A 57,671-nucleotide genomic window follows, 5' to 3' on the forward strand; every position below is an offset into this window, starting at 1 on the left:
TGTAGATGGTTTCTACTGGTCGCCCGATAGCAAGAAGTTAGCATACTATCGTTTTGATGAATCGGCCGTGCGCGAATATAATCTGCAGCGTTGGGGTAAAACTTTATACCCTACCGATTATCGTTTTAAATATCCTAAAGCTGGCGAAGCCAATTCTACGGTTGAGATATGGCTATACGACATCGCCTCCAAGCAACGTGTAAAAGCTGACATTGGCTCTGAAAAAGATATATATATACCACGCGTAAAGTGGACAGCAGATGCAAACACACTATCCGTTCGCAAGCTGAACAGACTACAGAATAATCTTGATCTGCTACACATCAACGGTACCACGGGCGCATCTAAAGTTGTGCTTACCGAAAAAAGCGATACGTATGTTGATCTTGAATTTACCGATGATCTTTTATACCTGGCCGATGGCAAACAATTTATCTATACCACCGAGCGCGATGGCTTTAAACATCTTTACCTTTATTCCATTGAAGGCACACTGCTTCGCCAGATTACCAGTGGATCATTTGAAGTAGCTCAATTTGTAGGGCTCGATGAAAAAACAAAAACGGTATACTATACTTCTACGGAAGTGTCTCCGCTCGAAAAACATTTCTATTCAATATCACTGGATGGCAAGAAGAAAGTAAAGCTGTCGCAGGCAGGCGGTGTTCACAATATTAACATGAGTAGCGACTTTCAGTTCTATATAGATTATTACACTACGGCTTCTCACCCCACAGCGGTGAGCCTCTATAAAACAAAAGGCAATGCATTGCTAAAAGTATTGGAGGGCAACGATGCTCTCGCAAAAATACTGGACGACTACGGTTTTGCTGCAAAAGAATTTTTCGCTTTCAAAACAGTAGATGGCACACAACTCGATGGCTATATGCTAAAGCCCAGGAACTTTGACGCATCCAAGCAATATCCCGTGTTGGTATATCAATATAGTGGCCCCGGTTCTCAAAATGTAAACAACACCTGGGGTGGCGGGCACTTCTTTTTCCACCAGATGCTGGTACAGAAAGGGTATATCGTAGCCGTTATTGATACACGTGGTACCGGTGCCCGCGGAGAGAAATTCAAAAAGATCACCTATAAACAACTTGGCAAGTACGAGCTGGAAGATCATATAGCCGGTGCTAAATTTTTAGCTACCCTGGAATATGTAGATGACAGTCGTATAGGTATATGGGGATGGAGCTACGGTGGGTATATGTCATCACTGGCTATGACAAAAGGTGCCGGTACATTTAAAATGGGTATTGCTGTAGCCCCGGTTACAAATTGGCGATTCTATGATACGATCTATACCGAACGCTATCTGCAAACACCTCAACTCAACGCCAGCGGGTATGACGATAATTCGCCTTCTACTTATGCCGATAAATTACAGGGCAATTTTCTGTTGATCCACGGCACAGGAGATGACAATGTTCACTTCCAAAATTCTGTTGTGTTACAGGACGCGTTGATCAATGCAGGCAAGCAATTCCACTCGTTCTATTATCCTGACAAGCATCACGGTATACAGGGCGCAAAAACCAAGTATCATCTATATACGATGATGCTGGAGTATATCCAGGAAAATTTATAATATATAGGTCCCGGCTATATTTAGTCGGGACCTGCTATACCAACTGACCCAACCACATGATTACGAAAACAGATATCGAACAGGCTCACGAGCGCATCAAGCCCTATATTTATCGCACACCGGTAATAACCTCAGAAAGTATAGATGCGTTAACAGGTGCACAAATTTTCTTCAAGTGCGAGAACCTGCAAAAAATCGGGGCATTTAAAGCACGTGGCGCCATGAATGCCGTGTTGTCGCTGGAGCCTGCTGTACGGGCTAAAGGTGTAGCTACGCACTCATCGGGTAATCATGCGCAGGCATTGGCGCGTGCGGCAAAAATTACGGGTATCCGTTCCTATATAGTTATGCCTCGCACAGCGCCAGAAATTAAGAAACGCGGTGTGATCAGTTTTGACGGAGAGATTTTTGAGTGTGAGCCTACACTCGAATCGCGCGAAACTACCTTACAGGAAGTTGTAGCAAAAACAGGAGCAACGGTTATACATCCTTTCAACAACAACGAAGTGATTACCGGGCAGGGCACAGCAGCCAAAGAGTTGTTTGAAGATATACCTTCACTGGATGTAATTATACCACCCGTAGGTGGTGGTGGTTTGCTAAGCGGCACAGTGTTAGCAACGCGTTACTTTTCTCCCGGCACGCAAGTAATTGCCGGAGAGCCCGAAGGTGCTGATGATACCTATCGCTCCATACAAAGCGGAAAGATAGAACCATCGCAGTCTGACTCTATAGCCGATGGATTGCTCACCACCTTAGGCGATAAAACATTTGCTATTATTAGAGAACATGTAAAAGAAGTGATCACAGTAAGCGATCAGGAGATTGCTGAAGCCATGCGATTGCTCTGGGAAAATCTGAAAGTAATTGTTGAACCTTCAGGAGCTGTTCCTTTTGCTGCTGTTATCAAGGCAAAAGAAGAACTGAAAGGCAAACGAATAGGCATCATTATCTCCGGAGGAAATGTAGACCTGGCGAGAGCGTTTAAGTTGTTTGGTGTAGGTGAATGATTAGATAAACGCTGTGTCGTTATTCGTTAATGGTATATACTTTAATTGGAAATACATTGAAGTATGTTCGCTTATTTCGTTACAAGTATATATCAGTTAAGTGCCACCTATAAATCGCTCTTAACTATTAACGGTTAACGTGTAACGATTAACTGGTACTAAGAGATATTATCTACTTCTGCAGCCGGTGTTTCAGAGGTTGCTGCTTCAGACTTTGATATCCAGAAGTTATTGAAGCCTTCGCCTACTTGTATTGTTAAGATTTGAAGCGCAAGCATCTCGAGTATTGCCAGAAAGTTGAAGATCAACCCGAGACGAGTAGGAAATTCTTCCAGCAATTCTGTGAATGATATACGCTGTTTTTTATTGAGCTCATCCACCATATATTTCTTCTGGCCTTCTACTGTATAAGGATACTGAATTACCTGGTGAACCGGTTTCTTTTTATCGGCTTCAAAACGCTTGATCACTTTTTCAAACACCTGCATCAATTTGAATACCGTTACATCTTGTAGCTCCGCTTCTACGTTGGTGCTCTCGGCAAGCGACTTCAATTCTTTCATCAGGTTACCGCGCTTCTCTTTCGTGAGCTCGGTCTCTTCCATTTTGTGAAAGGTGTCTACTACAGACTTATACTTTTTGTATTCGAGCAGGTGGCGTACCAGTTCTTCACGTGGGTCAATTTCATTACCCTGTTCATCAAGCTGAGGACGTGGCAACAACATCTTTGATTTGATACGCATGAGTGTTGCTGCTACCAGAATAAATTCGCTCGCCACTTCTATATTGAGTTGCTCCATCTGTTGGATGTACGCCAGAAAGTCGTTCGTAATCTTGGAGATCGGAATATCATAAATATCCAATTCATCGCGTTCAATGAAGAACAACAGAAGATCGAACGGGCCCTCGAACAGCGGCAGCTTTACCTCAAAGTTTTCCTGTGTCATAAGCGAAAGTGAGTGGCAAATTTATTTATAATCCGGCAAAAAGTCTGATTGAAAAGAAATACTAATTTTACGTTTTGATTTTTCTCCAAAACCCTCTTTTTCAGGTTATTTAATACGTTTAAAGGTGGGTTAGGAGCGGTGAGAGAAAACTCTTACCTTCAATTATTGTTAATAGGGAGCATCAACCTCAGAAACCCATGCTGATTACACCGGGAAAACTCTTGGCAGGAATTAACTCACCTGATGATCTCAAGAAGCTCGATCAGGCTCAACTGGTTCAGCTTTGTGATGAGCTCCGCCACTTTATTATCGACAATGTCTCAGTATACGGAGGCCACTTCGGTGCAAGTCTCGGAGTTGTAGAACTCACGGTAGCCCTACACTACGTTTTCAAAACTCCTTACGACCAACTTGTATGGGATGTAGGGCACCAGGCATACGGACACAAAATCCTGACAGGGCGAAGAGATAATTTTTATACAAACCGGGTATACAACGGTCTTTCAGGTTTTCCGAAAAGAAAAGAAAGTGAGTACGATGCTTTTGGTGTTGGCCACTCTTCTACTTCAGTGTCTGCAGCACTCGGCATGGCCGTTGCCTCTAAATACTTAGGGCAGGACGACAAGCAACACATTGCTGTTATTGGCGATGGCGCATTGACCGGTGGCATGGCATTCGAAGGACTTAATCACGCAGGTGTTTCTGATTCTAACGTTCTGATTATTCTCAACGACAATTGCATGTCGATCGATCCGAATGTTGGTGCATTGAAAGATTATCTTACTGACATTACAACTTCACGCACCTATAATAAATTAAAAGACGAAGTCTGGAATTTACTGGGCAAGCTCTCCAACTTCGGTAAGAGTGCACAAGAGATCGTATCCAAAGTTGAAAACGGTATCAAGTCAACATTACTGAGTCAGAGTAATTTATTTGAGTCGCTCAACCTTCGTTACTTCGGTCCGGTAGATGGTCATGATGTAAATCATCTTGTTACCATCTTCAATGATCTCAAGAATATAAAAGGTCCGAAGATACTTCATTGCGTAACCGTAAAAGGAAAAGGATACGGTCCGGCAGAAAAAGGAAATGCTACTACCTGGCATGCTCCTGGTACATTTGATAAAATTACCGGAGAGATTTTCAAAAAAGTATACGAGAAACCGCAGGCACCTAAATATCAGGATGTATTCGGCAATACACTGGTAGAACTTGCCAAGACTAACGATAAAATTATCGGTATAACTCCCGCCATGCCTTCGGGTTCTTCCATGAATATCATGATGAAGGAAATGCCCGATCGTGCATTCGATGTAGGTATAGCAGAGCAACACGCTGTTACTTTCTCGGCCGGCCTTGCCACCCAAGGATTGATTCCTTTCTGTAATATATATAGTTCGTTTATGCAACGGGCATTCGACCAGGTTGTGCACGATGTATGTATACAGAACCTTCCGGTAAACTTCTGTCTCGATCGTGCCGGTTTTGCAGGAGCCGATGGACCTACGCATCATGGTGCTTATGATATAGCATACTTCCGCTGCCTGCCGAATATCATTGTTTCATCACCAATGAACGAAGCTGAGCTGCGCAACCTGATGTATACTGCACAGCTCCCCAGAAAAGAGCTGGCTTTCTCTATTCGTTACCCGCGCGGACAAGGTGTGATGCCGGAGTGGAAAACACCTATGGAAGAGATCAAGATTGGTACGGGACGCAAGCTGCGCGAAGGCAATGAGCTCGCTATATTAACGCTTGGTCATATAGGCAATTATGCTGTAGAGGCTTGTGAACGCCTGGCCGGGCATTCTATTTTTATAGGACATTACGATATGCGCTTTGCAAAACCTCTCGATGAAAAATTATTGCATGAGGTATTAAGCCAGTATAAAAAGATCATTACCGTTGAAGACGGTTGTTTGCAGGGAGGATTTGGCAGCGCTATACTGGAGTTTATGGCCGACAATAATTATCACGCAGAGGTGAGGCGATTGGGTATTCCTGACAGGATCGTTGAGCATGGCGAGCAACATGAGCTCCACCATGAATGCGGTTTTGATGTTGAGGGGATTGAGCGCGCGGTGGTTGAAATGTTAGAGCTGGTAACGAAGTAATGTCAACAATCTCTTTTACAGTACGCGGCTCCGGCCGCCCCGTTATACTTTTACACGGTTTCCCGATGAGTAGTGCGGTGTGGGATACATTTGCTTCACAACTCTCCACCGACTTTCAGGCATTCACTCCCGATCTGCCCGGCTTTGGGAAGAGTGATATATTATCAACACCTTTTTCCCTGGATGCTGTAGCCACTCAGTTACTTGCCTGGATCGATGAACAAAAAATTGTACAGCCTGTAGTGATCGGTCATTCTCTCGGAGGATATGTTACGTTGGCGATGGCAGCTCAGGCTCAAAAAAAACTTGCCGGCATTGGACTTTTTCATTCAACGGCTTATGCCGATTCTGCAGAAAAAAAAGAATCACGAACCAAAACAATCGAGTTCGTAAAAAAGAATGGAGCACTTGCCTTCACCTCTAATTTCATTCAACAACTTTTTGCTGAGCCGAATCATCCTGCTATTGCTCGGGTTCGCGAGATCGCTATACAATCGGGTGAAGAAGTTGTAACGGGTTACACACAAGCCATGCGCGATCGCCCGGAACGTGTGGATATTTTGGAACAATTTGAGAACCCGATATTATTAATTGGCGGAACAAAAGATCAGGGCATACCTGCTGCCAGTATAGAAGAACAGGCACAGCTATGTAAGAAGCCCGATCTACATATACTTACTCAAGTAGCACATATGGGTATGTTCGAAAAACCGGATGAAACAGTTAGTCTCGTTAAGTTTTTTACAGCCCGTTGTCAGTAGCACATTGTGTTTGCCTGTTACCTCATTGACAAATTCGTGAAAACAGTGTTAATTAGAAATAATTTCAGTGAGCTGTGCACCTGCGGTGTTAGGTTTAATAAAATCAGGACTCTATATTTGCTAATAGGAATATTAATAACCAACCTGTAACCATGGAAGAGATAGTAGATCCACATCAGTATGACGCTTGGAATACGATGGCTAAGAACATCGCGTTTGGTGCCTGGGCAATTGCCATCCTGATTGCTTTGTATCATGTTGTGCGACTTGCCACGATGAGCGATGCCAAAACAAAGTATGACTACATTAACCGCAGCGAGATCAAGACCTTATGGATAGCCTCCGTAATTCTTGTGATAGGATGCTGCTTTTATGCAAACGCCAACATTGTTGAGCTCAATCCGCTCTGGATCTTCGTGCGTGTATTCACAACGTTCGCCATGGGATTGATCGTAGCGTTGATCATTCAAAATCTTTTGAAATTTTACTATCCTTTCTTTATAGAAAAACGTCTTAAAGTACTTCGCTATAAGCCACGCATCTCTCCAAAAACTGGTAAAGCAATGAAGCTCCTCAGCGAAGATGAAGAAGATGCTTACCTCGATGAAGGTATGCAAGCGGAAGAAAATGTTTTCTCTATTGACTACGATGTGTGGAAAGATGAAGAAACCGGCTATGTGAAGATCGAGCGTTACTCTGGTCACCTGCATGCATTGCAGTGTCCTGAGTGTAACTACCAAACTTTCAAAGTAGTGCGCGAAGAGATTCTGAAAGCTCCTTCCAATACAGAAGAAGGCGAACTGCTGAAGCATTTCCAGTGTGGCTATTGTGGATACAAAGCCAAGAAAACTGTAACGTTGAGAATGTCTCAGAAATTCGAAGAATCATCTGCAGCAACGGCATAAGACTTTACAAAATATTAACAAAGGCCTCGAAGATTCTTCGGGGCCTTTGTTTTTATAGCTATGCTATAGCTGCCTGATCAACTCAATATATAGATCGGTCAATTTATTTTCTGATTGACCTGCTATAGCGATGATGTCGGAAATATTTACGGGCTTCAGATTATCAGGGTCGCAGTCATCAGTCAATACAGAGATGGCACAACAAGGTAAGCCCATGTGATTGGCCACAATAACCTCCGGCACTGTACTCATACCAACGGCATCAGCACCCATCCTTCTTAGAAAACGATACTCAGCACGCGTCTCCAAGTTAGGCCCCATAACGCTTATATATACTCCTACATGTAGCTTTATGTCTTTCTCACGTGCTATATCTATCAAGAGTGTATTCAGATACTTAGCGTATGGTTGACTCATATCCGGAAAGCGCGGACCGAGCGTCTCATCATTTATACCTCGCAGAGGATTATCGGGCTGAAAGTGAATGTGATCATCAAGCAACATCAGGTCACCTTTCTTCCAATCGAGATTCATATTGCCTGCTGCATTTGATAGTAAGAGATGTTTTACTCCCAGCAACTTCATTACGCGAATAGGAAACGTGATCTGCTGCATCGAGTATCCTTCATAGTAATGGAAGCGGCCTTGCATAGCGAGCACCTTCTTACCCTGTATGACACCTGCTATCAACCTGCCTTTATGAAACTCAACGGTTGACACCGGGAAATGTGGAATATCGTGATACTCGATCACTACAGGATTCTCGATCTGCTTTACAAAAAGATTTCCAAGACCGGTACCCAACACTATACCTATCTCTGGCCTATCGACTCCGCGACCCCGGATAAATTCTACCGCTTCGATGATCTGTTCAATCATAATTATACTCATCGTTTACAACCTTCGTGAAATATACCTATAACGAATCTATCAATAGTTTTTGAAAAAAATAAACCCGCAGGGTTTGCCGCGGGTTTAAGGAATATACCTGTATAACTATATATGCTTATTTTAGTAATGTACCATTTAATCGAAACAACTCGGTCTCCGCTACCTTGGCCAGGTACCGCGCGTTGATCAGACGATTATACGCATCGGCTAAACTTTGTTGTGCTGTACGTAATTCTATGAATGTAGTTATACCTCGTTTGAAACCTTCCAAGGCAATGTATACATTTTCCTTTGCGAGCAGAATTGTCTCTTCTTCTACCTGCAGTACTTGCTTGGCATTATCATAATTAACGTAAGCATTACGAACACCTATGTCAACCATATACTTCTGCTGATCATAGACCGTCTGCTGCCTGCTTAATGTAATCTTTGCCTGCTGAACCAATCTCCTTCTGTTAAAACCACCGAGGATTGGAATAGCAGCCGAGAAACCGTAATTATATCCGTTGCTTTGGCTATATAAAGGAATACCGGGGTTTAGCGAAACTGCGTTGGTAGATTTGTTATAGGAGTATGCGGAGTTAAAACTTATCGTGGGGAATTGTTCTGCCTTGCGTTCATGCAATGCCAATCGTGCTATTTCAATGTCTCGCTTTGCAGACAACAATGCAAAATTCTTGTTGGCTATATTTAGCTCAACATCCTCGCGCTTCAATCCAAGATCTATGATAATTGTATCTGACACATCATATCGTTCCGGAAGCTGCATGCCTACCAGGCCTCTTAATTGTTCTTTTAATTGAACAATAGCAGCCTCTTGTTGTAACACTTGCGTTCGTTGAGTATTTAAATCTACTTTAGCCTGAAGAAGCTCAGGTTTACCGCCTGTACCTACCTGAAGTTTTTTCTCTGCTAACTTTACGCGCTCTTCACTTACAGACATCTGTTCCTGTGTGGCTTTAAGCTGCTGCTTTTGCTGAACGATGTTGAAGTAGTTTGTTATTACCTGAGCAACAGTGTTTGTAATCTGTCCTCTCACATTGATCTCACCTTGCCTTACCAATTCCTCCAGTCTTTCCCTGGTTGCAAACATCTTTGTTCCATCGAAAAGAGTCCAGGTTAATTGCACCGCTGCGGCTTGTGTATTTGATTTCAAGCCATTCTGTTCGCGGGTGCTGTTATCCGCCAGCAATTGCTTTTGATTACTGGTATTCCATACTCGTGACGCTGATCCGTTCAGCTGCGGAAGAAAAGCACCAAAGGCATAGCTGTTATCAAGCTCAACCGAGTTTAATGTATTCTCTGATAACTTAATGTCATAGTTTTTTTCAATCGCCAGTGCAACAGCTTGCTCTACAGTTACCATTTCCTGTGCCTGGCTGGCACTTAAAAAAATAAAGACTACAAAAATTGTTAACGTGTATCTAATGTTCATAAACCAATTCCTTTTGTGGCTGAGGTGTTGAAGCCTCGTCACCAAATTCAATGTGCTTTCTTTTACGCGACAGGTATGAATACATCGCTGGTATAACAAACAACGTAAGTATAAGTGAGAACATGATACCCCCTACAATTACAATACCCAGAGGCTTGCGACTTGTTGATGCTGCTCCTAACGAAAGAGCTAAAGGTAAAGATCCGAGCGCCATAGCAAGACTCGTCATAAGTATAGGACGCAGACGTAGGCGTGATGCTTCGAGCACAGCTTCAATTTTCGATAAGCCTTCTTCTCTCTTCTGGTTAGCGAACTCCACGATAAGTATACCATTCTTCGTTACCAGGCCTATCAACATGATCATACCAATCTGCGAGAATATATTTACTGTTTGACCAAACAGATATAGCGATATAAATGCGCCACACACTGCGAGTGGTACAGTAAACATGATGGTAAGCGGATCTACAAAGCTTTCGAACTGTGCAGCAAGGATAAGATATATCAACACCAACGCAAGTAAAAATGCGAACGATGTATTGCTGGAGCTCTCGGCATAATCGCGCGATGTGCCGCTTAGCGATGTAGTAAATGTATCGTCTAATAGTTTAGCAGAAATTTCATTCATCGCTTTTATACCATCCCCTATTGTTTTTCCGGGAGCAAGACCAGCCGATATAGTGGCTGATTTATAGCGGTTAAAGTGATAGAGTGCTGGTGGTGTTGTAGACTCCTGAACAGTTACAACGTTATCCAATGAAACCAGTTGGCCGGATATAGTACGTACATATAGGTTTTTAAGATCATCCGGATCATCGCGATCTATGCGGGTAACCTGTCCCATTACCTGGTATTGTTTACCATCCTTTGTAAAATATCCAAAGCGAAGATTACTATAGGCAAGTTGCAACGTCTGGGCTATATCCTGCACGCTGATACCAAGCTGTGCTGCTTTAAGACGATTGATCTCTACACGTAACTCCGGCTTGTTAAATTTCAGATCTATATCTACACCCTGTAACACCGGATTGCTGTTTGCTTCTTCCAGAAATTGTGGAATCACCTGACGAAGCTTTTCAAGGTTGTTATTCTGAATAACGAACTGCACCGGCAAGCCACCTCTTCTGTTCACCGATATAGTCTGCTCTTGTATAGGGAAGGCACGACCTTGCGGGAAGCGGCTAAGATTTCGGTTTACCATATCTACGATCTGCTGCTGCGAGCGATCACGGTCTTGCGGATCGGATAACGTTACTCGAACAAAACCACTGTTAACAGAACCTGCACCCGAGAAACCTGGCGCTGTTACGGACAACGCTGTCTGATATTCCGGAATAGAGTCTTGTACAAACTCTACCATGTTCTGCACATACTGATCCATATAGTCGTAGGATGTTCCTTCTACAGCTGACAACTGTAAACGAAACTGATTACGATCTTCCATGGGAGCCAACTCGGATTGCATGTTGGTTCCTATAAAATAGGCTGATGCAAGACAAAGGGCTATAATAATAAACGATACCCATCGCACGCGCATGAAGGCTTCGAGTATACGTCTGTATCCATTCTCCATATTGCTGAAGAACGGTTCCGTTACCCTATAAAACCATGAGTGTTCATGTTTGGTACGCGTAAGTTTTACACTGAGTACCGGTGTTAATGTGAGCGATACGAAGCAGGAAACCAACACGGCACTGGCCACCACAATACCAAATTCACGAAACAGGCGACCGACAAACCCCTGTAGGAAAAGTATAGGAAGGAATACAACGGCCAGTGTAATGGATGTAGAAATTACTGCGAAGAATATTTCAGTAGAACCTTCTTTCGCTGCCTGGTATTTATTCATACCCTGCTCCAGTTTCTTATATATATTTTCTGTTACTACTATACCATCATCTACTACAAGACCGGTGGCGAGTACTATACCAAGCATGGTGAGCACGTTAACCGAGAACCCGCAGAGATACATAATGAAAAATGTAGCCACGAGTGAAACGGGTATGTCAATCAATGGACGTATAGCAATGATGAAATCGCGGAAGAATAAATAGATGATCAACACCACCAGCAGGAAAGAGATGATGAGTGTTTCTTCTACTTCTGAAATAGAGCGTTTAATGAATACGGTTTGATCGAGCGCTATATTTAGCTTGATATCTTCCGGAACTTCTTTTTTGATTTGTTCCAGACGCTTATAAAATTCATCGGAAATCTCTACATAGTTTGCACCTGGCAATGGCACAATAGCAAGACCCACCATTGGCACATTGCTTTCACGAAGTATAGATTCTTCATTCTCCGGACCTAATATAGCCTGCCCTATATCTTTCAGCCGGATATCACCCTGTGCAGTAGATTTGATAATAACTTTTTCAAAATCTTCCTCGGTATATAACTTACCAAAAGTTCTCACCGTAAGCTCTGTTGCATCACCGGCAATTTTACCGGATGGTAACTCTACATTTTCCTTATTCAGTGCAGTCTGTACATCCAGTGGTGTTAAACTATAGGCACTGAGTTTTCCAGGATCGAGCCATATGCGCATGGCGTATCGTTTCTCTCCCCATATCTGTATACTGCTTACACCCGGTATAGTTTGCAGGCGCTCTACCAATACGTTGTTTGCATACTCCGTTAATTGCAAAGAGTTCTTGCTGTTACTCTGCACCGTCATGGAGATGATGGCATCGGAGTTGGCATCTGCTTTCGATACCACAGGCGGAGCAGTAAGATCTTGCGGCAGTGAGCGAACCGATTGAGAAACTTTATCGCGCACATCGTTTGTAGCTGCTTCGAGATCTACACCCAGTTCAAACTCAATGTTGATATTACTGTTGCCGACACTTGAAGATGAAGTTATATTCTTGATACCGGCTATACCGTTGATCGATTTTTCGAGAGGCTCTGTTATCTGCGACTCAATGATATCGGCATTCGCACCGGAGTATGTAGTGCGTACGTTTACTACCGGAGGATCGATGGCCGGATAATCGCGTATACCTAAAAAGTTAAATCCAATTATACCGAACAGCACCAGGATGATGTTCATCACAAATGCCATTACGGGTCTTCGCAAACTTATTTCTGAAATATTCATACTGTTCGCTTAAAGTGTGCTCACCTTCGTAACCTTCACTTTCGAGTTAGGTCGTATAGCCATCAATCCGGATGTGATAACGGTATCACCCGGCTTCAATCCGTTTATGATCTGCACATAGGCAGAATCGCGGATACCTGTTTCCACTGGCGTGAATACTACACTGTCTCTTCGCAGCAGTATAACTTGCTTCTCGCGTGCTGTAGGTATAATGGCCTGTGTTGGCACAAGCAACGCGTTGCTGTTCTGACCCAGCTGTAAATTTACTTTTGCAAATACACCGGGCACCAGTTCTGCATGACGTTCGTTTACCACCGCACGTATTTTCAAGGTACGGGTATTTTGATCAACACTGCTTTCCGTTGCCAGCACGGTTGCTTTATGCGATTGACCACCGCCTGCATCGATCTTAAAGCTTACGGTATATCCTTTTTGTAAATCTTTTGCATACTTCTCCGGAACAGAAAATTCAAGTTTCAGCTGATCCACTTGTCGTATAGTTGTCACTATATCTGTAGGCGCTATATATGATCCCAAACTTACATTGCGCAAGCCCACCTTACCGGTATAGGGAGCGCGTATCTCCGTTTTAGATATGGCGATCTGTGTAGACTCTATATCTGCTTTCAGGTTCTCCACATCCAATGCAGCGAGGTCGTAATCCTGCTGACTGATACCGTTGATCTTTACCAGCTCGCGGTTTCGCTCTTCTGTCTTTTCCTTGATCTTCAGTTGCACCTGTAATTTTTTAAGTTGCGCCTGTAAATCCTGGTCGAATAATTTTACCAGTAACGTGCCTTTTTGCACAATAGAACCTTCGTTGATATTGAGCGCGACAATGCGTCCGCCTACTTCTGCGCGGAGTTGTGTTTCTTCAAAAGGTAAAAGAGAACCGGGTACTTCTATCTTTTCGCTGATTGAACTTTTAGCAACGCGAAATCCATCGGCTACTATAGGACCTTGCACGCGCGGACGACCGGCTGTCTGATTTTCTTTCTTTGACTTGCAAGACATTCCCAACGCAGCGATGGAAATAAACAATACGAGACTATATCTTGACATTCTATACATGAAATTCAATGCTATACTTTCAACACCCGGTGTTTCGATCTGGTTCAGAAAAAGATTGTGGGCTTACAATCACATCTGCATCCGAAGGTGATTATGGAGCGAGAGCACTTGTGGAATAATAAGGGTAGAATCATCATTATAAATAATTGCATCTGCCCGTTGTAATTTTTCCTCTTCAGACATCTGCTTTTGTATGATCTCTCTCACCTGCTCTTCAGTTCGCCCATCGCGATGCATCACTCTCTTTACGCGCAAATCCTGTGGAGCATGAACTACAATAATTTTGTCCAAACCCCTATATGAACCTGTTTCAAATAACAAGGCAGCTTCTTTCAAAACGTATGCCTTGTCGTTGTTACGTTTTACCCAGCGGGCATAGTCTTCTGCTACACACGGATGTACCAGTTTATTTAACACATCCAACTTCTCCTGATTGCTGAAAACAACTTCACCCAGGTATTTACGGTTAAGTGTTCGATCGCTTAGGTACGACAAATCACCGAATTCTTTCTTTATCTGTGATACGAGATTTCCATCGGTGGTCATTAGTTCTTTCGCATGGCTATCAGCATCATATACAGGAACACCGAGGCAAGCAAAAATTTTACATACCAATGTTTTGCCGGATCCTATTCCCCCGGTGATACCAATTTGTAACGGTTTATTCACAGATTAAAATTTAACAAATACAGAATCTACTTTTAGTATTCTGGAGTAAGGCGGCAACCCCTGCAAAACAGGTTGTACCCGCTTAACACCACGTGAGAAACTCTTCAGATCTACCACCGCACGCAACGAGTCGCGATGATAGCTGCTGATATACCGTTGTGGTATGGCAAATGTGCATGGGAGTTTCCGTATAGCAAGAGAAGGGCGAGCCCCCTTGGGCATATTGTGCAGCACTAATTGTATAGAGTCTGTAATCTCACGTAATTGATCTACCTCAAAACTTACTTTTACTGTGGGCGGATTTCTTCTGATAAGTTCATCATTTAGAAACTTTACCTCTATATCATTCTGAAAGTTATCATCGATATTTCGTTGGTTGATCTTCAGATATACCGGCTCAGATATACTCTTTACAAGATTCCATGGCCCTTCGATATATATACTATCAGGTTCTACCGTAGTACCACTGGTCATTACATACCCTTTTCTAAAAAGTATAGAAGGTGTATCTACGGCAAGCGATATCCATCGTCTTCCCCTGGGCTCAATGGCAACATGAAGTGTATCGGTAAGTACAAAGTTTATTTCCAATCGTTCCAGCTGATTGGCAAATAAAGCGGGTAATGTACTGCCTACAATTTTCTTTATATCAAGCGGACGTTCCAGTGGAATAGTCAGTGGAGGTACTTTTACACCAAGGCTTCTTCGAAAGAGATCCCATCCCATTCCCGTAACATTGATACGCACAACTTGTGGGAGCGGACGCACCGCTATATAATTATCCTGATCGTAATCAAACTTAATGGGAAAAGATATGTTGGTGGTGTAATTCTTATTCAACGCGTTAAAAAACCAGAAGACCGTAGCGGCAAATAAGCACAGCACTACGGCCTTCCAGTTTCTTCTGTTAAAACGTAACAGGTTGAATATCGAATTGATCACACTCATTCACGTTGGCACGTTGGTATGTATATACGTTGATACGAAGTATAACGCAGAGGCACATCAACGTATATACAGCACCCCGTTATCATTTTTTGGTTGCCGTAGCAGCCTTAGTCGCTTCCATAGAAATAGCAGACTTGTTAAAGCGGATGCGGCCGCCTTTCTCTACTTCCAGAATAAAGGTATCGCCTTCCAATTCTGCTACGATACCATGCGCTCCACCAATGGTAACTACGGCATCGCCACGCTTGATTTCTTCTGTAAACTTCTTCTGTTCCTTTGCCTTTTTCTGCTGAGGACGGATCATGAAGAAATAGAAAACTACAATAATGGCTCCGAAAATAATAAACTGAAGAGGATTACCGCCAGGTTGCTGGGCTTGTAACAAGATTGAATACATAATTTATTTTTTTAAGGTCTCAAAGTTATCCTAATTACCACAAACATACCAACGTTGTTTGAAGGAATTGGGCTCTGAGAACTTAACGCAGACAGGCCGTTCAAATCTTAGTTTTCCTGCACTGAAACACTTACTTCGTGTATACAGGTAATGTTTACCGTTTTACCCAACATGCAGGCGCTGGGCATGTCGGTAACTTCATATTCCAGCAGCACTTTTTTACCCTCTGCAAATTGAAAATCAATTAACGGATATTGTTCTTTTGAAGGTAATGGAGGTGTTCCACAAAATAACAATGGTGCGGGTTCCAGAATAGTACCATCTGTCAATTCAAATACATAACCACAACCATCGAGCCCCTGCTTATTGCGTACCGTTGCCGGAATAGAACAATCACCGGGCTCAACAATTTCTTCTTCCTTATCGTGGCAAGCCAGCATTACCGCTGTTATAAAAAGAATTTTCAACGTGTTTTTCATAAGGGATCATTTTATAACTTAGACACAGCTAATCAACGATGTGTTGTAATTGCAAACTATAAAAATGAGTTGAAATGAATCTGCTGAAAATTATTGCTATAGTAATTAGTATAGGATGCTATATACCATCATCCGCACAAATGTCTGAAACACAAAAACTGGTGGATGATATAAATCGAAGCATTGATCATGCCGTGGTAAAAAAAGACGGTGCTACACTGCGCAAACTCTATGCAGATGACTTTGTATTTACCCATGGCACAGGTCATGTGGATGGAAAAGAAAGCTGGATAAAGGATGTAGAGAATCCGACTAAGAAATTTACTTCGCGTGAGCATGACTCAACCAAAGTAGAATTGCATCAGGATGTAGCGATCATTACCGGCAGCCTCTCTATCACTCGTAATGACGACAGTAAAGCTGTCAAGTATGGTATACGTTACGTAAGAGTATATGCACTACGAAACAAGAACTGGCAATTGATATCGCATCGCACAGTGAAAGAGTGGCACTATAACTAGGTGTTATTCTACATATAACACAAGACCTTTTAAGTATTCTCCTTCCGGATGGAAGATTGATACAGGGTGATCGGCCGGTTGTGAAAGATGATGCAATACTTTTATTTGTCGGCCGGCTTGTATCGCTGCAGACACTACAGTGTCGTAAAACAACTGTCGGTCTACTACCTGCGAGCAGGAAAAAGTAAATATAATTCCGCCCGGCTTTATCATTTTCATCGCCTCTGTATTGAGACGTTGGTATCCTTTCACGGCCTGATGGCGCGCATCACGATGTTTAGCAAAAGCCGGAGGATCAAGAATGATAACATCATACTCATGTTGCTTGTCTTTCAGGAAATCAAATGTGTCTTCCGCGAAGCACGCATGTTTATGGGGATCAAATCCGTTGAGTTCTATATTCTTCCGTGTTAGACTGATCGCTTTCTCCGAAGCATCTACTGAATGTACCAACTCAGCACCTGCAGCCAATGCATATGCCGAGAAGCCCCCGGTATAGCAGAATGTATTCAATACTTTCTTTCCCTTGGAGAAATCACCCAATAACTTTCTGTTCTCCCGCTGATCGAGGAAGAATCCTGTCTTCTGACCTTCTTCCCAATCGATCAGAAATTTATTACCATTTTCCAATACAACATGCGGCATTGTACCACTGCCCAACAGGTATTCATCTTGCAAAACATCGCGAAGTTTACCCGGCAATGTTCCCTGACTTTTATAGTATACTGTTTTGAGAGAGTCGCCCAGCACTGTTTGCAATGCCTGGGCTATTGCTTTCCTGTCCAGGTGCATGCCTGCATCATGTGCCTGCATAACGATAGCACCATCATAGTAATCAGCAATCAATCCTGGTAGTCCGTCACCTTCACCATGAATAAGACGAAAGGCATTAGTAGAGTTAGTAGGTAAACCCGAGTTATGCCTAACAGTCAATGCCTGCGATAATTTTTGCTTCCAGAAGTCATCACCAGGTGTAACGGGGCTGAAGGTTAACATGCGCACAGCAATGCTGCCATTTTGATAATGACCAAACCCCAGTGTTTTATTTTTAAAACTCAGAACCTCCACCCAACATCCATCAGTAAGATCGCCTTCTGTTTTTTGGATGGCTCCTGAAAATATCCATGGATGAAACCGCTCGATTGAATGTTCTTTTCCTTTTTTGAGTGTGATCTTTCCTGAAATAACCATAATGCTATTGTGCGACAAAAGTATAAACAAAATACGAGGGTAAAAATGCAGGTTTGATTTGATCAGGTTTCATGTATGATTCGCTCTGCTGCTACCAGAAATTTTTCACTCTTTCCGGAGAAGCCTATCAGAAACTTATCACCACCATCTTTCAACCCGGTTTTTTTCTTTAGCTCTTCTGGCGATAATGGATAATTTCTCGTGGTAACATTTGCTTTACCTTCCGGGAAGTGTCGAGTCATCTCCTTCTTGTCGCCCTTTACAAAGGACTGTATTTTAAAAACTCTCCCCGGAAAATCTGCAATCATCTCTGCACTGGTGTATAGATGTGTGCTGGGATGTATCTTGAAGATGTTATAACGATCTGCTATAATTTTAAAAGCACCGGCCTTTAGTAACGAAGCATTGGGCTCATAAAGATACTCCAATGGCGGATTGTAGTTTGCTGAAGCACTTTGTTCTTCGGCAATGGTAAAGGAAAATTCTTCGGTGCGGGTTGATAATAAATTTACAGCTATAATCTCAGGATCGTTAGTAACATTATGCGTACATAGAAACAATAGCTCCTTACATTCATTGGATACTGAGACTATAAATACTTTTTTAACCGTTTTCAACTCCTTTATACCCTGTTGTATATCGAGCAAGGGAGATGTTTTAACAAGCATGGTATCTGCTTTTGTTAATATCAAATCGTGCAGTGCAACAACATCTGGCAGGCAATCACTCAGGCGAAAAACTTTTTGCCCGTTCGATCTTCTGGATGGATCTATATATACCAGGTCTGCTCTCTTCAGTTGCTGTAAATATACTTCTGCTGTTGCGTGATGGTGGAGTATATTTTCCGCACGCAGCATCTTGTGATTGTGCTTTACTACAGCCAGCAAGTCTGCAGCAGGTTCTATATACTGTACCTGTTCAAAATATTTACTGAGAAAAAAAGAATCAACACCAAAGCCTCCGGTCAGATCAACCACTACACCTGAAGGGACAAGTTCGTTTTTAATGATCTTTACTTTATAGGCACCAGTTTGCTCGGAAGAACTCTGCTCCAGATTTATGCCAGGCGGGTAAAGTATATTAGGTGTTGAGTAGAAAGAGGGAAGTTTATCTTTCGCTTTTCTTCTCCCGGCTATTTGTTCAGCAACTCTGGCAGATGGAACGCCTTCTATTTCGCGATACTTCAATACAAGTTCACGTTCATCGTCATGGGCATGCTCATGAATGAATTGTTGCAACTGAGGCTGAAGAAGCTGCTCAATAGTCACTGATATATTCTGCTAAAAGTGTTCTCTAAGTTAACCGTTTTTCAGCGAATTGGTAAGAGCTGATTTTTGTTTACGGTAAATAAAGATGTTACGCAAATATACTACTATACCCATGCTTTGCGCTACTAATAAAACCGGATCGATTCTATACGTAGCATATATGAGTATAAGAACAGACGCAACTGAACTTATTACCCAAAAGCCTAACGGAAGTATAGATGTTTTATGCTTTTCAGAATAATACCACTGATAGATAAAACGAAGATTCAGCATAAGTTGCCCGATGGCTCCCATAATGATAAGGGGATTTGTGAAATCACTATTGGAAAATATGTGATCCATCTTCTGATCTGCCCCTATAACAATCCATCCGAAGGCTGCAATGGGTAGCAATAGAAGAACTATACGAATCAATAGGGGAATTCTTATCCAATCGTTTTTTAGTTGAAGATTACGGATATAGATAAAATACGAAAGTGTTTGTCCAAGAATGATAACGATGTCGTTGCGTATAACGCCATAGATCAGAAAGAGAAAAGATGCCAGCAGACTTAACTGCCAGAATATAGTTGGCGATACAACTTTTCCTTGCTTTTCAGAATGGAATAATTGCACGAGCAGGCGCGCCCCGAACAAAGACTGGGCAAAGAAACCCAATCCATAAATCCAATATTGTTGAATTATTTCCATGACGATGCAAAAGAACAGCAACAAAAAGAAGTGAGTGTTGTGTTAAGATTAAAAAAGCCTGACCAATAACTGATCAGGCTTTATGCAAAGTTTATACTTGATTAGAGTGTACGCTTAACTTCACGTTGTTCGTAGCTCTCAATTACATCTCCTACTTCCATGTTGTTGAAGCCATCGATGCCTATACCGCAGTCGAAGCCGGATCTTACTTCACTTGCATCATCTTTATGACGCTTGAGCGATCCAAGTTTACCTGCATATATCACTATACCATCGCGGATCAAACGAATAGGGTTTGCACGCTTGATCGACCCATCGGTAACCATACATCCGGCAATTGTTCCGACTTTCGAGATCTTGAACACTTCGCGAATTTCTGCGTTACCTACAATCACTTCTTCTGTTTCAGGCGCCAACATACCTTCCATAGCGGCCTTCACATCGTTGATCGCATCATAGATGATGGAGTACAGGCGAACCTCGATTTCTTCGTTCTCTGCCACACGCTTCGCTGAATTGGAAGGACGCACCTGGAAGCCCAGGATGATCGCATCCGATGCTGACGCAAGCAGTACGTCTGATTCGGAAATCTGACCTACACCACGGTGTATAATAGCCACTTGTATCTCTGGTGTCGAGAGTTTCAACAGTGAGTCGGAGAGAGCTTCTACTGATCCATCCACGTCACCTTTTACAATTACGTTCAGTTGCTTGAAGCTTCCTATAGCGAGACGTCTTCCGATCTCATCCAGTGTAATATGTTTCTTGGTGCGGATGCTTTGCTCACGCAACAATTGACTTCTCTTACCTGCGAGTTCACGAGCTTCGCGATCTGTTTCCATCACGCTGAATTTCTCACCCGCCTGTGGCGCACCATCCAATCCTAACAACACCACAGGTGTTGATGGTCCGGCTTCTGCCACTTTCTTACCAGTGTCATCGAACATCGCTTTTACACGACCATAATGTGCACCAGCCAATACTATATCTCCTACCTTCAGGGTACCTGTCTGTACCATTACAGTAGCTACATATCCACGACCCTTATCAAGCGAAGCTTCGATCACAGACCCTGTTGCATTCCGATCAGGGTTTGCTTTCAGGTTCAAGAGTTCAGCTTCCAGCAATACTTTTTCAAGCAGGTCATCTATACCTTTTCCGGATTTCGCAGAGATCTCCTGACTCTGATATTTACCACCCCACTCTTCTACAAGAATGTTGATCTTCGAAAGTGATTCGCGGATCTTATCAGGATTAGCGCTAGGCTTATCCACTTTGTTAATAGCGATAACGATCGGTACACCGGCAACCTGTGCGTGGTTGATCGCTTCTTTCGTCTGAGGCATTACATCATCATCGGCAGCCACTACTATAATCGCTATATCGGTAAGCTTGGCACCACGGGCACGCATCGCAGTAAAGGCTTCGTGACCAGGTGTATCAAGGAAGGCAATCTTGTTACCGCTCTTGGTAGTTACATCATACGCTCCGATGTGCTGTGTTATACCACCTGCTTCGGATGCGGTAACTTTTGTATTGCGGATATAGTCGAGCAATGAAGTTTTACCATGGTCAACGTGACCCATGATCGTTACGATCGGTGCACGATGCTGCAGATTTTCATCACTTTCTTCTTCTGTCTCAACTTCCAGTTCGTCTTCCGCTGATGTGAACTGCACAGCATAACCAAACTCATCAGTGATAACAGTTATCGCTTCGGCATCAAGACGCTGGTTGATCGATACAAACATACCGAGACTCAAACAAGTTGAGATCACATCGTTTACAGAAACATCCATCAACGATGCAAGATCGTTTGCCGAAATAAATTCGGTTACACGCAGTGTCTTAGATGCCTCCTGTTCCTGAAGCATTTGTTGTTCCTGTGCTTCAGAGTTTGCCTGGCGTTTCTCTCTTCTATATTTCGATCCGCTGGTTTTCTTACCACCTCCACTGAGCTTCGCCAGCGTAGCGCGGATTTGATCCTGGATCTCCTTCTCGGTTGGTTCTTCTTTCTGCACCCGTGGTGGATGCTGGTGCGGTCCTTTGCCACGCTGTTGTTGGTGCGGACGATTTTGATTCGGACGATGCTGGCCACCACCATGCTGACCTTGTCCCTGTCCCTGCTGTGTACCTTGCCCCTGACCTTGTTGTTGATCGTCAGCAGTAGGAATGCGCTTGCGCGGGCGTTTACCCTTACGATCATCTTTTGTATCAGACGATGCTACAGGAGAGTCTTTCTTCTTATCAACCGGAAGCTCAATCTTGTCTACAACTTTCAAACCTTTCAACCGATCAGCTCTTGCTTTGATAAGTTCGAGTTCAGGTTCTGCTGGTTTTTCAGCAACAGGTTGTTCAACAACTTTCGGAGTTACAGGCGGTGTCACCACCGGAGGTTGCTCAACAACTTTCGGTGTTTCCTTCTCAACTTCCTTAACCGGCTCCTTCGTTTCTTTAACTACTACTTCTTTTGTCTCTTTTACTTCTTTAACCTCTTTCTTCTCAGCAACAACAACTGGTTTCTCTTCTACCGGTTTCTCAACAACCGGAGCCTCTTCCTCAGTTTTAGTTACCGCAGGTTTTTTCTCCAGATCAATTTTACCAATAACCTTGATGCCTTCGAGCTTCGGCTTTTCACGCTCAACCTTATCTGGCTTGGCCTCCTCTTTTGCTTTAACCTCTTTAGAGCTGGAACCGAGGTTCTTGATCATAATGCGCTCTTCTTCTTCAACACGCTTCTTGGCCAGTTCCTTTTCACTTTCCAACACAAGATTGTCTGCATGCTTGGCTCCGATGTGAAGACCAGAAGCCTCCAGTTTATCGGTTGCAGAAGAGGCAAATTCTTTCGACAAAAGGTTGAATTGCTCAGGCGTGAGTTTAGCGTTGGGGTTGTTTTCAACCTCAAAACCTTTCTTCGCCAGAAAGTCCAAGATGGTATTGTGCCCCACATTGAGCTTCCTTGCAGCCTGACTCAACCTGATCAACTTTTCTTCTGCCATATTCAAATATGCCTGTTTTTTAAGGACTTTAAAATTCAAATGCGCTCAGCTGCGCAATTTAACTTATTGTTCACAGTTCATCGCTCACTATTAAGGATTCGTTATAAACCCAATTTTCACAAACGACTTATTCGAACTCCTTCTTCAGGATGTTCAATACACCTTCTACAGTTTCTTCCTCTAGGTCTGTTCTTCTTACCAATTCATCTTTGGAGAGCGCCAGAACACTTTTGGCTGTATCAAGACCGATACGATTCAATTCTTCTATCACCCAGCTCTCAATCTCATCTGAGAATTCATCCAGGTCAACATCTTCTTCCACCTGACCTTCGGCCAATTCGCGGAAGACATCTATTTCATAACCTACCAGGCGGCTGGCAAGTTTAATGTTCAAACCACCCTTACCAATAGCAAGCGATACCTGATCGGGTTTGAGATATACCGATGCACGACCGTTATCCTTATCTACTTTGATCGAAGATATTTTTGCCGGACTCAACGCACGCTGGATATATAGTTCCAGGTTTTCGGTATAGTTGATCACGTCTATATTTTCATTTTGCAATTCACGAACAATCGCGTGAATGCGTGATCCCTTCATACCTACGCAAGCTCCTACGGGATCAATGCGATCATCGTATGATTCAACTGCAACTTTAGCACGTTCGCCTGGTTCGCGAACGACTTTTTTGATGGTGATCAATCCATCGTACACTTCCGGTACTTCCTGCTCGAACAAACGCTCGAGAAACACAGGAGATGTACGAGAAAGAATAATTTTCGGATTACCATTTACCATCTCTACCTTGTGAACGATCGCTCTTACATTCTCGCCTTTGCGATAGCGATCTTTTTGAATTTGTTCACCACGTGGTATGGCAATCTCATTACCTTCTGCGTCAGTCAATAAAACTTCCTTGCTCAGCACCTGGTATACTTCACCGGCAATAATCTCACCCACCAGATCTTTGTACTTCTGAAAGAGTATATCTTTCTCGAGGTCTTTTACCTTTTGTATCAGCGTTTGTCGCGCAGTGGTTACTGCTCTGCGACCAAAGTCTTCAATATATATCTGCTCGGATACTTCTTCACCCACTTCAAAATCCGGTTCGATCTTGCGTGCTTCCGACAAACTGATCTTGTCGAAATCCCAGATGTCTTCCGAATCATCATCAACAATCTCACGGAAGCGATAGATCTCGAGATCGCCTTTATCAGCGTTGATAATGACATCGAAGTTTTCATCCGACTCATATCTTTTCCGGATCATATTCTTGAATACGTCTTCCAGAATCCGGATCATCGTAGGTCGGTCAATGTTCTTCTGTTTTGCAAATTCAGCAAACGACTGAATTAATTCATGTGCATCCATGGTTTCGTCTTATTTAAAACTTACTAACACAAAAGCTTTTTCTATGTCTGTAAAAGGAATTTCAATTGTCTTTATTTCTTTCTTTTTACCGGAACCAGCTTCCTGCTCCAGTATAATTTTTTCATCTGCCACAGCGGTAAGTTTCCCTTCCTCTGTTTTCTCTTTAATCTTTACTTTCAATCTGCGCCCGATGTTCTTATAATACTGACGTTGCAGCTTTAGTGGATGATCAAGTCCAGGTGTTGATACTTCCAGCATATAGCTCTCCTCCAACCAGGTAACTTCATCCAAATGTTTAGATAAAGCCCGACTGAGATCTGCACATTCATCAATGCTGATGCCCCCGTCACTATCCAGCAATACAAGAATTTTTTTAGGCCCATGCTTGGAAGAAACAATAACATCGACAATGAACTGGCTGGAATTAGCCAATACTGACTCTGCTATTCGTTTTACTTCTGCCGCTATATCCATTGAAAAAAATCTAATAAACAAAGAGGGGACGTTGGTCCCCTCTTAAAGAATACTCAGAAACTTTCGCAAAAGTATATCTTTTTTATATTAATGCCAAACTTTAGCGTTTTTGTCAGGATTTCGAGAAGACCTGAAGTTCCTGCAAAAGATTCTTTCTGGCATTTTCTTCAAAGCGCGAAAAGAATTGCTCCGTTTTAAATATCCGACTCATCGACAGAAAATGTTCCAGAACTTTCTTTCGTCCTGGTTTGTAAAGCAAATCCGGATAAAAGGAGTATTCCTTCCTGATGTTTTTCGTGTATTCATGATATACTTCCCAGTCTGCTCCCAGAATGGAGAGATCGGCATCAGTAAAGAAATTTGTATCCGAATCTTGGCTAACGGTGTGGCTTTTGGTTGCCAATATCTGTGCTGTGCATTGATCTATTCTCTGCACAGGAAAAGAAATTTCTTTCAGACGCTCCGCTGCAAAAGCTGCACTTTTCTCTTCATTGTCTTTACTCAACGTATTATAAACAATGTCGTGATAGGCAATTGAAAATATGATGCAATCCCAATTCTGAATGCAATCTCGAAGAGACCAAAGTTCCTGCAGAAGATTTTCAAGATGCGTTAAGGTGTGGTAGTAACGTTTACCAGATGTATAGTGCTTCTCAACTTCAGACCAAAGCTTGGTGGCAACACGATCATCTGCATGGTAGCGTGCGACCGTTGTTATAAACTGTTGAGAGAGCATGCGGCATCAAATATAGTCTGGCAGGTTTTTCAGATACGTACCATAACCACTTTTCTCAAGAGGCTTCGCGAGTGTTAGTAATTGATCTTTTGAAATGAACCCTTGACGAAACGCTACCTCTTCAATACATCCAATCTTCAAACCTTGTCGTTGTTCTATAGTCTGAACAAAGTTGGAAGCCTGCATTAGCGAATCAAATGTACCGGTATCAAGCCAGGCAGTTCCACGACTCATGGGAGCAACTGTGAGTTTGCCGCGCTTCAGATAAATATTATTTACATCGGTAATTTCCAGTTCACCACGAGAACTTGGTTTTAGTTCCTTCGAGATCTTTACTACCTCATTGTCATAAAAGTAAAGTCCGGGCACTGCATAATTCGACTTCGGCTTGGCGGGTTTCTCTTCGATAGAAATCGCTTTCTTGTTTGCATCAAACTCTACTACTCCGTAACGTTCCGGATCAGTAACGTGATAGGCAAATACCACTCCTCCATCCGGATCGACATTAGATTGCAATAGTCTCTGCATACCTGACCCATAGAAAATATTATCGCCCAGAATAAGCGCTACTTTATCATTACCAACAAACTTTTCTCCGATTATAAATGCCTGAGCAAGTCCTTCGGGGCGAGGTTGCACTTCATAACTAAAAGAGCATCCCAGATTTTTTCCATCGCCCAACAACTTCTGAAACATCGGCATATCATGAGGTGTAGCGATGATCAAAATTTCCTGAATACCCGCCATCATCAACACCGAAAGCGGATAATAAATCATAGGCTTATCGTACAATGGCATAAGCTGCTTGCTTACTGCAATGGTAAGCGGATATAAACGTGTACCAGAGCCACCGGCTAGAATTATACCTTTCATGTTTTACGTGTTTAGTTAGTACGGGAAGTGTTCATGTTGCCTGTATATCATAGCTACATAAACATTATGGTATACATTACCTTTCCTGATACATCGAAGTATAGTATTTCAAATACTCACCTGAAGTTACATTGTTAAGCCAAGTGGTGTTGGCCAAATACCAGTCAACAGTTTTCTCAAGTCCAATCTCAAATGTCACTTCCGGGCGCCAGCCTGTTTCACTGATAAGTTTTGATGCATCAATCGCATAACGAAGATCGTGGCCAGGACGGTCTTTCACATGGGTTATCAACTTAGCCGATGTTCCATCAGCACGACCCAGTTTCTTATCCATAATGTGACAAAGCAGATTAACCAGATCTATATTCTTCCACTCATTATTGCCACCTATATTATATACTTCGCCAGCTTTACCCTTATGAAAAATAGCATCAATAGCACGCGCATGGTCTTCCACAAATAACCAATCGCGGATGTTCTCTCCTTTACCGTATACTGGTAGCGGCTTGTTGTTAATGATATTGTTTATCATTAACGGAATGAGTTTCTCCGGAAAATGGAACGGACCATAATTATTAGAACAACGGCTGATCATAGTTGGCAACGAAAAACTATTATGATAAGCACTTACAAAGTGATCGCTGCTCGCCTTTGATGCGGAGTAAGGAGATCGCGGATCTATAGGAGTTTCTTCTGTGAAGAAACCTCCGTGCTCCGCTGAGCCATATACTTCATCGGTAGAGATATGATAGAATCGTTTGCCATCAAATGCGCCTTGCCATGCAGTTTGTGCTGCACGAAGTAAATTAAGTGTTCCTATGATATTTGTATTGGCAAACTCTGTTGGGTTATGAAGAGAACGATCTACGTGCGACTCAGCAGCAAGATGTATCACACCATCGATCTCATACTTGGCAAATACTGAATTAAGAAATTCTATATCCAGTATATCACCACGCTCAAAGTTGTAATTCGACTTCTTCTCAATGTCCTTGAGATTTTCGAGATTACCAGCATAAGTAAGTTTGTCGAGATTGACAATGGTATACGCTGGGTATTTATTTACGAAAAGCCGGACAACATGCGAACCGATAAAGCCAGCACCTCCGGTAATGAGTATCTTTTTTGTTGACATGACTGAGGGTTATCGGATGAACTTTTCGAAATTTTTATGGTCGCGTTGGTAGAGCACTTCCTGTGGAAGAGATTTGAAATATTCATAAGTAATTTTCAAACCTTCTGAGCGAGATACTTTCGCTTCCCATCCCAAAATTTCTTTTGCCTTTGTGGTGTTGGGTTGGCGCTGCTTCGGATCATCCTGCGGAAGAGGTTTATACACTACCTTCTGCTTGGTACCTGTAAGCTTCACAATCTCTTCTGCAAAATCACGTATAGTGATCTCATCCGGATTACCAATGTTCACTGGCAGATGATAGTCTGACATCAACAATCTATATATACCCTCCACCTGATCGTCTACATAACAGAAAGAACGCGTTTGTGAGCCATCGCCAAAAACTGTAAGGTCTTCTCCACGCAAGGCTTGTCCTATAAATGCCGGTAATACACGTCCATCATTCAGTCGCATACGTGGACCATATGTATTGAATATACGAATGATCCTTGTTTCAAGCCCATGATACGTGTGATACGCCATGGTGATAGCTTCCTGAAAGCGCTTGGCTTCATCATACACACCACGAGGGCCAATAGGATTTACGTTGCCGTAATACTCTTCTATCTGCGGGTGAATCAGCGGATCACCATATATCTCGGAAGTCGAAGCAACCAATATTCTGGCTTTCTTCACACGTGCCAATCCGAGGAGATTATGTGTCCCTAAAGAACCTACCTTCAATGTCTGAATAGGAATCTTCAGGTAATCTATGGGACTTGCCGGTGAAGCAAAATGAAGTATATATTTCAGCTCGCCTGGTACATGTACAAATGAAGAAACATCGTGATGATAAAATTCAAAATCGGGATGTTTAAAAAGATGTTCAATGTTTCGCAAATCACCTGTTATTAGGTTATCCATAGCGATTACACTATAGCCCTCCTTAATAAATCGATCACAAAGGTGAGAGCCGAGAAACCCGGCTCCTCCTGTGATTAGTACTCTTTCCTTAGCCATTGATCACCTCCCTTCCTATACTGAAATAGGTATATCCTAATTCTTTCATGGTAGTGAGGTCGTAAAGGTTTCTTCCGTCAAAAATTACTTTTCCTTTTACAACTGACGACAATCTTTCGAAATCAGGTGTACGGAACTCAGGCCATTCTGTAGCAATAAATATAGCATCTGCTCCCTCGGCTGCTTCATAGGGTGTTGAGAAGTAATTGATTTTGTCGCCTAAAATTCTCTTCACATTTTCTATCGCTTCAGGATCGTGTGCCTGAATCTTTACACCTTCATTAAGCAAAGCTTCAATATTGTAAAGTGATGGAGCTTCACGAATATCATCGGTGTGCGGTTTGAAAGAAAGGCCCCAAAATGCTATAGTCTTACCCTTCAAATTTCCTTTGAAGTATTCTTTAATTCTCTGGATGAGTATCGTCTTCTGATCAGCGTTTACATCCATCACAGCATTCAGAATTCTAAAGTCGTACTTAGCATCAGAAGCTGACTTCGCAAGAGCCTGAACATCTTTCGGGAAACAACTTCCTCCATATCCTATACCCGGAAATAAAAATCTTTTCCCGATACGGTTATCAGTACCAACACCTTTGCGAACAGCGTCTACATCTGCGCCAACTAATTCGCACAGATTGGCGATCTCATTCATAAAAGTAATTTTCGTTGCCAAGAAAGAGTTTGCTGCATACTTGGTAAGTTCTGCAGAACGCTCATCCATAAAGATGATTGGATTCCCTTGGCGAACATACGGAGCATACAGTGTTTCCATGATCTTGCGTGCACGTGAAGAAGTAGTGCCAATCACGACACGATCAGGCTTCATAAAATCTTCAACCGCCACACCTTCTCTAAGAAACTCAGGATTCGACACAACATCAAAATCAACTTTTGCATTGGCCGCTATTTTTTCACGCACCTTGTCGGCCGTACCTACAGGCACTGTACTCTTGTCAATGATAACTGTATAGTCTGATAGCAACGGACCAAGATCACTGGCCACTTTCAAAATATACTTCAAATCGGCAGAGCCATCTTCTCCCGGAGGAGTAGGCAAAGCAAGGAAGATAACTTTTGCGTCTTTAATGCCCTCAGCTAAATCCGTAGTAAAAAATAATCTCTCCTGTTTAATGTTCCGCTCGAAGAGTTGTTCCAGGCCTGGTTCATAAATGGTGATTTTTCCATTTTGAAGTTTTTTTACTTTTTCCTGGTCAATGTCTACGCAAGTAACAGTGTTTCCGGTTTCTGCAAAACAAGTTCCGGTTACGAGGCCAACGTAACCTGTGCCAACTACAGCTATTTTCATGTAAAATGGGTTTTTGAACCTGCGAAATTAAGATTTTTAAGCAGATTCAGGGCACTTTCACATAATCAGGGTATAATTTCTCTCCATGGTTTTAAGCGAACGACCTAACATTCGTTTGTATGTTGCCATATTATACTCTAACTTTAACGTTTCCAATTACAAAATACTTTATTCTCCATGGAAGTGATAACAGACAGATTAGCAACAATCAGTTTTGATGAAAGTGAAAATCAAAGGATGATTTCTCAAATGGTTAGGGATTTCGGAAACAAAGAAATCAGACCCAACATTATGACTTGGGATGAAAGTCAGGAGTTCCCAATTCAGCTTTTTAAAAAAATGGGTGCGCTGGGACTGATGGGAGTGCTTGTTCCAGAAGAATTCGGTGGCGCGGGATTTGGTTACCTGGAGTACATAACAGCCATTGCTGAGATTGCCCGTATTGATGGGTCTATAGGTTTATCTATGGCAGCACATAACTCACTTTGCACCAATCATATTTTGCTTTTTGCCTCCTCAGAACAGAAGAAAAAATATTTACCTAAGTTAGCTTCATGCGAATTTATAGGTGCTTGGGGCCTCACAGAACCTAACACTGGTTCGGACGCTGGTAATATGCGAACTGTTGCCGTGAGAGATGGTGACTACTATATTATTAATGGATCCAAGAATTTTATAACCCATGGCAAGTCAGGAGATGTAGCGGTGGTTATTGTTCGAACCGGTGAGGTAGGCGATTCACATGGCATGACCGCTTTCATTCTAGAAAAAGGAACCCCAGGTTTCTTCGCAGGCAAAAAAGAAAACAAGTTGGGTATGCGTGCATCAGAAACAGCTGAATTAATTTTTTCAGATTGCCGTGTCCATAAATCTCAAGTTATTGGTAAAGAAGGTGATGGATTTGTTCAGGCTCTTAAAGTGCTGGATGGTGGTAGAATTTCGATTGCTGCACTAAGCCTCGGCATCGCCATGGGAGCCTTCGATGCCGCTCTTCAATATTCACAGGAACGACATCAATTCAACAAACCCATTTCAAGCTTCCAGGGAATTTCCTTCAAACTGGCCGATATGGCAACCAAAATAGAAGCCGCTAAATTGTTGACTCTCAGAGCGGGTGATTTAAAGAATCGCGGCGAAAGTGTAACCAGAGAATCTGCTATGGCCAAGCTCTATGCATCAGAGATAGCAGTGGAAGTAGCCAATGATGCCGTTCAAGTATTTGGAGGCTATGGATATACAAAGGATTTTCCGGTTGAGAAATTTTACCGTGACGCCAAGCTTTGTACTATTGGTGAGGGCACTTCAGAGATCCAGAAACTGGTTATATCCCGGACCATTTTAAAGTAGTGTTGGATAATTCGCTGACATTCTGCTATATTTGCAGCCCTAATTAAGAGATATGCTTATCGTCAACGTAAAAGAGAACGAGTCTATTGACAAAGCGCTGAAGCGTTTCAAGAAGAAGTTTGAAAAAACAGGTGTTTTGAAAGAATTGCGTGCGCGCACTTCATTTGAGAAACCATCTGTTAGACGCAGAAACGAAATCATCCGCGCAGCGTACCGCGAGCAGCAAAGACTGCAGGACAACAACGCTTAACAGCTAGCTGTTTTCTTCAAGTAAGATTATATTCTTGTGGGCAATTCTTTTTGTCCACATTATATCATCATTTTATCCACATATCCTCTGGAGGTATTTCCTTTAGGGGATTATTTTTTTACATTGCTAGTATATACTTCAAGTCTCTATCTAATGAGCTTGGAATGAGGTGTGGATAGCATGGTGGATTCCTTTCTGAAATATCTCCAATACGAGAAACGAGTAAGTGCCAATACTTTATTGGCTTATCGAAATGATCTTGATCAATTTGTGTCATTCCTTACGGGTGTTTTTCCAGATACATCACCTCAGTCCGCTGATCATGGTATCATACGCTCCTGGATCATTCAACTAGTTGAAGATGGAATAGAGTCACCTTCTGTTAACAGGAAGATAGCCTGTCTCCGAACATTCTATAAATTCTTATTGAGGCAGGAGGTTATCAATAAAGATCCCATGCCCAAGATCAAAGCACTGAAGACCAAGAAGCGATTGCCCAATTTTGTGAAGGAAGGTGATATGGTAAAAGTGCTTGACAATCATGTCTTCACAGACGACTTTAATGGATGGCGCAAGAAGCTTATCCTAGAATTATTCTATGGTACTGGCATGCGCTTATCCGAACTGCTCAATTTGAGAGACCTTGATATTAACCTACAAGGACGAACGCTCAAAGTACTTGGTAAAAGAAACAAAGAAAGAGTAATCCCATTTACCGAAAATCTCGTTTCAATTATAGAAGGCTATAGAAGTATAAGGGATAAAGAAGTGGTAAAACAAAATCATAACTTATTGCTTGTAACAGACTCCGGTGAGCCTTGCTATCCTATGATGGTATATAGACTTGTGAAGGATCATTTACAAATCTCCACGGCGGAGAGGAAGAGCCCTCACGTATTACGCCACACCTATGCCACTCACTTATTAAACAAAGGCGCTGAAATAAATGCAGTAAAAGATTTGCTGGGTCACAGCAGCCTTGCCGCTACTCAGGTATATACCCACAATTCAATGGAAAAATTAAAAAAGGTTTTTGACCTCGCTCACCCCAAGGCATAATAGCAATAAAAAAAACAGAACGCTTATGAGTATATAATTACATTTTTATGATGATGGCTGGCACCACATAAAGCCAGTGACACTGTTTTATTTGTTCAACTTTTAAATTTTAACATTATGAAGGTTCAAGTTCATTCCATCCACTTCGATGCTGACAGCAAGCTTATCAATTTCATTCAGAAGAAGCTTGACAAGCTGGATACTTTTTATAATCGCCTAGTGGATAGCGAAGTCTTTCTTAGACTTAACAATGAAGGGATTGAAAACAAAACAGTTGAGATCAAATTACGCGTTCCAGGTAATATGCTTTTTGCAACAGAGAAGGCTCGCTCGTTTGAAGCCGCTGCCGATTTGGCAACAGATGCACTTCGCATGCAACTAGAAAAATTTAAAACAAAAATTAGAAACAGAGAATAATTTCCAATTAACCCAATTCAAAAAATGGCCGTCCGAAAAGATGGCCATTTTTTTATGTACAAAACTTCACTGCTAAGGTATATGATCCGTCAATATCAAAATAAAAACCACCTGGTGAGGTGGTTTTTATTTGCAATCATATAGTTGTTATGCTATTTCTTTGGTGCTGGTGTTGTAGTAGTTGTGGTTCCAGCGGGCTTAGGTGTTACGCCCATCTTCTTCAACACGAGGTCAGATATATCCATCTTTTCATCACCATATAGGATAACATCAAGACCACCGATTTGTTGGTTGAGTATAAATGTAAATCCGTTCTCTTTAGCAGTATCCTCGATAGCTTTACCTACTTTCTTATATACCGGATCCATCAATTGAGTTTGCTTATTCTGAAGATTGGTCTGTGCATCTTGCTGAAGCTTCTCTATGTTCTGTTGTAATTGCTGCAGCTCTCTTTCTGTATTAGCACGAACTGCATCGGGCATAGAGTTAGCCTGGATCGCTGCATTATAGTCAGCAAGTTTCTTCTGAAACTCTTGCACTTTTGCATCAATCTGATTCTTGAGTTGTGTTTGTAACGATTTAAGGTCAGCGTCAATTTGTTTAGCTTCTGGCATCTGACTGAAGATATAGTCAACGTCAGCATAGCCTATCTTTGACGCGGTTTGTGCATAGGATGCAATTGCTCCTAATCCCAGCACCACAAGTAAAACGAGTTTTCTCATTACGATATTCAATTTAGTTTTTGATCTTATCATTAGGATCGCCTAGCCCTAGTTCGTCAAGCACAAAGTCAGTATAGTCATAGCGCGGATCGGTATAAATCATTACAAGCTCTCCGGCTTTATCGAACACTATAGCAAGGTTATTCTGTTTAGCCGCCTTGTCAACCGCATCCCACACTTTATCCTGAATCGGCTTTATCAATTCCTGTTTTTTAAGAAAGAATAACCCGCCAAATCCGAATACTTTCTTCTGATATTCTTTCATCTCGGCTTCTTTCTTTTGTATGGAAGCCGTTCGCTCTTTCCGCATTTCATCTGTGAGCAGTACCTGTTCCGCCTGAAGACTGCTATACATGGCTTCAATCTTCTTGGCCATATCCTGAATTTCCTTTTCCCAAGCTTCGGATAGTTGGCCAATCTCTTCCTGCGCCTTTTTGTATTCAGGCATCTTGTTCAGGATATAATCGGTGTCAATGTACCCGAATCTCTGTGCTTTGACAAAAGTCGGGCCGAAAATGAGAAAAATAATTGTAATTAAATAAACCCGCATAATTATCTGATTTGCTGGCCGATAGTAAAGTGGAATTGTGAGCCGCTAACAGCACCTCTTCCATTCAACGGCACAGGATCAAATCCATATCCCCAGTTCAAACCAATCAATCCAAATGCCGGCATGAATATACGAGCGCCAAAGCCTGCTGACTTATACAATTTAAACGGATTAAAGTCATCGTAATTGTTCCAGTTGTTTCCACCCTCGGCAAATACAAAACCATAGATGGTTGCAGCATTTCCTGTTGTAACAGGGTAACGCAATTCGAGACCCAGCTTGTCGTATGCAATGCCCCCAGCTGTCACCCCAGCTCCACTGTTCAGACTTGTATTATAGTACGGAGGAGTCAACACATTGTTCTGATATCCACGAAGACCAATTACTTCCTGACCAAGCAAGAATGAGTTAAATCCACCGGCCAATCCATCACCACCCAGATAGAATCGTTCGAATGGTCCTATACCAGCTTTGTCAGTATACTTACCAATAAATCCGAAGTGAGCTTTCGCTTCGAGTACCAATTTTTTCTTGTTGTCGAGTGGCAAATAATATTTAGCATCAAACATCCACTTGTGATATTCAATCCACTTGTATCGTTGCGCTGCATCCGCAGTTGAGTAGTTGATATTACGCCACAATGAGAACGGAGGTGTAAGAGTAAGGCTCAATGAAATTGTAGAACCCTGCGAAGGGTACATCGGGTTATCGATGCTATTACGCGCAAGTGTTGTATTAAAGGTAAAGCTGTTTGATATACCATCGGTATAGCCGAGACCTGAGTTCCAGTTATGGAGTATATATCGTAAATACGATACAGAGTTTGTTAACGTAAAGTAATTATCAGGCCATTCGAGCAAGCGCCCTAAACCAACAGATACACTATGTACCTGCAGACGGGAAGAATTGTCGCTTGAGGACGAACTTGATCCATACGGATAACGCTGGAACGAACTATTAAAGCTTACCGACAGTGAATGTGGTTTACGTCCGCCCAACCATGGTTCTGTAAAGGAGAAGCTATAACTCTGGAAAGATCTTCCGTTCGCTTGTGCACGCAATGAAAGTCGTTGACCATCTCCTACTGGCAGAGGACGCCAGTTATCGAAGTGAGGTATATTTCGTAACGAGAAGTTGTTGAACGTTAAACCCAGTGTTCCCACAAAGCCATAGTATCCTCCCCAGCCTCCTGAAAGTTCTACTTGATCGTTAGACTGTTCCTCCACAGTCCATTCGATATCTACCGTTCCGGTCGCCTGGTTAGGCACTAGATTCTGCCCAATCTTATCTGGAGCAAAATATCCCAGTTGACCAAGTTTTTGTTGCGTACGAATGATATCCGAACGTCTGAACTTCTGGCCAGGAACTGTACTTAGCTCTCTTCGTATAACGTGATCGCTTGTGCGATCATTACCCGATATAGTAACTTCGTTGATCGTAGCCTGCTCTCCTTCTGATATACGCATCTCCACATCGATAGAATCGCCCGCAACAGCAACTTCAACAGGTGAAATATGGAAGAACAGATAACCATCATCCATATACAAACCACTAATGTCTAATCCCTTCGGGTTGAATTGTAATTTCTTATCAATAAGTTCCTTGTTATATACATCACCTTTACTGATGGCGAGAACGGCACTCAACTGCTTGTCGGTATATATATAGTTACCTGTCCAGATGATATTGCGGAAATAGTATTTAGGACCTTCATAGATCTTAAAGTCTATATTGATAGTACGGTTATCATGAGCATATACTGTATCCACCACTATTTCAGCATCCCTGTATCCTTTTGAGTTATAGTATTCTATTATCTTCTTTTTATCCTCTTCGTAATCTGCCTGAATAAATTTAGAGCTTGTGAAAAGGTTTAGCTTTACATTATCATTTAGAAACTCTTTAAATTCTTTTTTGCTAACGGTATAACTCGAGTCGAAAAACTCTTTTGGGTTCAACGAGAATAATTCTTGCAATAATGTTCTATGTAAAGCAAATCTCGGACGTTCGTGCGTCTTCTTCATTTTCTTTTTAAGCTTGGCATCATCTAGCTCCTTATTGCCAACAAATGAGATTCTGTTGATCTTTACTTTTGATTTCGGATTAACGGCAATCTTCAGACGTATACCATCGCGGTTGAGTGTATCTTTCTCCTGCAGAATTTTTACTTCTGTATTCAGGAAGCCTTTCTTAACAAAATATTTTCTTACGGCTAACTCCGTATTACGGATCATAGCATCGTTCACAATTTTACCGCGAATAAGTGTGAGGTCTTCTTTAAGACCACTTTCCTGTGATTTGTTTATGCCCGTAAAATAAAAACCTGTGAGTCTTGGTCGCTCTGCCAATACAATGTTGAGGAAAACGTTAGTGCCTTCTACCTTATCAACCTGGATCGTTACATCGCCAACAAGTCCGTGTTTCCAGAGACTGCGAATGGCATTTGTAATGGCATCTCCTGGTATTTTTATTTTATCACCCACCTTCAATCCGGTAAGCGATACCATCGCATTCTTATCAAGAACATTAAGCCCTGTTACTTCTATACCAGCGATCGTGTACTCTACCGGGTTGGCATAGTTGAGCGTATTTTCCGTACCAGCACTATTACGATTTTTTCTGAATTGAGCCCAGGCATTTGCCGTAATACCAATCAGGATAATCAGAAATAAAACTTTCTTCATCAACTTACGGGGTTCAATTGTTCGCTTGTTTTTCCAAATCTTCGTTCGCGCTGCTGATACGACCAGATTGCTTCATACAGGGTTTCCTTTCGGAAGTCCGGCCAGAGTGTGGGAGTGATAAACAATTCAGTGTATGCAATCTGCCACAGTAAAAAATTGCTCACGCGCAGTTCGCCACTGGTCCTGATCAGCAACTCTGGATCTGGGATGCCTGAAGTCTCCAAATAGTTTTCAAAGACCCGTTCATTTATTTCGCCCGGAGTTAATTTTCCTTCCTTCACATCGGCAGCTATTTTATTCACTGCCTTAAGTATCTCCCACCTGCCACTATAGCTTAGCGCCAAGTTAAGTATCATTCCGCTGTTGTTCTTTGTCTGATCAATAGCCCACTGAAGGTTTTTCTGACAATCTTGTGGCAGATGAGATGTTTCTCCAATAGTGGAAAGCTTTACCTGATTTTCCATTAACGTTCCGATCTCCTGTTTCAGTGTGCTCACCAGGAGTTCCATTAAGCCATCGATCTCAGCTTTCGGCCTGTTCCAGTTTTCTGTAGAGAAAGCGTATAAAGTCAGATACTTAATCCCTAATTCTCCGCAGCCTTCGGTTACATCGCGCACTGCCTGCACAGCATTACGGTGACCAAAAATGCGCATAGCACCTTTCTTTTTAGCCCATCGACCATTACCATCCATGATAACAGCAATGTGCTTGGGCAAATTATTGAGATCGATATGTTCTTTCAGGGAAGCCACAGGGGGCCAAAAGTAGTAAAAAGCGATTTGGGTTAAAAGCCTGTGGAGTGATGTACTCTTACTATTTATACGGATTTTTGGGGCATGGAATGTCGTAGAAGGTACGGGTTATGCTAATGCCGAGATAATAATAGGCATCGTTGTCGTTAGGATTTCCGTACTTGAAATTTTTATAGCGCTGATCACCTGCAGAGACGTTGTCGAGGTAATCAAAAAATGTTTTACGCACACCAAACTCCAATGAAAAATACCATTTAGGTGTATATACATATTTGATGCCGGCACCAAACGGAACAGCCATCTGTACATTGCTATACTCAGCCGTTTTCTCGGCATTGCCGGATATTCCAAATAAGCCAAGACCACCAAAGAGATAAGGTGAAAGTCTGACGAATTTTTTTGGATCACGCCAGTTCAAAAAATGATACTCCATAACCAATGAAGCCTCCATGAGAAACAGATCGAATGATGCATCGCGTTGAACAGCGAAAGCATCGATCGGTTTTTCTGAGGCTCCAATCTTTCCCCCCGTAATGGCAGTGCGCAAGCTCACTACATTGCTCAGATTAGAGCGGTAGAAAACTGTAGCCGCCGGCTTTGAATATTTAAAATTATAGAAACGTACGAGGTCGCCCGTATAGTTAAACGTACCAATTCCAAAACCTACTTCCGATCGTTGTGCGAATGCTGACATTACACTCGCCAAGATTAATCCAACAACTATAGACGCTTTGCTGGAGATATTTATCATCTGAATTTTGCCCTGTGAAATGATTTGCCAAGTATATAGGTAAGCTTGATAGAAGTTACCATAATGATATCTCTGTTGCCTTTGCTTCCGCGGAGGTTGGTATTACCCTTGGCATCTGTGTATTCTTCTCCGTATCCTGACAACACGTTATAGGTTTGTCCGTCACGTCCTGTATAGGAATGATCAGGAGGAAGTATCTCGTTTGTTCGATAAGACATTGCCTTTGCAAGTTCATTATTTCCAAAAACTCCGAGGTCAACATAACTCTTGCTCACATCATCAATATAGTCTGTGAACAGATAGCGGAAGCCAATCTCTCCGGAGAGATCGAACACCTCGTTAAGTCTAAAACGTGCACCGATACCAATTGGTATAGATACCTGAATTCTTTTATACGGTTTTATACCATAGTTAGCGTCACCTTCCTGTAACTGTGAGTGTTGACCTTCTGTGCCAAGAGGTTGCAGACTTACCCACTTACCAGCTTCCGGTAATGGATTACCTTGCAAATCTGTTGCCGGGGCTTTTGCCTGAGGATTGTGGTGAAATACAGCTACACCAGCAAATATATAGGGAGTCCAAGCCACACGACTGATATACGTTGCCTGGTTTTCGAACAGATCTATACTTGCTACAATTGAAAGTTCCTGTATGCGGTTTCTGAAAGATAGATTTCGCCTGTAGCGATATACACCATTGTCCAAGTCTGCGGCATCTGCTGACTTCTGATCAGAGCCTCGCAGTGTTCCATACATGAACTGCGCTGTTAAAGTATAGCGCGGGCCAAAGCGATGACCGAACGATAAACCGATAGCTGGTCGAGTGAAAGATATATCGGTACTGAATTTACTGGTGGTTGGTGCTAAGTCACCATAATAATTCAATGCATTGACCGAAAGACCAATCATACTATAGACTTTCTCCTTACCAAAGACAGATTTCCTTCCCCGGTAAGTCATCATCCTCTTATTGTTTTTCTGAATTTGCCTTCTGTTCATTTGAGCCAGGACGTCTTGCGCTCCTGTTAACAACAGAGTAGTAAATAAGGCCAAGATTAGCTTTCTCATGGACGCATCTATAGATCAGTGAATTACAAAAGTAAATATTTAATTTCGAATGTCCAGCCCCCAGTTTAGCTTTTGCCTCAACGTCTTGAAGTAATGTTGCCCCTCTAATTGTATCAAATTTACCTTGAAATCGGCCTTCGATACCTTCAATTTAATGGTGGCATCAACGGAGGCTACACGCGAATCGAGGGATATTAAAAATTTTTTACTTCTTCCTTCAACACCAAAAGTTATTTCAGAACCATCGGCTACTACGATTGGTCTAACCGTAAGATTATGGGGACTCACGGGTGTGATTACAAAATTTTCGGATCGAGGAAAGATTAAAGGACCTCCACAACTAAGTGAATAACCGGTAGAACCTGTGGGTGTCGCTACAATTATTCCATCAGCCCAATAAGAATTAAGAAACTCTCCATCGATATAGGTGTGAATGGTAATCATAGACGAGCTGTCTTTCTTCACGATTGTTACATCGTTCAGTGCGAAGTTCAAATCGCCAAACACGTCCTTATTGGTCTCCAGGCGCAAAACTGAACGCATGTCAAGTGTATAAGCGCCTTCACAGACCTTCATTACTGCCTGTTCGGCCTCTTCTTTACTGTTTGTAGCGAGAAAGCCCAGTCGGCCGGTGTTGATACCCAATACGGGTATTTCCTGTTTTCCGATATGTGTAACAGAGTCGAGCAAAGTGCCATCGCCACCAATGCTTATTAGGGCGTCAACTTTTTTTAAAGAGTCGCCAATGTCAAAAGTTTTGAGCTTTAGTTTTTTGAAAGCAGGAGCTGTAAGGAATCTGCTGAACTTCTCCGATACCAGTATCTCTGCTTTATAGCTCGAGAGAGCTTCAAAAACACGAATGATGAAAGGCGCTGATTGACGGTTAAATTCTTTTCCATGTACAGCGATACGCATGCGATGTCTGGTTTAAATCTTACTGAGGCCGTCTTTACATGTTAAAGATAGAAACGACTGATCGATAGAACAACGACTGAAGAAGGATTATGATAACGCAATCGTTGGATACAATAAGATATTAGTATGTCTTTCTCAGCAAGAGAGACGCCCAGGTTTCACGTTCATCTCTTTGTACCTCTTGCAAACTAAATTTTGCACCTTCATTCAACAGGTCTGCAATATCATGAGTATAAAATCCACTGAGCAGGAGTAATCCACCGGGTACGAGGTATTGCTGATATAGCTTGATCTCATCCAGCAACACATTCTTGTTGATGTTAGCAAGTATAATGTCAAACGTTCCGGTAATGTCCAACTGTTGAAGTTTACCCTGCTGCAAGGAAATGTTTGTACACTGATTCACTTCAATATTCTCATTGCCATTTATAACGCTCCATTCGTCTATATCAAAAGCCACCACTTCCTTCGCGCCTCGTTTAGAGGCCATGATTGAAAGTATAGCCGTGCCACAACCTGCATCCATCACACGCTTATGTTGATGATCTATCGTGAGCTGCCCCTTCACCATCAGGTAGGTTGTTTGATGATGCCCTGTGCCGAACGACATCTTGGGCGTAATGGTAATTACGTATGGATATTCTTTCTCGATCTTATGAAACTCAGCACGAATAACACACTGGTCTTCTACAAAAATGGGTTGATAACTCTTCTCCCACTCTTCATTCCAATTTTGTTTTTCAATACGATCCTGATAAAAGACTAATGGAAATTGCCTACCATAACGTTCCTTTACTTCGAGCAGTCTTTCCTTATCGTAATTCTCAAGCTCAACATAGGCTTCAAATCCTTTTTCTGTTTCCATAAATGTATCGAAACCCGCCTCTGCAATTTCGGCCATCAGGATTTCAGAAAAATCAGGATCACAGATTACTTGGAGGCGGGTATAATACATATTCAAAATGACAGCGTATAGATTAAGCTCCTTTGATAACTTCTGTAAATTCTCTCGACTTCAAAGAAGCTCCACCCACTAAACCACCATCTACATCCGGACATGCAAAAAGTTCTTTTGCGTTAGCAGCATTTACACTTCCTCCATAAAGTATAGAAATAGAATCTGCAACGGACTGGCCATACTTCGCAGCAAGATGCTTGCGAATTACTGCGTGCATATCCTGTGCTTGTTGTGCAGTAGCGGTCTTACCCGTTCCTATAGCCCATACCGGTTCGTAGGCAATTACAATTTTCTTGATTGTATCAGCATCGAGGTGAAAGAGACTTTCTTCAACCTGTTTTTTTACCAAGGCTTCGTGCCCATTGCTCTCACGCACTTCAAGCGGCTCTCCGCAGCAGTAGATCGGAGTTAATCCGTGCTTCAATGCTATATCTACTTTCTTGGCCAGTAATTTTCCATCTTCACCAAAATATTGTCTGCGCTCGCTGTGGCCAAGAATTACATACGGCACGCCTATAGATTTAAGCATTGCAGCAGATACCTCACCGGTATAGGCGCCAGACTCATGCTCGCTGCAGTTCTGTGCACCAATCGATATCCGGGCACTTGCACCCAGTTGGTTTTTGATGGGCAACAGATAAGGAAAAGGAACACAGAAAATAATTTTAGCATCGCTCTTTACTTCATCGGCTACCATACCTGCTATTTCAGAGGCAAGTATGTTTCCCTCTTCAAGAGTCTTGTTCATCTTCCAGTTTCCGGCTACAATTTTCTGGCGCATAGTCAATATTGTTTGGTTATGATTTTTTTGAGCGTCAAAGATAGAGTGATAAAGCTAAAAGCTGAAAGTAAACCAGCCTGAATTTATACTCTATCCAAAATGATTAACCCCTATCTTTTATTGGGTTTGTAATGCGATTCGCGAAAAAGCTGCTGCGCATTACTGATCTCCATCAGTTGAGGAAGTGTGGTTTCCGGATGCGACTCCATATACTTATTCACAATACGCCAGCCAACCCACTGCCCTATACGGCCCGGGCATTTCTCACCTACCTGCACAGTTACCGGGCGCTCGCCTAAATAATCTTTCTTTACTACATGACTTGTTTCAAACAGCACATTGCTTTCAATGAAGCGTGCCCATATCAGATCTTCATTGGCACGTGAGCCTCTTATCTCTTCAGGAGTATACCAGATCAGCACACTATCGGGTATACATGGCAGCATATGTTTGGCAAAGTAAAACGACTTTCCGTAGGCAACCATATCAGCCAAAACAGTTTTATCCTTCATATCTGTTTTGTTGAAATAATTGTCAATGCCATAGATGAGCAAACACGATGGCACAATGTCATCCGGATCATATTTACGCAACAGGTAATCATAAACCTTCGGGCGATACTTGGCTCCTTTACCAAGATAAAAATCCAGACTCACAATAATGAGCGAATCGCTCACTAACATATCCGTATCCAATCCGGAAATTATAGTTTGTATTTTGGGAGGAGTAAAATCAGGATAATAATATTGGAGATTGGTAAAGGCTTCTTCAAATGTAGCCTTCAAAGACGACAGATCACCGAACACTCTTTTTACTTCGGATTGTATCGTATCAAGATGCGGATTATTGAATCGCGCATATAGTTCATTTATAAAAACAGAATCTCCCGGATATTCTGCTCTGCGAAATATATAGTCGCGAATCAATGGTTGGTGCGTTAGTACATTTACCAGATCCGTTTTACTCTTCACATTTACCAGCGAATCCTGAAACTGCTCTAGTACAACAGTAACTTTTTTGCCTGCAGTATCGGGAACAAAAGCACATTTGTCTTCTTCCTCTTTTGTACAACCGGCCAGCACAAGTATAAAGAAGGAAACTGCAAGCAGTAAATTCTTCATATAATTAGAAATTTAAGCTGCGAAGATCGACTTTTTTATGACACAGAAACAACGCGCAGCAAGAGGTATTATTTCGCATCGAAGGTGAGCGAATTTACCTGCTGATCTTTGGTAAGGCGCAAACTTTTTACTTTACCACGAACGGTAACGTGTACGAGATTCGATTGATCGTCATGTATTTCCATGATGATGTTGTTCATCACCTGCACGGTTTTTAATTTTTTTATATTCTCAACTTCCACATAAAATATAAATGCTTCACCTTCCTGTTCATGCCCCAGGTAATGTAGTTTTTGTGCTTTGTTATCTACTGTAATCTTGAGATGATCGTTAATATAGGGCATCATCATAGCATCAATTGTAGTGCCTTTGGGTGCAGTTATATCCAGCTCTGGCTGATTCATTTTTTGACGCATCGTCAATTCCAGATCATCTACAAAAACACGCATCATAATCTCCAGCGCTTTGTCCTTTTCATCAAACTCGATCTCGGTTACCGATACATGAAGCGGGTGCAGCATAATGGAAAAGATCATGCTATGAACGAATGACAGAAATGAAAATGAAGTCATGAAATACTGTGCTTGAAAACTTTAACGGTTTCAAAAATAATACCGAATGCAGAAATTAACGAACCTTCTTTCACACCACTTGATCCGTCTATAACCTTTTTGTAAAAGCCCGAACAGAATACGTTCGCTGTTTTTCAAAATTATCTCCTATACTTGTGCCCTTTTTAAATTCTTCATTTGGTTAACTATGAGCGAGTTTCAACTGTATTTCGGCTTGGGCAAAGACCACATTCTGGATTATACCAACGGCTATGACCACATTCTATTTGTGGTTGCGCTCTGTGCGTTATACCTCATGCGCGACTGGCGCCAGGTGCTTATTCTGGTTACTGCGTTCACCATCGGTCACTCCGTCACACTGGCACTTGCTACACTTTCAATTATATCGGTTAAGGCAGAGCTTATCGAGTTTCTTATACCACTCACCATCTTTATAACCGCGGCTTCTAACCTGTTTAAAAATGAAGACAATCTTTCAGGGCGACCTATCCAGCTAAACTATTTTTTTGCTGCATTCTTCGGGCTTATCCACGGCCTGGGATTTTCTTATTATCTCAAAAGTATTCTCGGTAAAGATGAGCGGATCATATCCCAGCTATTAGCCTTTAATCTTGGCCTGGAGGTTGGCCAGATAATTATTGTTGCCATCTTTCTGACAGCCAGTTTTCTTTTGGTCGATTTATTCAGCGTAAACCGGAGAGACTGGAAAATGGTGATCTCATCCGCTGTAGCGGGAATCGCTTTGATGTTAATGAAAGAAAAAGCATTTTGGATCGGATAATACTTATTAACCTATATATGAAACGTATCTTAAAAATTTCCCTCCTGGTCGTGACGATGCAGGCAGCCTGGGCACAGGAAACGCCCAAGTGGCAAGGCAAGTTTGAGCAACTTGATCAAATCTTGCCAACCCCGAACGAATACCGGTCGGGCTCTGGTGCACCAGGACCCAAATACTGGCAACAAAAAGCTGACTATGTTATTAATGTTGAATTGAATGATGAAAACCAAAGCGTGACCGGTTCTGAAACCATCACCTATCATAATAATTCTCCTGATGTATTACGTTACCTCTGGTTGCAGCTCGACCAGAATAAACTGGCAGAAGGTAACATGACACAAAAGACAAGAGCCACTACACTACGCGATTCTGTTGATGCAAAAACAGCAGGCTCTACCTATAACTTGTACGACTTTGATGGAGGCTTCAAGATCAAGTCAGTGAAAGATGCTGGTGGTAAAGAATTACCTCACCTGGTAAACTATACTATGATGCGCATTGATCTGCCCCAACCACTTAACCCCGGACAGAAATATACCTTCTCTATTGATTGGTCATACAATATCAATGATGGAGTGCGGGTTCGTGAACGTACGCAGTTTGAATACTTCCCAGAAGATGGTAACTATTCGTATGTAATTGCTCAGTGGTTTCCTCGCATGTGTGTATATGACGACTATGAAGGATGGCAGAATAAACAATTCCTCGGACAAGGCGAATTTGCTTTACCATTCGGTGATTACAAAGTGAAGATCACTGTTCCTGCCGATCACATCGTAGGGGCTACCGGTCAATTGAAAAATGCTGAAGCTGTATTGAGCAAAGAACAGGTTGATCGCCTCAACAAAGCAAAAACTTCATTTGATAAACCTGTTATTATCGCTACACAACAGGAGGCTGTTCAACGCGAAAAAACAAAATTGAAAGAGAAGAAGACTTGGGAGTTCCAGGCTGAGAACGTGCGCGACTTTGCATTCGCCACATCACGTAAATTTATATGGGACGCACAAGCTGTAAAGATCGGAAGTAAAACTCCGCTGGCGATGTCTTTCTATCCAAAAGAAGGAAATCCGCTGTGGGAAAAAGAATCTACCAAAGCCGTTAAGAATGCTATCGAAGTATACTCTCGCATGACGATCGATTATCCTTACCCGGTAGCAATCTCTGTTCATGCTGCACACCAGGGCATGGAGTATCCTATGATCTGTTTCAACTATGGTCGTCCAGCAAAAGACGGAACTTATACTCCTGCAGTTCGCAAAGGAATGATTGGAGTAATCGTACACGAAGTGGGTCATAACTTCTTCCCGATGATCATCAACAACGATGAGCGCCAAACCACCTGGATGGATGAAGGTGTAAATACATTTGTTCAATTGGTAACAGAGATTGAACGTTACCCAGATGTGGACTTCGACAGAGGTAAACCTGCTGCGTTGGTTCCGTATATGAAAGGGGACCGCACAACGATGCGCCCGCTGATGATAAACTCCGAGCAGGTAATTCAATTTGGTAACGAACAATATGCAAAGGCAGGAACGGGTTTGTTCATGCTGCGTGAGACTATTATGGGTCGTGAGTTGTTCGATAAAGCTTTCAAAGAATATGCAAACCGCTGGGCCTTTAAACATCCTAAGCCTGCAGACTTCTTCCGTACAATGGAAGATGCATCGGCTGTAGATCTTGATTGGTTCTGGAAAGGATGGTTCTATACTACCGATGTTTGTGATCAATCGATCGACCAGGTGAAGTGGTTCAAGATGCGCAAAGAAGAAACAGATCCTGAAAAGAAAAATCTGAAAGTAAAGCAAGGCGACTTGAATGCTGATGGCAGCGAAAAGAAATTCGATAACTTCAACAACGGTCCTGAGCCATTCAGTCTTACGAATACAGACCCTCGCATGTATGGTGAATTCAGAAGCACCATCGATGACAAGGCGATCATGCAGAAGCTGGATAATAAAAATATATACGAAGTAACGTTGAGTAATAAAGGCGGACTGGTGATGCCGGTAATTATTCAGTGGACGTATAAAGATGGTTCAAAAGAAATTGAACGTATACCGGCAGAGATCTGGCGCATCAATGAAACGAAAGTGACCAAGGTATTTGTGAAGGATAAAGAAGTGACCAACATTGTGATCGATCCTTATCAGGAAGTTACCGATATCAATGCGCAGGACAACACCTTCCCGAAAACGGCTTCTTCTAAATTTGACGATTTCAAAAAGAAAAACTAATACCGTTATCTGTTACACGTTAATAGCACTCGCGGGTATTAACGTGTAACAATCAACTGATAACGGAACATGAATTCAACAACATCATGAGAGTACTATTAGCAATTATATTCACGTGTGTGCTGATCCGTGTATCAGCACAGACACAACCACAGCAACAGTGGAAAGGTAAATTTGAACAACTCGATCAGATACTGCCAACGCCCAATGCTTATCGCACAGGCTCTGGTGCTCCGGGCCAAAATTACTGGCAACAACGTGCTGACTATGTTATAAATGTTGAGGTAGACGACAATACACAATTGCTCACCGGATCAGAGACTATAACTTATCACAACAATTCTCCTGAGCCTTTAACATTCCTCTGGCTTCAGCTCGATCAAAATATACTAGCAGATGATAACATGACCTCACAAACCAAGACTGGTGCTGTGCGCGACTCTGTACCTGCAGGTTTCTTTAACATGATGACGGGCGTAAAGACATCTGACTATAAAGGCGGATATACTATCAAATCGGTAAAAGATGCTGCTGGCAAAGCACTGCCTCATACGATCAACCACACGATGATGCGTGTTGATCTGCCTGCGCCACTCAAAACTGGTGAGAAATATACTTTCTCTATTGACTGGAGCTATACTGAATACAATCGCCAGATATTTAATCAACGGGGTGGCTATGAGTTTTTTCCGGATGATGGCAACTATGTATATACTTTCGCGCAGTGGTTCCCACGCATGTGCGTGTTCGATGATTATGAAGGATGGCAGAACAAACAGTTCCTCGGGCAAAGTGAGTTTGCACTTACCTTCGGAAATTACCGCGTGCGTATTACCGTTCCTGCCGATCACATCGTAGGAGCAACAGGTACTATTCAGAATCCGAAAGAGGTGTTAACAAAAGAACAGCAAGAACGCCTGGAGAAAGCAAAGAAATCATTTGACCAACCGGTGTTTATCGTTACACAGGACGAAGCTGTTCAGAAGGAAAAAACAAAAGCCACCAAGAAAGCAACGTGGGAGTTTTATGCAGAGAACGTTCGCGATTTTGCTTTTGCTTCTTCACGTAAATTTATCTGGGATGCACAATCGGTAAAGGCTGGCGACAAAACACCACTAGCCATGTCGTTGTATCCGAAAGAAGGAAATCCGTTGTGGGAAAAGGAATCAACCAAGGCTATCAAAAATGCATTGGAAATATACTCTCAGCGCACGTTCAATTATCCTTACCCGGTAGCATACTCTATTCACACAGCGAATCAGGGTATGGAATATCCGATGATTTGCTTCAACGGTTCACGCCCCAACAAAGACGGTACCTATTCACAGCAAAAGTTGATCGGTCTTGTACAGGTAGTTGTACACGAAGTGGGGCACAACTTCTTCCCGATGATCGTTAACTCAGACGAGCGTCAGTGGACCTGGATGGACGAAGGCTTGAACACTTTCCTTGAAAAAGAAACCGTACGCGTCCGCTATCCTGAACTATATGGCACACATGGTACACCAAAAGGTATCATTCCTTTTATGAAGGGTGACAAGAGCCAGATGCGTCCGATCATGAGCAACGGTGACGATATGCGCTATAACGAGTTTGGTGCTAACGGCTATACCAAACCTTCTGCAGCACTTACACTGCTTCGCGAAACGGTGATGGGTCCTGAGTTGTTTGATAAAGCATTCAAAGAATACTCTGAGCGCTGGGCCTTCAAACATCCGAAGCCTGCAGATTTCTTCCGTACGATGGAAGACGCATCGGGTGTTGACCTTGATTGGTTCTGGAGAGGCTGGTTCTATTCTACAGACAATGTTGATGTTTCTGTTGAAGATGTAAAGTGGTTCCAGTTAAAGAACGAACAGGTTGATCCTGAAAAGAAAAACGTAAAGACTAAAAAGGGAGACCTTAATGCCGAGAAAACCAACGGTAACGCTACTGATTTCAGCAATGGTCCTGAACAATTTACACTTGTTAATACGCCTGACCAGATGTATGGCGAGTTCAGAAGCCGCATTAACGATAACGATGTGCGTAAAAAACTGGAAGGCAGAAATATATACCAGGTCAAATTCAAAAACGTTGGTGGCCTGGTAACTCCGCTGGTAATTGAGTGGACATATAAAGATGGTTCAAAAGAAATTGAACGTATACCGGCCGAGATCTGGCGCATTAATGAAAACGAAGTGGTGAAAGTTTTTGTGAAGGATAAAGAAGTGGTAAACATTGCCCTCGATCCTAACTTTGAGCTGGCTGATATAGATATGGCAAACAACGTTTTCCCGAAGAAAGCTGTTGATTCCAAATTCGATCAGTTTAAAAAGAACAACTAATTGATTTTTGTTTTAAAAAACATAGAGCCATCCTTTAAAAGGGATGGCTTTTTTATTTATTTAACCTTATGATTCCGAAAACTCATTAACCCATGAAATTCTATATTCTCATTATCCCGGCTCTTCTGCTAAGTATATTTGCCAGCGCACAGGACCAAAAAAAATGGCAAGGTAAATTTGAACAGCTCGATCAGCTTTTGCCAACGCCCAACCAGTATCGTACTGGTTCCGGTGAACCTGGCGCTAAATACTGGCAGCAACGTGCCGACTATACAATCGATGCAGAGATCGATGAACCTACCAATACACTGAAAGGCAAAGAGACCATCACTTACTATAACAATTCACCGGAGACGTTGAAATATCTCTGGCTTCAACTGGATCAGAATATCAATAAAAAGGGCAACGAAGATTTTGGCAATTACTTCGGCCCTGTTCGCGATTCTCTTCCAACACTATATATGCAGTACATCACACGTGCTGTTGAGTTTGAAGGTGGCTACAGCATTCAGTCGGTAACGGATAAAGCCAGCAAGAATCTTCCGATCACTATCAACAACACCATGATGCGTATAGACCTGCCGGTAGCTGTCAAGCCCGGTGAGAGCTATACATTTAACGTAGCATGGACGTATCCTATAACTGATAGAAGTTTATTCCTCCTCTCACGCGAAGGTTATGAACACTTCCCTGAAGACAACAACAATGTATACCTGATTGCACACTGGTTCCCACGCATGTGCCAGTTCGATGATTATGAAGGATGGCAGAATAAACAGTTCCAACGTCTCGGAGAATTTGCATTGGAGTTTGGAACGTATAAAGTAAATATTACCGTGCCGGCCGATCACCTTGTTGCATCTACCGGTGCATTGCTCAATGCCAAAGATGTTCTCTCTGCCAAAGAGCTGGAACGTTTTGAAAAAGCAAAATCATCGTTCGATAAACCAACGATAATTGTAACAGAAGAAGAAGCGCGCGCTAAAGAGAAAACAAAATCAACCGCGAAGAAGACCTGGAAATTTCAGGCCGACAATGTGCGCGATGTAGCGTTTGCTTCATCCCGTAAATTCATTTGGGATGTGCAGGCCGTAAAACTTCCTACCAACACGGTATTGGCCATGTCATTCTATCCGAAAGAAGGGTTACCAGTATGGTCTGAAGAATCTACCAAAGCTGTAAAGAACGCTGTTGAGATATACTCGAAATATACTTTCGATTATCCGTACCCGGTAGCTATATCTGTGAACACATCCAATATAGGTATGGAGTTTCCGATGATCAGTTTCAACGGAGGTCGTCCGCGTAACGGACAAATGAGCGATAATGCCAAGGCTGGCATGATCGGAACAATTGTGCATGAAGTTGGGCATAATTACTTCCCGATGATTGTAAGCTCCGATGAGCGCCAGTGGATGTGGATGGATGAAGGACTGAATACATTCTTGCAAACACGCACCGAGATGGAACGTTACCCTGCATTTCATCATACTACACCTAAAGATATAGTGCCCTATATGAAAGGCGATAAGAGCGTGATGCGCCCGGTGATGAATACATCGGATAATGAACGCTTAAATGCTTTTGGCTCCAACTACTATGCAAAACCTACTGTGGCATTGACAATCCTTCGCGAGACGATTATCGGGAAAGATTTGTTTGATAAAGCTTTCAAGGAATATGCTAACCGTTGGATGTACAAGCATCCGCGTCCGGCAGATTTCTTCCGGATGATGGAAGAAGCTACAGCCGTTGACCTTGATTGGTTCTGGCGAGGATGGTTCTTTACTACCGACAACGTGGATATATCGGTGGAAGATGTGAAGTGGTATAAACTCAATACAGCACAGGCAAATGTTGAGAACAAAAACAAAACAGCAAAAGCTGGCGACCTCAGCGCCAAAGCAACAGATAAGCCCAACTCTGACTTTAGTCAGGGACCACAGCCATTTACTGTGCTGAATACAGAAGATAAAGCTTACGGAGAATTTCGCAGTCGCATTGACGATAACGCCGTACGCCAAAAACTGGATGGCAAAAATATATACCAGGTGAAATTCAAGAACAACGGTGGACTGGTTATGCCGCTTCTGATTGAGTGGACCTATAAAGATGGCTCGAAAGAAGTCGAAAATATACCAGCCGAGATCTGGCGCACAAATGAAAATGAAGTGAACAAGGTTTTTGTCAAAGAAAAAGAGGTTGTAAATATTGCGCTCGATCCTAACTCCGACTTAGCGGATGTAGATGTTAGCAATAATGTGTTCCCCAAGAAACCGGCAGAGTCAAAATTCGATCAATTCAAAAAGACCAACTAAAAAATTACCTCGCGCCTTGATAACCTCAAGGCGCGATTGTTTTTAATATAGTTACCAACAGTATAAATCGAACCTATTCCCTATGAAGTTGAAATATATACTTCCGTTTATGATTATAGCGCTGCAGGCGCAAGCACAAGTGGAGAAAAAAGAAACCGGCAACCTGTTGTTGGAAGGTGTACCGGAAATTCCCGCCACTGTGATGGAGCGAATGAATCAATATCAAAACACACGTTCCGCCGGATTCAACGGCTGGCACCCGGATGGCAAGAGTATATTGATCAGCACACGCTTTGCTGAAACGTCACAAGTACATAGTGTACATCATCCCGGTGGCGATCGCAAGCAACTTACATTTTTCAAAGAACCGGTAGCCGGAGTAAGTTTCTGTCCGGACCCTTCTTATAAAGGATTTATGTTCTCGAAAGATATAGGTGGCAATGAATTTTCTCAGCTCTTCTGGTTTGAACCGGCTACCGGTAAATATGAAATGATATCAGACGGAAGTCGTTCGCAAAATTCACTGAGTGCATGGTCTAACAAGGGCGACCGTTTTATTATGGTAAGCACGCGCAGAAATAGTAAAGATTATGATCTATATCTCTGCGACATGAAAAATCCGAAGGAAGCAAAACTGATCCTGCAAAAGGGAGGTTCGTGGTCTGCTATAGATTGGTCGCCAGACGATCGTAAACTGATTGTTGAGAACTATATATCTGCCAATCGGTCCTACCTGCATATTCTCGATATAGAGACAGGTGCACTTAGTCCGATCAATCCTTCAACGGAAGAGATCTCCTATAGTGGTGCACTCTGGTCAGCCGATGGTAAAGGTATATATATCATCAACGACCAGGGCAGTGAATTCAGCATGCTGAAGTATTACGATGTTGCATCCAAAAAATTCACCACTATAACATCTTCCATTCCCTGGGATGTATCGGGTATAACGATTAACAAAAATCGCAGCACCCTGGTGTTTGATACCAACGAAAATGGCGTGGCCAAACTATATCAACTGAATACAGCAACACAGAAATTTATACCAGTGCCCGGATTACCCACGGGCATTGTAAGCAGTATAGAATTTCATCCGGACGGAAATCAGATTGGTCTTGTGATTAACACCCCACAAACGCCAAGTGATGTGTTCTCGATTGATCTTACTACCAACAAACTTACCCAGTGGACATTTAGCGAAGTGGGAGGATTGGATAACAGTACATTTACTGTTCCATCGCTTATTGAATACGAAACGTTCGATAAGGTAGGCAACAACGCACGCACCATTCCGGCATTCTACTACAAACCTAAAAGTGCGCAGGGAAAACTTCCCGTTATCATCAACATCCACGGTGGGCCTGAGGGCCAGTCGTTACCTGCATTCAGTCCATTTATATCGTATCTCACCAACGAGCTGGGTATAGCCGTGTTGTCACCCAATGTTCGAGGCTCATCGGGCTATGGCAAAACATACCTGAAGCTCGACAATGGCTTTAAGCGTGAAGAGTCAGTAAAAGATATAGGAGCTTTGCTGGACTGGGTGGCTAAACAACCAGAACTGGATGCTTCGCGTGTAGCCGTCTGGGGAGGTTCGTATGGCGGGTATATGGTGCTTGCCTCCATGACTAACTTTAACGATCGCATCAAGTGTGGTATAGATATAGTAGGTATCAGCAACTTTGTTACGTTTCTGCAAAACACAGAAGACTATCGCAAAGATCTTCGCAGAGTCGAGTATGGCGATGAGCGTGACCCGAAGATGAAAGAATACCTGCTGAAGATTTCTCCTGCCAACAATGCTGATAAGATTACCAAGCCGCTGTTCATCATCCAGGGGTTGAATGATCCGCGTGTGCCGGCATCGGAATCAGAACAAATGAAACAAAGCATGCGCAGTAAAGGTCGCAACGTTTGGTATATGCTCGGCAAAGATGAAGGCCATGGTTTCCGTAAGAAGACCAACATCGATTATATGCAGTGGGCAGTTGTTCTATTCTTGCAGCAACATCTAATCCTATAAAATCTATCTAGTTTTCGGAACGGATGTCGAAGTAAGAATTGTTTTATTTATCGACATTCCTTCTTCAAATGTGCCCTGAAGAGTTCGTTTTTTCTCGTTTAAAGTACATAGCCTCAGCATTTCAACCCTGATTATCCTTGATTCATGGGTTTTATTTTTAAATCTGACGTCTTATATTTACAGCTTAGCGCGGTTCTGATGGTTTTTTTAAACCAGATTTTTTTGACTGATTATCTTTGCCGCCATATTTTTTAACCCAGGCCCTCGGGCATAAAAGATTTATAAAAGATGCAAAAACGCTGGCTGAGCTTTTTAGGTATTGCTGTCATGGTTGTGGCAGTTGTATTCATTAATCGCTATTACCTACCCACACTCGATCAACAGGCTTCTGTTGACTCGCTCGATTTCAACATCAAGATTAAAGAACCCAGTGTTCTTTACGGAATGGTGGTGGATGACTTCCTGGTAATCGAAGACAAGATCAAACGCAACGAACGTCTCGGTGATATACTGGAAGAATACAACGTACCGGCTAAGCTCATTCACCAGGTATCTCAGCTTTCACGCAACATCTTCGATGTTCGCAAGATCGTTCCCAATAAAAAATATACACTGATCTGCGGTCAGGATTCTCTTAAAACAGCAAAGGCTTTAGTATACGAACCCAACCCGGTTGACTATATCGTATTTCGCTTTGACGATTCTCTTTCAGTAGATGTATGCAAGCGCGATGTGATCACGATAGAAAAAAGCATAGCCGGAGAGATCCGCTCTAATCTTTCTGAAACAATCGAAGAGCTTGGCATCTCACACGAACTCACCAACAAGTTTGTTGATATCTTCGGATGGCAGGTAGATTTCCAGCGCCTTCAAAAGGGCGACAAGTTCAAGCTGATCTATGAAGAAAGCCAGGTAGAAGGTGTTACTGTAAGCATCAACGAGATCAAGGCTATATACTTTGAACATTTCGGAAGTCCATACTATGCATTTCCATTTGATCAGGGAGAAGGTGCTAACTACTACGACCAGGAAGGAAAAAGTTTGCGCAAGGCACTCCTGAAGTATCCTATAGAATTTACCCGCATAAGCTCACGCTATACCATGAACCGTTTCCATCCGGTTCAAAAAAGATGGAAGGCTCACCTCGGTACTGACTTTGCTGCTCCTACCGGTACCCCTATACGCTCTGTAGGCGATGGTACCGTGGAAGAAGCACAGTATAAATCCAACAATGGTAATTATGTAAAGATCCGTCACAACGGTACCTACACTACACAATACCTCCACATGTCGCGCATTGCCGATGGCGTTCGTGCAGGCACGCGTGTTCGTCAGGGTCAAACCATTGGTTATGTGGGCAGCACCGGTCTTGCTACCGGGCCACACCTTTGCTATCGCTTCTGGAAGAATGGTGTACAGGTAGATGCGCTCAAGATTGATCTGCCTCCTTCTGAACCTGTTCAGAAACAATTCAGAGATGCTTTTGACAAAGTAAAGGCAGACCTGACCAAAAAACTTGATGGTATTCCTTTCCCGGAGCAACGTCAGGAACCGATCGCAGCACTATAATTTAATTTTCTTTTATTCAACGCTTTGTTGAAGATGTAATTTTCTCTGACTTTTTTTGTTAGAGAGTGGAGCTCATCTTCTATGAAGCGTTGTTTCTTTTTACTTTTTCTTTTCCTACCCTGCCTTCTTCAAGCCCAGAAGGTTGGCATCGTACTAAGCGGTGGTGGTGCCAAAGGCATTGCGCACGTTGGCGTATTAAAAGCACTTGAAGAAAATGAGATTCCGATTGATAATATAGTAGGCACTTCCATGGGAGGTATCATTGGTGGCTGCTATGCAGCCGGCATGAGTCCTGAGCAAATTGAAAACATGGTGTTGTCGAATGAATTTCTCGGCTGGGTGAACGGCTCGTCAGAAGTTGGTTTCAACTACTTCTACTATAAAAATGATATCACGCCCACATTTCTCAAGCTTACACTCGACCTTGACTCTACACTGAACTTCCAGTTCAACACAAGTCTGGCTAAAGATGTATCGTTAAACTTTGCTCTTGCCGATAAGATGGCACAAGCTTCGGCTATATCGCATAGTAATTTCGATAGCTTGTTCGTGCCCTTACGCGTAGTGGCTTCCGATATTTTCACACAGAATGAAGTAGTGCTTTCCAAAGGTTCTCTGAGCGATGCTTTGCGGGCAACACAAACGGTACCTTTCTTTTATACACCTATTCGCATTGATGGTAAATATCTGTTTGATGGTGGAGTATATAATAACTTCCCGGTAGATGTATCGGAGAAGAATTTTAAACCCGATGTGGTTATTGGTGTAAATGTATCGACCAAAATCTTTGATGAATATCCTTACGATAATGATGATAAGCTTATCTCCCGGTCATTGCTTTTTATGTTAATGGATAAATCCGATCCATCCATGATCAAAGAGTCGGGCGTGTTCATTCAACCCAACCTCAAAGGCTTTACTTCTTTTGATTTCGGAAAAGCAAAAGCTCTGATTGACAGCGGGTATATACAAACTATACGACAGATTGATGAGATCAAAAAGAAGATAGCAACCAGAAATACCTGCGAAGAAGTAGCAGCAAGACGAAATGCTTTTAATAACAGAAATGTACCGCTCACTTTTTACGATCTTTCTTTTAAAGGCTTCAACTCTCGACAGCGAGGCTATATAACCAAGTTATTTAAAATCCATACAGACGAAAATAAACCGCTTCGTTATCGCGATATCAAAAAGGGTTACTTCAAGCTTGTGGCGGAAGACTATTTTTCCAATGTATACCCCAGCATACTATACGACAGTAGCCGGAAGTCTTTTGCTTTTCAAATGGCACGCAGGCCGCAGCAGAATTTTCAGGTGGACTTTGGTGGTGTTATCGCTTCGCGCGATATCAGTAATATTTTCCTGGGGCTAAATTACTATCACTTCGGGCGAACACTGAAGCATTACTACACTGCGTTTCAAACAGGAAGCTTCTATAAATCAGGAGTGATCAAAGTACGGATTGATTATCCGAACCAGCTGAACTTTGAGCCATTCGTTGAGTATAACAACTGGGACTACTTTGAGAATGGCGATCTATTAAAAAACGTTTCTTCCTATACTCCCACTGTATTGAGACGCCTGAATCGAAAGTTTGGCTTTACATTGGGAGTCCCTATTCGTGAATACTTCAAGTGCACTATCGGCATTGAGTCGTTCAACAATCTTGATCGCTATGTAAACAGCGATGTATTTGTAAGCACCGATACACTGGATGAACTTCGCATTAAAGGATATAAAGCAGGCTTTGCATTTTCTGCCAACACATTAAATCGGAAACAATATGCTTCACGTGGTGAGGCTTATACCATTAGCGGTAATTATTTTCAGGTAACAGAAAGCTACACTCCCGGAAATACATCGGTGTTATCAGAGCCTCAGCGAAGACATCACAACTGGTTTAGATTGCGCGCGAGTGCTGAGCAATATTTTAATGCCGGCTGGTTTCACATCGGATATATAGCAGAAGCAGTACTTTCCAATCAACCATTCTTCCAGAATTATTTTGGCACCATCATCAACACGCCAGCGTTCCTTCCGCTGCAGGATAGTCGCACGCTTATACTGGAGAACTTCAGATCGTTTAACTATGCAGCAGGAGGTATCCGAAATATTTTTACGCTGCGCAACCGGCTTGACCTTCGTTTAGAGGGGTACTTGTTTAAACCTTTTGATTACATTAAAAAAGGCAGCAACCAAGAGGCCTATACCAGCACAAATCTACAATCTATATTTTTTGCTGCTTCCGGTAATCTCGTATATCACGCTCCTATAGGTCCTGTGAGTTTGAGCGTGAACTATTATGATGATAAAGAGAATAAGTTGGGGATACTTTTACACGTTGGATTCCTGCTATACAACCGTCATTCACTGGAATAAGTAGAAACACACACCGCTCCATTTACCTGTATTTATGAGGCATTCGTCTTTTTGATGTGTCGATTCAACTTCATTTTAAATTTTTTAGCTATGTTTAACCTCCAAAATCTTAAACAGGCGCTCTGGCATGAAGCGAGTTTTACTAACCCTCTTTTTATCGGTTGTATGTATACTAAGCTCAAAAGCACAAATTGTGCAGT

At 42.4% G+C, this 57,671-nt stretch carries 49 protein-coding genes and 1 pseudogene (1 of these 50 running past the window's edge); 19 read left to right on the forward strand and 31 right to left on the reverse strand.

Features of this window, described 5'->3' with window-relative positions:
- Positions 1 to 1,594, forward strand: a 1,594-nt coding sequence (locus VIN08_RS09630) for a S9 family peptidase (RefSeq protein WP_331963760.1), incomplete at its 5' end; no start/stop codon positions are given.
- Between the two features lie 56 nt (positions 1,595 to 1,650).
- Entirely contained in the window at positions 1,651 to 2,604 is a 954-nt protein-coding gene (locus VIN08_RS09635; RefSeq protein ID WP_331963763.1) for a threonine ammonia-lyase, read from the forward strand.
- A gap of 158 nt (positions 2,605 to 2,762) precedes the next feature.
- Here the strand turns inward: VIN08_RS09635 and VIN08_RS09640 are convergent, their stop codons facing one another.
- A complete protein-coding gene (locus VIN08_RS09640; protein WP_331963766.1) occupies positions 2,763 to 3,551 on the reverse strand; it encodes a segregation and condensation protein A in 789 nt (262 codons plus the stop codon).
- A 197-nt stretch (positions 3,552 to 3,748) separates the two neighbouring features.
- On the opposite strand from VIN08_RS09640, the gene dxs reads away from it, so the two are divergent.
- From dxs to VIN08_RS09655, 3 genes are all read left to right on the forward strand, one after another.
- On the forward strand, positions 3,749 to 5,668 hold the full coding sequence (gene dxs / locus VIN08_RS09645) for a 1-deoxy-D-xylulose-5-phosphate synthase (protein WP_331963769.1): 1,920 nt from the start codon (positions 3,749 to 3,751) through the stop codon (positions 5,666 to 5,668).
- Positions 5,668 to 6,429 (forward strand): alpha/beta hydrolase, encoded by a 762-nt coding sequence (locus VIN08_RS09650; protein ID WP_331963772.1) that lies wholly within the window; start codon positions 5,668 to 5,670, stop codon positions 6,427 to 6,429. Before dxs ends, VIN08_RS09650 begins: the two co-directional genes overlap by 1 nt.
- Positions 6,430 to 6,581: 152 nt before the next feature.
- Positions 6,582 to 7,334, forward strand: coding sequence for a hypothetical protein (locus VIN08_RS09655; protein WP_331963775.1), 753 nt, complete (start codon positions 6,582 to 6,584; stop codon positions 7,332 to 7,334).
- A 63-nt stretch (positions 7,335 to 7,397) separates the two neighbouring features.
- Here VIN08_RS09655 and VIN08_RS09660 read toward each other — a convergent pair whose 3' ends face one another.
- From VIN08_RS09660 to VIN08_RS09695, 8 genes are all read right to left on the reverse strand, one after another.
- Positions 7,398 to 8,213 carry a purine-nucleoside phosphorylase gene (locus tag VIN08_RS09660; RefSeq protein WP_331963778.1) on the reverse strand — a complete coding sequence of 272 codons (816 nt, stop codon included), beginning with the start codon at positions 8,211 to 8,213 and terminating at the stop codon, positions 7,398 to 7,400.
- A 127-nt stretch (positions 8,214 to 8,340) separates the two neighbouring features.
- On the reverse strand, positions 8,341 to 9,660 hold the full coding sequence (locus VIN08_RS09665) for a TolC family protein (protein WP_331963781.1): 1,320 nt from the start codon (positions 9,658 to 9,660) through the stop codon (positions 8,341 to 8,343).
- Positions 9,650 to 12,760: an efflux RND transporter permease subunit gene (locus tag VIN08_RS09670; RefSeq protein ID WP_331963784.1), complete on the reverse strand. Its 3,111-nt coding sequence runs from the start codon at positions 12,758 to 12,760 to the stop codon at positions 9,650 to 9,652. The genes VIN08_RS09665 and VIN08_RS09670 overlap by 11 nt, the downstream gene beginning before the upstream one ends.
- Before the next feature lie 9 nt (positions 12,761 to 12,769).
- The gene (locus VIN08_RS09675) at positions 12,770 to 13,774 is read right to left on the reverse strand and encodes an efflux RND transporter periplasmic adaptor subunit (protein WP_331963787.1); all 1,005 of its coding nucleotides are present in this window, start codon (positions 13,772 to 13,774) and stop codon (positions 12,770 to 12,772) included.
- Between the two features lie 126 nt (positions 13,775 to 13,900).
- Positions 13,901 to 14,500 (reverse strand): dephospho-CoA kinase, encoded by a 600-nt coding sequence (gene coaE / locus VIN08_RS09680; protein ID WP_331963790.1) that lies wholly within the window; start codon positions 14,498 to 14,500, stop codon positions 13,901 to 13,903.
- A gap of 3 nt (positions 14,501 to 14,503) precedes the next feature.
- On the reverse strand, positions 14,504 to 15,448 hold the full coding sequence (locus VIN08_RS09685; RefSeq protein ID WP_331963793.1) for a hypothetical protein: 945 nt from the start codon (positions 15,446 to 15,448) through the stop codon (positions 14,504 to 14,506).
- An 82-nt stretch (positions 15,449 to 15,530) separates the two neighbouring features.
- Entirely contained in the window at positions 15,531 to 15,845 is a 315-nt protein-coding gene (gene yajC, locus VIN08_RS09690; RefSeq protein WP_331963796.1) for a preprotein translocase subunit YajC, read from the reverse strand.
- Between the two features lie 107 nt (positions 15,846 to 15,952).
- Entirely contained in the window at positions 15,953 to 16,324 is a 372-nt protein-coding gene (locus tag VIN08_RS09695; RefSeq protein WP_331963799.1) for a hypothetical protein, read from the reverse strand.
- A 74-nt stretch (positions 16,325 to 16,398) separates the two neighbouring features.
- On the opposite strand from VIN08_RS09695, the gene VIN08_RS09700 reads away from it, so the two are divergent.
- On the forward strand, positions 16,399 to 16,845 hold the full coding sequence (locus tag VIN08_RS09700; RefSeq protein WP_331963802.1) for a nuclear transport factor 2 family protein: 447 nt from the start codon (positions 16,399 to 16,401) through the stop codon (positions 16,843 to 16,845).
- A gap of 3 nt (positions 16,846 to 16,848) precedes the next feature.
- On the opposite strand, the gene VIN08_RS09705 is transcribed toward VIN08_RS09700, so the two are convergent.
- From VIN08_RS09705 to VIN08_RS09755, 11 genes are all read right to left on the reverse strand, one after another.
- Complete coding sequence (locus VIN08_RS09705; protein WP_331963805.1) at positions 16,849 to 18,036, reverse strand: class I SAM-dependent rRNA methyltransferase; 1,188 nt, start codon at positions 18,034 to 18,036, stop codon at positions 16,849 to 16,851.
- 62 nt (positions 18,037 to 18,098) lie between these two features.
- Positions 18,099 to 19,304 carry a class I SAM-dependent methyltransferase gene (locus tag VIN08_RS09710; RefSeq protein WP_331963808.1) on the reverse strand — a complete coding sequence of 402 codons (1,206 nt, stop codon included), beginning with the start codon at positions 19,302 to 19,304 and terminating at the stop codon, positions 18,099 to 18,101.
- Between the two features lie 30 nt (positions 19,305 to 19,334).
- On the reverse strand, positions 19,335 to 19,994 hold the full coding sequence (locus VIN08_RS09715) for a lipid-A-disaccharide synthase N-terminal domain-containing protein (protein ID WP_331963811.1): 660 nt from the start codon (positions 19,992 to 19,994) through the stop codon (positions 19,335 to 19,337).
- Between the two features lie 101 nt (positions 19,995 to 20,095).
- On the reverse strand, positions 20,096 to 22,993 hold the full coding sequence (gene infB, locus VIN08_RS09720) for a translation initiation factor IF-2 (protein WP_331963814.1): 2,898 nt from the start codon (positions 22,991 to 22,993) through the stop codon (positions 20,096 to 20,098).
- 127 nt (positions 22,994 to 23,120) lie between these two features.
- Complete coding sequence (nusA, locus tag VIN08_RS09725; protein WP_331963816.1) at positions 23,121 to 24,365, reverse strand: transcription termination factor NusA; 1,245 nt, start codon at positions 24,363 to 24,365, stop codon at positions 23,121 to 23,123.
- 9 nt (positions 24,366 to 24,374) lie between these two features.
- The gene (gene rimP, locus VIN08_RS09730) at positions 24,375 to 24,860 is read right to left on the reverse strand and encodes a ribosome maturation factor RimP (RefSeq protein WP_331963819.1); all 486 of its coding nucleotides are present in this window, start codon (positions 24,858 to 24,860) and stop codon (positions 24,375 to 24,377) included.
- A 91-nt stretch (positions 24,861 to 24,951) separates the two neighbouring features.
- Positions 24,952 to 25,575, reverse strand: a complete 624-nt coding sequence (locus VIN08_RS09735; RefSeq protein ID WP_331963822.1) for a hypothetical protein — start codon at positions 25,573 to 25,575, stop codon at positions 24,952 to 24,954.
- A 6-nt stretch (positions 25,576 to 25,581) separates the two neighbouring features.
- Positions 25,582 to 26,448 (reverse strand): glucose-1-phosphate thymidylyltransferase RfbA, encoded by an 867-nt coding sequence (rfbA, locus tag VIN08_RS09740; RefSeq protein WP_331963825.1) that lies wholly within the window; start codon positions 26,446 to 26,448, stop codon positions 25,582 to 25,584.
- Between the two features lie 76 nt (positions 26,449 to 26,524).
- A complete protein-coding gene (gene rfbB, locus VIN08_RS09745) occupies positions 26,525 to 27,583 on the reverse strand; it encodes a dTDP-glucose 4,6-dehydratase (protein WP_331963828.1) in 1,059 nt (352 codons plus the stop codon).
- A 9-nt stretch (positions 27,584 to 27,592) separates the two neighbouring features.
- Positions 27,593 to 28,582, reverse strand: a complete 990-nt coding sequence (locus VIN08_RS09750) for a UDP-glucuronic acid decarboxylase family protein (protein WP_331963831.1) — start codon at positions 28,580 to 28,582, stop codon at positions 27,593 to 27,595.
- Positions 28,575 to 29,888 carry a UDP-glucose/GDP-mannose dehydrogenase family protein gene (locus tag VIN08_RS09755; RefSeq protein ID WP_331963834.1) on the reverse strand — a complete coding sequence of 438 codons (1,314 nt, stop codon included), beginning with the start codon at positions 29,886 to 29,888 and terminating at the stop codon, positions 28,575 to 28,577. Before VIN08_RS09755 ends, VIN08_RS09750 begins: the two co-directional genes overlap by 8 nt.
- 177 nt (positions 29,889 to 30,065) lie before the next feature.
- Between VIN08_RS09755 and VIN08_RS09760 the strand changes: the two genes are divergently transcribed.
- The 5 genes and pseudogenes from VIN08_RS09760 (at position 30,066) to hpf (ending at position 32,961) form a co-directional block, all read left to right on the forward strand.
- Positions 30,066 to 31,235: an acyl-CoA dehydrogenase family protein gene (locus VIN08_RS09760; RefSeq protein WP_331963837.1), complete on the forward strand. Its 1,170-nt coding sequence runs from the start codon at positions 30,066 to 30,068 to the stop codon at positions 31,233 to 31,235.
- A 52-nt stretch (positions 31,236 to 31,287) separates the two neighbouring features.
- Positions 31,288 to 31,485 (forward strand): 30S ribosomal protein S21, encoded by a 198-nt coding sequence (rpsU, locus tag VIN08_RS09765; RefSeq protein ID WP_331963840.1) that lies wholly within the window; start codon positions 31,288 to 31,290, stop codon positions 31,483 to 31,485.
- Positions 31,486 to 31,665: 180 nt separating this feature from the next.
- A pseudogene (locus tag VIN08_RS09770) lies at positions 31,666 to 31,908 on the forward strand (site-specific integrase); the annotation flags it as partial.
- Positions 31,909 to 31,941: 33 nt separating this feature from the next.
- Entirely contained in the window at positions 31,942 to 32,544 is a 603-nt protein-coding gene (locus tag VIN08_RS09775) for a tyrosine-type recombinase/integrase (protein WP_331963908.1), read from the forward strand.
- A gap of 117 nt (positions 32,545 to 32,661) precedes the next feature.
- A complete protein-coding gene (gene hpf, locus VIN08_RS09780) occupies positions 32,662 to 32,961 on the forward strand; it encodes a ribosome hibernation-promoting factor, HPF/YfiA family (RefSeq protein WP_331963843.1) in 300 nt (99 codons plus the stop codon).
- A gap of 152 nt (positions 32,962 to 33,113) precedes the next feature.
- On the opposite strand, the gene VIN08_RS09785 is transcribed toward hpf, so the two are convergent.
- The 11 genes from VIN08_RS09785 to VIN08_RS09835 form a co-directional block, all read right to left on the reverse strand.
- Positions 33,114 to 33,683: an OmpH family outer membrane protein gene (locus VIN08_RS09785; RefSeq protein ID WP_331963846.1), complete on the reverse strand. Its 570-nt coding sequence runs from the start codon at positions 33,681 to 33,683 to the stop codon at positions 33,114 to 33,116.
- Between the two features lie 13 nt (positions 33,684 to 33,696).
- Complete coding sequence (locus VIN08_RS09790; RefSeq protein WP_331963849.1) at positions 33,697 to 34,233, reverse strand: OmpH family outer membrane protein; 537 nt, start codon at positions 34,231 to 34,233, stop codon at positions 33,697 to 33,699.
- Between the two features lie 2 nt (positions 34,234 to 34,235).
- Complete coding sequence (locus VIN08_RS09795; RefSeq protein WP_331963852.1) at positions 34,236 to 36,917, reverse strand: BamA/OMP85 family outer membrane protein; 2,682 nt, start codon at positions 36,915 to 36,917, stop codon at positions 34,236 to 34,238.
- A complete protein-coding gene (locus VIN08_RS09800; protein ID WP_331963911.1) occupies positions 36,917 to 37,660 on the reverse strand; it encodes an isoprenyl transferase in 744 nt (247 codons plus the stop codon). Before VIN08_RS09800 ends, VIN08_RS09795 begins: the two co-directional genes overlap by 1 nt.
- Positions 37,661 to 37,730: 70 nt before the next feature.
- Positions 37,731 to 38,420, reverse strand: a complete 690-nt coding sequence (locus VIN08_RS09805; RefSeq protein WP_331963855.1) for a DUF6089 family protein — start codon at positions 38,418 to 38,420, stop codon at positions 37,731 to 37,733.
- Positions 38,417 to 39,382: a DUF6089 family protein gene (locus tag VIN08_RS09810; protein WP_331963858.1), complete on the reverse strand. Its 966-nt coding sequence runs from the start codon at positions 39,380 to 39,382 to the stop codon at positions 38,417 to 38,419. The genes VIN08_RS09805 and VIN08_RS09810 overlap by 4 nt, the downstream gene beginning before the upstream one ends.
- A 144-nt stretch (positions 39,383 to 39,526) precedes the next feature.
- On the reverse strand, positions 39,527 to 40,402 hold the full coding sequence (locus VIN08_RS09815) for an NAD kinase (protein WP_331963860.1): 876 nt from the start codon (positions 40,400 to 40,402) through the stop codon (positions 39,527 to 39,529).
- A 121-nt stretch (positions 40,403 to 40,523) separates the two neighbouring features.
- Positions 40,524 to 41,357, reverse strand: a complete 834-nt coding sequence (gene prmA / locus VIN08_RS09820) for a 50S ribosomal protein L11 methyltransferase (protein ID WP_331963863.1) — start codon at positions 41,355 to 41,357, stop codon at positions 40,524 to 40,526.
- A gap of 22 nt (positions 41,358 to 41,379) precedes the next feature.
- Complete coding sequence (tpiA, locus tag VIN08_RS09825) at positions 41,380 to 42,141, reverse strand: triose-phosphate isomerase (protein ID WP_331963866.1); 762 nt, start codon at positions 42,139 to 42,141, stop codon at positions 41,380 to 41,382.
- Between the two features lie 110 nt (positions 42,142 to 42,251).
- Positions 42,252 to 43,262: a gliding motility lipoprotein GldB gene (locus VIN08_RS09830; protein WP_331963869.1), complete on the reverse strand. Its 1,011-nt coding sequence runs from the start codon at positions 43,260 to 43,262 to the stop codon at positions 42,252 to 42,254.
- Between the two features lie 68 nt (positions 43,263 to 43,330).
- Entirely contained in the window at positions 43,331 to 43,834 is a 504-nt protein-coding gene (locus VIN08_RS09835; RefSeq protein WP_331963872.1) for a DUF6702 family protein, read from the reverse strand.
- Positions 43,835 to 44,021: 187 nt separating this feature from the next.
- On the opposite strand from VIN08_RS09835, the gene VIN08_RS09840 reads away from it, so the two are divergent.
- The 8 genes from VIN08_RS09840 to VIN08_RS09875 form a co-directional block, all read left to right on the forward strand.
- Positions 44,022 to 44,615, forward strand: a complete 594-nt coding sequence (locus VIN08_RS09840) for a HupE/UreJ family protein (protein ID WP_331963875.1) — start codon at positions 44,022 to 44,024, stop codon at positions 44,613 to 44,615.
- Positions 44,616 to 44,632: 17 nt separating this feature from the next.
- Positions 44,633 to 46,855 (forward strand): M1 family metallopeptidase, encoded by a 2,223-nt coding sequence (locus VIN08_RS09845; protein WP_331963878.1) that lies wholly within the window; start codon positions 44,633 to 44,635, stop codon positions 46,853 to 46,855.
- An 86-nt stretch (positions 46,856 to 46,941) separates the two neighbouring features.
- On the forward strand, positions 46,942 to 49,182 hold the full coding sequence (locus VIN08_RS09850) for a M1 family metallopeptidase (protein WP_331963881.1): 2,241 nt from the start codon (positions 46,942 to 46,944) through the stop codon (positions 49,180 to 49,182).
- Positions 49,183 to 49,274: 92 nt separating this feature from the next.
- Positions 49,275 to 51,500 carry a M1 family metallopeptidase gene (locus VIN08_RS09855; protein WP_331963884.1) on the forward strand — a complete coding sequence of 742 codons (2,226 nt, stop codon included), beginning with the start codon at positions 49,275 to 49,277 and terminating at the stop codon, positions 51,498 to 51,500.
- 82 nt (positions 51,501 to 51,582) lie between these two features.
- The gene (locus tag VIN08_RS09860) at positions 51,583 to 53,523 is read left to right on the forward strand and encodes a S9 family peptidase (protein ID WP_331963887.1); all 1,941 of its coding nucleotides are present in this window, start codon (positions 51,583 to 51,585) and stop codon (positions 53,521 to 53,523) included.
- A 288-nt stretch (positions 53,524 to 53,811) separates the two neighbouring features.
- Positions 53,812 to 55,092, forward strand: coding sequence for a peptidoglycan DD-metalloendopeptidase family protein (locus tag VIN08_RS09865; RefSeq protein WP_331963890.1), 1,281 nt, complete (start codon positions 53,812 to 53,814; stop codon positions 55,090 to 55,092).
- 81 nt (positions 55,093 to 55,173) lie between these two features.
- The gene (locus VIN08_RS09870) at positions 55,174 to 57,471 is read left to right on the forward strand and encodes a patatin-like phospholipase family protein (protein WP_331963893.1); all 2,298 of its coding nucleotides are present in this window, start codon (positions 55,174 to 55,176) and stop codon (positions 57,469 to 57,471) included.
- Between the two features lie 127 nt (positions 57,472 to 57,598).
- A protein-coding gene (locus tag VIN08_RS09875) for an OmpA family protein (RefSeq protein ID WP_331963896.1) crosses the window boundary here: on the forward strand, positions 57,599 to 57,671 show its beginning. It continues 1,961 nt past the right edge of the window; the window shows 73 of its 2,034 coding nt (coding positions 1-73); the start codon lies at positions 57,599 to 57,601; its stop codon lies off the right edge, out of view.

Origin of the sequence: Ohtaekwangia sp., from assembly GCF_036568665.1 — a bacterium.
GTDB lineage: Bacteria > Bacteroidota > Bacteroidia > Cytophagales > Cyclobacteriaceae > Ohtaekwangia.

Bases quoted from the DNA above. Each gene is read 5' to 3' on its own strand.
- VIN08_RS09735 (WP_331963822.1), bottom strand. From the start codon at position 25,575: ATGCTCTCTCAACAGTTTATAACAACGGTCGCACGCTACCATGCAGAT.
- VIN08_RS09650 (WP_331963772.1), top strand. From the start codon at position 5,668: ATGTCAACAATCTCTTTTACAGTACGCGGCTCCGGCCGCCCCGTTATA.
- VIN08_RS09760 (WP_331963837.1), top strand. From the start codon at position 30,066: ATGGAAGTGATAACAGACAGATTAGCAACAATCAGTTTTGATGAAAGT.
- VIN08_RS09815 (WP_331963860.1), bottom strand. From the start codon at position 40,402: ATGCGTATCGCTGTACATGGAAAAGAATTTAACCGTCAATCAGCGCCT.
- rfbA (WP_331963825.1), bottom strand. From the start codon at position 26,448: ATGAAAGGTATAATTCTAGCCGGTGGCTCTGGTACACGTTTATATCCG.
- VIN08_RS09665 (WP_331963781.1), bottom strand. From the start codon at position 9,660: ATGAACATTAGATACACGTTAACAATTTTTGTAGTCTTTATTTTTTTA.
- VIN08_RS09845 (WP_331963878.1), top strand. From the start codon at position 44,633: ATGAAACGTATCTTAAAAATTTCCCTCCTGGTCGTGACGATGCAGGCA.
- VIN08_RS09795 (WP_331963852.1), bottom strand. From the start codon at position 36,917: ATGAAGAAAGTTTTATTTCTGATTATCCTGATTGGTATTACGGCAAAT.
- VIN08_RS09835 (WP_331963872.1), bottom strand. From the start codon at position 43,834: ATGACTTCATTTTCATTTCTGTCATTCGTTCATAGCATGATCTTTTCC.
- VIN08_RS09785 (WP_331963846.1), bottom strand. From the start codon at position 33,683: ATGAGAAAACTCGTTTTACTTGTGGTGCTGGGATTAGGAGCAATTGCA.
- VIN08_RS09675 (WP_331963787.1), bottom strand. From the start codon at position 13,774: ATGTCTTGCAAGTCAAAGAAAGAAAATCAGACAGCCGGTCGTCCGCGC.
- VIN08_RS09840 (WP_331963875.1), top strand. From the start codon at position 44,022: ATGAGCGAGTTTCAACTGTATTTCGGCTTGGGCAAAGACCACATTCTG.
- VIN08_RS09860 (WP_331963887.1), top strand. From the start codon at position 51,583: ATGAAGTTGAAATATATACTTCCGTTTATGATTATAGCGCTGCAGGCG.
- VIN08_RS09790 (WP_331963849.1), bottom strand. From the start codon at position 34,233: ATGCGGGTTTATTTAATTACAATTATTTTTCTCATTTTCGGCCCGACT.
- nusA (WP_331963816.1), bottom strand. From the start codon at position 24,365: ATGGATGCACATGAATTAATTCAGTCGTTTGCTGAATTTGCAAAACAG.
- prmA (WP_331963863.1), bottom strand. From the start codon at position 41,357: ATGTATTATACCCGCCTCCAAGTAATCTGTGATCCTGATTTTTCTGAA.
- VIN08_RS09670 (WP_331963784.1), bottom strand. From the start codon at position 12,760: ATGAATATTTCAGAAATAAGTTTGCGAAGACCCGTAATGGCATTTGTG.
- VIN08_RS09655 (WP_331963775.1), top strand. From the start codon at position 6,582: ATGGAAGAGATAGTAGATCCACATCAGTATGACGCTTGGAATACGATG.
- VIN08_RS09865 (WP_331963890.1), top strand. From the start codon at position 53,812: ATGCAAAAACGCTGGCTGAGCTTTTTAGGTATTGCTGTCATGGTTGTG.
- rpsU (WP_331963840.1), top strand. From the start codon at position 31,288: ATGCTTATCGTCAACGTAAAAGAGAACGAGTCTATTGACAAAGCGCTG.
- VIN08_RS09870 (WP_331963893.1), top strand. From the start codon at position 55,174: ATGAAGCGTTGTTTCTTTTTACTTTTTCTTTTCCTACCCTGCCTTCTT.
- VIN08_RS09750 (WP_331963831.1), bottom strand. From the start codon at position 28,582: ATGGCTAAGGAAAGAGTACTAATCACAGGAGGAGCCGGGTTTCTCGGC.
- VIN08_RS09695 (WP_331963799.1), bottom strand. From the start codon at position 16,324: ATGAAAAACACGTTGAAAATTCTTTTTATAACAGCGGTAATGCTGGCT.
- VIN08_RS09850 (WP_331963881.1), top strand. From the start codon at position 46,942: ATGAGAGTACTATTAGCAATTATATTCACGTGTGTGCTGATCCGTGTA.
- hpf (WP_331963843.1), top strand. From the start codon at position 32,662: ATGAAGGTTCAAGTTCATTCCATCCACTTCGATGCTGACAGCAAGCTT.
- tpiA (WP_331963866.1), bottom strand. From the start codon at position 42,141: ATGCGCCAGAAAATTGTAGCCGGAAACTGGAAGATGAACAAGACTCTT.
- VIN08_RS09700 (WP_331963802.1), top strand. From the start codon at position 16,399: ATGAATCTGCTGAAAATTATTGCTATAGTAATTAGTATAGGATGCTAT.
- VIN08_RS09705 (WP_331963805.1), bottom strand. From the start codon at position 18,036: ATGGTTATTTCAGGAAAGATCACACTCAAAAAAGGAAAAGAACATTCA.
- VIN08_RS09635 (WP_331963763.1), top strand. From the start codon at position 1,651: ATGATTACGAAAACAGATATCGAACAGGCTCACGAGCGCATCAAGCCC.
- VIN08_RS09640 (WP_331963766.1), bottom strand. From the start codon at position 3,551: ATGACACAGGAAAACTTTGAGGTAAAGCTGCCGCTGTTCGAGGGCCCG.
- VIN08_RS09775 (WP_331963908.1), top strand. From the start codon at position 31,942: ATGCCCAAGATCAAAGCACTGAAGACCAAGAAGCGATTGCCCAATTTT.
- VIN08_RS09810 (WP_331963858.1), bottom strand. From the start codon at position 39,382: ATGATGACTTACCGGGGAAGGAAATCTGTCTTTGGTAAGGAGAAAGTC.
- VIN08_RS09805 (WP_331963855.1), bottom strand. From the start codon at position 38,420: ATGATAAATATCTCCAGCAAAGCGTCTATAGTTGTTGGATTAATCTTG.
- dxs (WP_331963769.1), top strand. From the start codon at position 3,749: ATGCTGATTACACCGGGAAAACTCTTGGCAGGAATTAACTCACCTGAT.
- VIN08_RS09755 (WP_331963834.1), bottom strand. From the start codon at position 29,888: ATGAAAATAGCTGTAGTTGGCACAGGTTACGTTGGCCTCGTAACCGGA.
- VIN08_RS09660 (WP_331963778.1), bottom strand. From the start codon at position 8,213: ATGATTGAACAGATCATCGAAGCGGTAGAATTTATCCGGGGTCGCGGA.
- VIN08_RS09855 (WP_331963884.1), top strand. From the start codon at position 49,275: ATGAAATTCTATATTCTCATTATCCCGGCTCTTCTGCTAAGTATATTT.
- VIN08_RS09830 (WP_331963869.1), bottom strand. From the start codon at position 43,262: ATGAAGAATTTACTGCTTGCAGTTTCCTTCTTTATACTTGTGCTGGCC.
- VIN08_RS09715 (WP_331963811.1), bottom strand. From the start codon at position 19,994: ATGGAAATAATTCAACAATATTGGATTTATGGATTGGGTTTCTTTGCC.
- rfbB (WP_331963828.1), bottom strand. From the start codon at position 27,583: ATGTCAACAAAAAAGATACTCATTACCGGAGGTGCTGGCTTTATCGGT.
- infB (WP_331963814.1), bottom strand. From the start codon at position 22,993: ATGGCAGAAGAAAAGTTGATCAGGTTGAGTCAGGCTGCAAGGAAGCTC.
- VIN08_RS09685 (WP_331963793.1), bottom strand. From the start codon at position 15,448: ATGAGTGTGATCAATTCGATATTCAACCTGTTACGTTTTAACAGAAGA.
- yajC (WP_331963796.1), bottom strand. From the start codon at position 15,845: ATGTATTCAATCTTGTTACAAGCCCAGCAACCTGGCGGTAATCCTCTT.